The 46,653-nt window shown below is 32.8% G+C and carries 43 protein-coding genes, 2 tRNA genes and 1 pseudogene; 37 read left to right on the plus strand and 9 right to left on the minus strand.

The genetic code is table 11. The annotated features are described in order from the left end of the window. Window positions 1-62: 62 nt before the first annotated feature. Window positions 63-1,493, plus strand: coding sequence for a DEAD/DEAH box helicase (locus tag AXG55_RS01690; RefSeq protein WP_148696420.1), 1,431 nt, complete (start codon window positions 63-65; stop codon window positions 1,491-1,493). Window position 1,494: 1 nt separating this feature from the next. Here the strand turns inward: AXG55_RS01690 and AXG55_RS01695 are convergent, their stop codons facing one another. Continuing rightward, on the minus strand, window positions 1,495-2,670 hold the full coding sequence (locus AXG55_RS01695; protein WP_233231299.1) for a YihY/virulence factor BrkB family protein: 1,176 nt from the start codon (window positions 2,668-2,670) through the stop codon (window positions 1,495-1,497). A gap of 167 nt (window positions 2,671-2,837) precedes the next feature. After that, entirely contained in the window at window positions 2,838-5,006 is a 2,169-nt protein-coding gene (locus AXG55_RS01700) for a DUF455 family protein (protein ID WP_148696422.1), read from the minus strand. A 163-nt stretch (window positions 5,007-5,169) separates the two neighbouring features. Between AXG55_RS01700 and AXG55_RS14770 the strand changes: the two genes are divergently transcribed. The 17 genes and pseudogenes from AXG55_RS14770 to AXG55_RS01790 all read left to right on the plus strand — a co-directional run bounded on the left by AXG55_RS14770 (window position 5,170) and on the right by AXG55_RS01790 (window position 21,726). Then, window positions 5,170-5,961, plus strand: coding sequence for a flagellar basal body-associated FliL family protein (locus AXG55_RS14770; protein WP_233231300.1), 792 nt, complete (start codon window positions 5,170-5,172; stop codon window positions 5,959-5,961). A gap of 4 nt (window positions 5,962-5,965) precedes the next feature. After that, complete coding sequence (fliM, locus tag AXG55_RS01715; protein ID WP_148696425.1) at window positions 5,966-6,940, plus strand: flagellar motor switch protein FliM; 975 nt, start codon at window positions 5,966-5,968, stop codon at window positions 6,938-6,940. Window positions 6,941-7,130: 190 nt separating this feature from the next. Further along, a pseudogene (gene fliN, locus AXG55_RS15105) lies at window positions 7,131-7,382 on the plus strand (flagellar motor switch protein FliN); the annotation flags it as partial. A 26-nt stretch (window positions 7,383-7,408) separates the two neighbouring features. Then, window positions 7,409-8,437 carry a flagellar biosynthetic protein FliO gene (locus AXG55_RS01725; RefSeq protein ID WP_233231301.1) on the plus strand — a complete coding sequence of 343 codons (1,029 nt, stop codon included), beginning with the start codon at window positions 7,409-7,411 and terminating at the stop codon, window positions 8,435-8,437. A 31-nt stretch (window positions 8,438-8,468) separates the two neighbouring features. Further along, window positions 8,469-9,317: a flagellar type III secretion system pore protein FliP gene (gene fliP, locus AXG55_RS01730; RefSeq protein ID WP_148696428.1), complete on the plus strand. Its 849-nt coding sequence runs from the start codon at window positions 8,469-8,471 to the stop codon at window positions 9,315-9,317. Between the two features lie 8 nt (window positions 9,318-9,325). Beyond that, the gene (gene fliQ / locus AXG55_RS01735; RefSeq protein WP_148696429.1) at window positions 9,326-9,601 is read left to right on the plus strand and encodes a flagellar biosynthesis protein FliQ; all 276 of its coding nucleotides are present in this window, start codon (window positions 9,326-9,328) and stop codon (window positions 9,599-9,601) included. Between the two features lie 9 nt (window positions 9,602-9,610). After that, entirely contained in the window at window positions 9,611-10,429 is an 819-nt protein-coding gene (locus tag AXG55_RS01740; protein ID WP_148696430.1) for a flagellar biosynthetic protein FliR, read from the plus strand. An 18-nt stretch (window positions 10,430-10,447) separates the two neighbouring features. After that, complete coding sequence (locus tag AXG55_RS01745) at window positions 10,448-11,533, plus strand: EscU/YscU/HrcU family type III secretion system export apparatus switch protein (protein ID WP_148696431.1); 1,086 nt, start codon at window positions 10,448-10,450, stop codon at window positions 11,531-11,533. Between the two features lie 9 nt (window positions 11,534-11,542). Next, entirely contained in the window at window positions 11,543-13,663 is a 2,121-nt protein-coding gene (flhA, locus tag AXG55_RS01750; RefSeq protein WP_148696432.1) for a flagellar biosynthesis protein FlhA, read from the plus strand. 33 nt (window positions 13,664-13,696) lie between these two features. Then, window positions 13,697-15,103, plus strand: a complete 1,407-nt coding sequence (flhF, locus tag AXG55_RS01755; RefSeq protein ID WP_148696433.1) for a flagellar biosynthesis GTPase FlhF — start codon at window positions 13,697-13,699, stop codon at window positions 15,101-15,103. 36 nt (window positions 15,104-15,139) lie between these two features. Next, window positions 15,140-16,057, plus strand: a complete 918-nt coding sequence (locus AXG55_RS01760; protein ID WP_148696434.1) for a MinD/ParA family ATP-binding protein — start codon at window positions 15,140-15,142, stop codon at window positions 16,055-16,057. A 31-nt stretch (window positions 16,058-16,088) separates the two neighbouring features. Beyond that, window positions 16,089-16,907 (plus strand): FliA/WhiG family RNA polymerase sigma factor, encoded by an 819-nt coding sequence (locus AXG55_RS01765; RefSeq protein WP_233231302.1) that lies wholly within the window; start codon window positions 16,089-16,091, stop codon window positions 16,905-16,907. A 28-nt stretch (window positions 16,908-16,935) separates the two neighbouring features. After that, window positions 16,936-17,340: a response regulator gene (locus AXG55_RS01770; RefSeq protein ID WP_148696435.1), complete on the plus strand. Its 405-nt coding sequence runs from the start codon at window positions 16,936-16,938 to the stop codon at window positions 17,338-17,340. A 56-nt stretch (window positions 17,341-17,396) separates the two neighbouring features. Next, the gene (locus AXG55_RS01775) at window positions 17,397-17,864 is read left to right on the plus strand and encodes a hypothetical protein (protein ID WP_148696436.1); all 468 of its coding nucleotides are present in this window, start codon (window positions 17,397-17,399) and stop codon (window positions 17,862-17,864) included. Further along, complete coding sequence (locus AXG55_RS01780; protein WP_148696437.1) at window positions 17,861-18,469, plus strand: hypothetical protein; 609 nt, start codon at window positions 17,861-17,863, stop codon at window positions 18,467-18,469. Before AXG55_RS01775 ends, AXG55_RS01780 begins: the two co-directional genes overlap by 4 nt. A gap of 259 nt (window positions 18,470-18,728) precedes the next feature. Then, window positions 18,729-20,375, plus strand: a complete 1,647-nt coding sequence (locus AXG55_RS01785; protein WP_148696438.1) for a ribonuclease domain-containing protein — start codon at window positions 18,729-18,731, stop codon at window positions 20,373-20,375. 121 nt (window positions 20,376-20,496) lie between these two features. Continuing rightward, window positions 20,497-21,726 carry a GAF domain-containing protein gene (locus AXG55_RS01790; protein WP_148696439.1) on the plus strand — a complete coding sequence of 410 codons (1,230 nt, stop codon included), beginning with the start codon at window positions 20,497-20,499 and terminating at the stop codon, window positions 21,724-21,726. Window positions 21,727-21,730: 4 nt separating this feature from the next. Here AXG55_RS01790 and AXG55_RS01795 read toward each other — a convergent pair whose 3' ends face one another. Continuing rightward, on the minus strand, window positions 21,731-23,164 hold the full coding sequence (locus AXG55_RS01795; RefSeq protein ID WP_148696440.1) for an SDR family oxidoreductase: 1,434 nt from the start codon (window positions 23,162-23,164) through the stop codon (window positions 21,731-21,733). A 106-nt stretch (window positions 23,165-23,270) separates the two neighbouring features. Between AXG55_RS01795 and AXG55_RS01800 the strand changes: the two genes are divergently transcribed. Then, window positions 23,271-24,521: a BaiN/RdsA family NAD(P)/FAD-dependent oxidoreductase gene (locus tag AXG55_RS01800; protein ID WP_148696441.1), complete on the plus strand. Its 1,251-nt coding sequence runs from the start codon at window positions 23,271-23,273 to the stop codon at window positions 24,519-24,521. Window positions 24,522-24,539: 18 nt separating this feature from the next. Here the strand turns inward: AXG55_RS01800 and AXG55_RS01805 are convergent, their stop codons facing one another. Beyond that, window positions 24,540-25,193 carry an RNA polymerase sigma factor gene (locus AXG55_RS01805; protein WP_148696442.1) on the minus strand — a complete coding sequence of 218 codons (654 nt, stop codon included), beginning with the start codon at window positions 25,191-25,193 and terminating at the stop codon, window positions 24,540-24,542. Between the two features lie 160 nt (window positions 25,194-25,353). Between AXG55_RS01805 and AXG55_RS01810 the strand changes: the two genes are divergently transcribed. The 3 genes from AXG55_RS01810 to AXG55_RS01820 all read left to right on the plus strand — a co-directional run bounded on the left by AXG55_RS01810 (window position 25,354) and on the right by AXG55_RS01820 (window position 27,335). Next, window positions 25,354-25,644, plus strand: coding sequence for a hypothetical protein (locus AXG55_RS01810; RefSeq protein ID WP_148696443.1), 291 nt, complete (start codon window positions 25,354-25,356; stop codon window positions 25,642-25,644). An 88-nt stretch (window positions 25,645-25,732) separates the two neighbouring features. After that, window positions 25,733-26,614 (plus strand): MNIO family bufferin maturase, encoded by an 882-nt coding sequence (gene bufB / locus AXG55_RS01815; protein WP_148696444.1) that lies wholly within the window; start codon window positions 25,733-25,735, stop codon window positions 26,612-26,614. Beyond that, window positions 26,571-27,335, plus strand: a complete 765-nt coding sequence (locus AXG55_RS01820) for an HvfC/BufC family peptide modification chaperone (protein ID WP_148696445.1) — start codon at window positions 26,571-26,573, stop codon at window positions 27,333-27,335. The genes bufB and AXG55_RS01820 overlap by 44 nt, the downstream gene beginning before the upstream one ends. Before the next feature lie 40 nt (window positions 27,336-27,375). On the opposite strand, the gene AXG55_RS01825 is transcribed toward AXG55_RS01820, so the two are convergent. Then, window positions 27,376-28,632 (minus strand): hypothetical protein, encoded by a 1,257-nt coding sequence (locus AXG55_RS01825; RefSeq protein ID WP_148696446.1) that lies wholly within the window; start codon window positions 28,630-28,632, stop codon window positions 27,376-27,378. Between the two features lie 651 nt (window positions 28,633-29,283). On the opposite strand from AXG55_RS01825, the gene AXG55_RS01830 reads away from it, so the two are divergent. From AXG55_RS01830 to AXG55_RS01850, 5 genes are all read left to right on the plus strand, one after another. After that, window positions 29,284-29,886 carry a hypothetical protein gene (locus tag AXG55_RS01830; RefSeq protein ID WP_233231303.1) on the plus strand — a complete coding sequence of 201 codons (603 nt, stop codon included), beginning with the start codon at window positions 29,284-29,286 and terminating at the stop codon, window positions 29,884-29,886. A gap of 405 nt (window positions 29,887-30,291) precedes the next feature. After that, a complete protein-coding gene (locus AXG55_RS01835) occupies window positions 30,292-31,047 on the plus strand; it encodes a tyrosine-type recombinase/integrase (RefSeq protein WP_148696448.1) in 756 nt (251 codons plus the stop codon). 19 nt (window positions 31,048-31,066) lie between these two features. Next, window positions 31,067-31,957: a hypothetical protein gene (locus AXG55_RS01840; protein WP_148696449.1), complete on the plus strand. Its 891-nt coding sequence runs from the start codon at window positions 31,067-31,069 to the stop codon at window positions 31,955-31,957. A gap of 341 nt (window positions 31,958-32,298) precedes the next feature. Then, window positions 32,299-32,586 (plus strand): transposase, encoded by a 288-nt coding sequence (locus AXG55_RS01845; protein ID WP_148696238.1) that lies wholly within the window; start codon window positions 32,299-32,301, stop codon window positions 32,584-32,586. Between the two features lie 14 nt (window positions 32,587-32,600). Continuing rightward, entirely contained in the window at window positions 32,601-33,437 is an 837-nt protein-coding gene (locus tag AXG55_RS01850) for an IS3 family transposase (RefSeq protein WP_148696237.1), read from the plus strand. Between the two features lie 664 nt (window positions 33,438-34,101). Here AXG55_RS01850 and AXG55_RS01855 read toward each other — a convergent pair. From AXG55_RS01855 to AXG55_RS01865, 3 genes are all read right to left on the minus strand, one after another. Further along, a complete protein-coding gene (locus AXG55_RS01855) occupies window positions 34,102-34,869 on the minus strand; it encodes a matrixin family metalloprotease (RefSeq protein WP_148696450.1) in 768 nt (255 codons plus the stop codon). 83 nt (window positions 34,870-34,952) lie between these two features. Then, window positions 34,953-35,891 carry a hypothetical protein gene (locus tag AXG55_RS01860; RefSeq protein WP_148696451.1) on the minus strand — a complete coding sequence of 313 codons (939 nt, stop codon included), beginning with the start codon at window positions 35,889-35,891 and terminating at the stop codon, window positions 34,953-34,955. Then, window positions 35,872-36,963: a L,D-transpeptidase family protein gene (locus tag AXG55_RS01865; RefSeq protein ID WP_148696452.1), complete on the minus strand. Its 1,092-nt coding sequence runs from the start codon at window positions 36,961-36,963 to the stop codon at window positions 35,872-35,874. Before AXG55_RS01865 ends, AXG55_RS01860 begins: the two co-directional genes overlap by 20 nt. Before the next feature lie 162 nt (window positions 36,964-37,125). On the opposite strand from AXG55_RS01865, the gene AXG55_RS01870 reads away from it, so the two are divergent. From AXG55_RS01870 to murA, 6 genes are all read left to right on the plus strand, one after another. After that, a complete protein-coding gene (locus AXG55_RS01870; protein WP_148696453.1) occupies window positions 37,126-38,148 on the plus strand; it encodes a hypothetical protein in 1,023 nt (340 codons plus the stop codon). Further along, the gene (locus tag AXG55_RS01875) at window positions 38,124-38,804 is read left to right on the plus strand and encodes a hypothetical protein (protein WP_148696454.1); all 681 of its coding nucleotides are present in this window, start codon (window positions 38,124-38,126) and stop codon (window positions 38,802-38,804) included. The genes AXG55_RS01870 and AXG55_RS01875 overlap by 25 nt, the downstream gene beginning before the upstream one ends. A gap of 10 nt (window positions 38,805-38,814) precedes the next feature. Beyond that, on the plus strand, window positions 38,815-39,813 hold the full coding sequence (locus tag AXG55_RS01880; RefSeq protein ID WP_148696455.1) for an amidohydrolase family protein: 999 nt from the start codon (window positions 38,815-38,817) through the stop codon (window positions 39,811-39,813). 10 nt (window positions 39,814-39,823) lie between these two features. Continuing rightward, window positions 39,824-39,900, plus strand: a tRNA-Val gene (locus AXG55_RS01885). A 47-nt stretch (window positions 39,901-39,947) separates the two neighbouring features. After that, window positions 39,948-40,024, plus strand: a tRNA-Val gene (locus AXG55_RS01890). Window positions 40,025-40,236: 212 nt separating this feature from the next. Beyond that, a complete protein-coding gene (gene murA, locus AXG55_RS01895) occupies window positions 40,237-41,583 on the plus strand; it encodes a UDP-N-acetylglucosamine 1-carboxyvinyltransferase (RefSeq protein ID WP_148696456.1) in 1,347 nt (448 codons plus the stop codon). A gap of 7 nt (window positions 41,584-41,590) precedes the next feature. On the opposite strand, the gene csrA is transcribed toward murA, so the two are convergent. Beyond that, window positions 41,591-41,893 (minus strand): carbon storage regulator CsrA, encoded by a 303-nt coding sequence (gene csrA, locus AXG55_RS15010; RefSeq protein ID WP_148696457.1) that lies wholly within the window; start codon window positions 41,891-41,893, stop codon window positions 41,591-41,593. Between the two features lie 274 nt (window positions 41,894-42,167). Here csrA and AXG55_RS01905 point away from each other — a divergent pair, with 274 nt between their 5' ends. Genes AXG55_RS01905 through AXG55_RS01920 form a run of 4 tightly spaced genes read left to right on the plus strand, consistent with a single transcriptional unit; the run spans window position 42,168 to window position 46,390 of the window. Further along, the gene (locus AXG55_RS01905) at window positions 42,168-42,977 is read left to right on the plus strand and encodes a tetratricopeptide repeat protein (RefSeq protein WP_233231304.1); all 810 of its coding nucleotides are present in this window, start codon (window positions 42,168-42,170) and stop codon (window positions 42,975-42,977) included. 32 nt (window positions 42,978-43,009) lie between these two features. Next, window positions 43,010-44,470, plus strand: coding sequence for an outer membrane protein assembly factor BamB family protein (locus AXG55_RS01910; RefSeq protein WP_148696459.1), 1,461 nt, complete (start codon window positions 43,010-43,012; stop codon window positions 44,468-44,470). Window positions 44,471-44,522: 52 nt separating this feature from the next. Further along, window positions 44,523-45,089 (plus strand): rRNA maturation RNase YbeY, encoded by a 567-nt coding sequence (gene ybeY, locus AXG55_RS01915; protein ID WP_148696460.1) that lies wholly within the window; start codon window positions 44,523-44,525, stop codon window positions 45,087-45,089. Window positions 45,090-45,100: 11 nt separating this feature from the next. Then, window positions 45,101-46,390, plus strand: a complete 1,290-nt coding sequence (locus AXG55_RS01920; RefSeq protein ID WP_148696461.1) for a hemolysin family protein — start codon at window positions 45,101-45,103, stop codon at window positions 46,388-46,390. The last annotated feature ends 263 nt before the right edge of the window (window positions 46,391-46,653 follow it).

A 46,653-nucleotide genomic window follows, 5' to 3' on the forward strand; every position in this document is an offset into this window, starting at 1 on the left:
ATTTCTAAGCCTCCGAAAAGTCGGAGGCTTTTTTTTTGATCTTTTAAATAAAGTAACGGAATATGAACAATCAATCCCTGCAGCTAGCAAAATATTTAGAAATTTTAGGAATCGAGAAATTAACTAAAATTCAGACATTATGCATAGAGCCAATCTATAATAATAATTCTGTTTTTGCTCTTGCGCCAACAGGATCTGGAAAAACATTGGCTTTCATATTGCCGCTATTTTTAAAAATAAATATCGAAGAGCGTGAGCATCAAACTCTTATTTTAGTTCCTACGAGGGAACTTGGGAATCAAATTGCTCATGTTGCAAATAAAGTGGCAAGTGCAATTTATTCTACTGATAATAAAAATATTTTAGTGCGCACGGCATTTGGAGGAACTCCAATAGGGGCTCAAATTGAGGAACTCTCAAAAAAACCTCATGTTATTATTGGGACTCCTGGAAGAATCATTGATTTATTAGAGCGTGATGCCATTTCGTTAAATCATTTAAAAAATCTAGTTTTAGATGAAGCTGATATTATGGTAGGTATGGGTTTTTCCGATCAAGTAGAAGAAATATGTAATTATCTGCCCATAGAAATTCAGGTAGGTTTATTTTCTGCAACAAAGAATGAAAAAGTATCTATAATTGAGAAGATGATATTAAAAAATGCAAAGTATATGACTGTGCAAAATGATATCGAATCAAACCAGAGTGATGATCATCAACTAGCAGCTCAAATTTCTCATTATTATATGACATCTCATAAAGAAGAAAAGTATAATACGCTCAAAAAATTATTGAAAAATACAGAAAAAAATGATGTTAACAAGGGGATCATTTTTTGCCATACAAGAGAAACTTCACATCAGTTAGCAGAATCTTTGAAAAAAGAAGGCTTTCAAGCAGAGGCTCTTACAGGTGAGTTGGGGCAGGTTCATCGTAATAGTATTATGCGGAACTTTAAAACAGGAAATTTGAAGTTTCTAGTTGCCACAAATATTGCATCTCGGGGTATAGATGTCTCCAAATTGCCGATAGTTATTCATTATGACATTCCTTATACGAATGAGGAGTATATCCATCGTTCAGGGCGCACAGGGCGTGCGGGGAATTCGGGCGTATCGGTTGCATTATGTGAAGAAAAGAACTTGGGATATTATCTAAATATGATGAAAGAACTTGGAATTTCTGCAAAATCATATAATTATCATTCAGATAATGTATCTGAGAAATCTCATAAAATTTCAGAAAATGAGCAAACAAATAGAATTCGTTTTATTAAAATGTATGTGAATAAAGGCAAGCAAGATAAAATGCGCCCAGGAGATATTTTAGGCGCTTTTATCAATGAACTTTCTTTCACTAAGGAAGATATTGGTAATATATTTATTTTTGATAACTTTACTCATGTTGAAGTGAATGAAAATAAAAAAGAAGTATTAAAAAAAGCAAAATTTAAAATTAAAAATTTGCAAGTAAAAATATCGGAAGCAAAGTAAGTCATTTTTTTTCAGATTGCAGAACTTCCAATATATGTTGATACTCTGGATTGTGATGTTGAGAGTCTTCTAGTAATAGGTTTTTTAAAAAAGAATCTTCATTTTGTTCTTCTTTTATAGATTGATATGTTGGGATATATAATGGATTTTTTAAATCATTATTTAGCAAGCATATGATTTTTTTACTTATAAGATAGCGTAGCCATCCTTCCACTTCATGTCTATTGATTTTTGTTTCTTTGATAATTGAAAATTCAGTTGATGGTATATTTTGGCGTTTGTATAAATTTTTAATGGAATTGTAGACGCCAAGACAATCTATAAAGCCTTTGCTGGGAAATATTTTGAGTGTTTTATATTCTTTATGGTAAAGAATTTTTTGAGTTGAAATGGTGTAGGAAGCTCCTACTAGAATAATAACCCAAATTAATCTAATCCAGGCAAAAAATAAGACAGCAATAATAGGAACGGAACCATAAATGTGACTGGGATCGGTAGACAAAGTTCTTTTTGCAATTAATAAGTTCACATATTGCAAAATTTCAAATAGTATATTTGCGGCCAGACCGCCCCACAATGCCGATTTGAATCTCACTTTATTACTTGGAATAATATAAAATAAGAAAATAAAAAACAGCCATTGGAAAGTCCAGCCAATAATTTCTCGAATTATTTTAATTGTGAAAGAATCAAATATTTTAAATTCATATAAGGTAAATAATTTTAAAAAACTATCCGATTGTACAAGAGCTACTGTAAATAAAAAAGGTGTTACAGTAATAATGAGCCAGCATTTTGAAATTCTATTAAACATAGTCATCTTGTTTTTAAATTCCATGATTTCATCAATTGTATCTTCGATATTAAATACTAATAAAACTACAGTAAATAAAAAAGTAAGAAATGAAATGACTCCTAATTCTTTAAGCTCTAAATTTAGAATAATAGCTTGAAGATAATTAGTGATTTCTGTTCCGGCGTTACTGCCAAAGTGCTTCATAATTAAGGGTTCAATGACTTTTGTAAATAAACTATTGAAACCATTAATGGCATGAATAAAGGTAAAAATAATGGCGAGTAAGGGTACGATTGATAAAATTGAAATATAGGTAAGTTGAGCCGATTTTTCAAATATTTTATTATTGAATAAAATATGTATTGTTTCTCGATTAATCAATTCAAATTTCTTAAAAAAAATATTTTTATTTAAAATAAATAATATTTCTCTTGAATGAGGTCTTCTTTTGAAGGATTTAATTTTATTTGATATCTTTCTGATTAAGTTTTTCAAGTTACATTCACCAGAATAAAGTAAAAGATAGAACTAATAAATCAATAAAAATATTATTTAATTATTTCAATTCCTGTCAGTTTTGTAAAGTCGTGAAGGACTTTTTTGCCTACAATAAGAACAGTGATGACAGAAGTTGCCAGAGTGGGATCATTTGTAAATAGGATCCCTTCTTGAATAAGAGGTTTCGGTTTTTCTGAAAGCTTAATAGGAAAATGAGTTTCAATATAATCAGAAAATTCTTTCAAAGATTTAAAATTATCATTTAATAAATCTTTTACTCTGAGATGTGCCCAAATAGCAGAAGTTCCTGTTTGAATTCTTTTTCCAATTTCTAGAGCAACTCTTCCCATAGTAAATCTAGGATTTATTTCCGACAAAAACTTTAGGCGGTAGCCATGTTGTGCTCTTTCATCTTTATAAATAAAAGCATCAATCCCATAGGGACCTTCATACTTACTAGCAATTAAATATTCACCTACAAGTATTGAAGTTGCTTTTAAAATTTCTTCAATGCCAGAATAATTTTCATAATTATTGTATATGAATTTCATTAATTCAGAGGATAAATCATCGGTTTTTTTGCCAAGAAATGTAGCTTTGTATTGTCCACGTAGATCCGTTAAAAAACGGGTGCTTCCAATGGGAATAATTGTTTTATTTTCTAAAATTTTTGCTTGATAGGAAAGATCGACCACTTTTTCAAACCAAGGTTCAACAATTAGTGCGCCTTGTTCTCTTAATATGTTGAGAATCCAGTTTTTATCTGGCGTTCCGAGTTCATGTGTCTGGACTCTCAGCATATTTTGCCCTGAACAACCCCAGGGAGCCTTAAGTACTACGGTTCTAAAATTTCTGCGATTTAAAAAGTATTTGATATTTAAGTCAACTGAATTTAAGTCGATTGAAATTTTAGGTAAATCTTCATCTTCGGGTAATAAAAACTCAATATTTTTCAAATCAATTTTTAATTTTATGATTAATTTAGCGGCTGTTTCTTTCGAATAAAGAGATTTAATATATTGAAGGTAAAATTCTTCCTTAAATATTTCATTTAAAAAAACATTTTTACCAATGAGTTTAGGCAAAAATGATTTCATAATATTTGTACTTTCTGGGCTCCATCCCCAGGGTTGCAAATTGCTAATATAGTTTTGAGAAATATTTTTTATATCCGAATTATTTTTATGCAACAACACCCATTCTGGAAGATGATAACCACAATCTTGGAGTTTTTTTAAAAAAGGCAGACTTGGTCTTTGGGAAGTTAATACAATGTCATCCTTTGTGGAAATAAATTGCATTAAAGAGCAGCAGTCATTTTGCAAGTTTAAAATAGATTTTGTAGGGGTAAAACCAATTGCTCCTCTTGCTATCTCTTGTTCACAGGCGGGGTTGAAATAATAAATGCAGGGAGGGCGGCCTTTTGAAGAAGAAAATACAGAGAGTTGCATAATATAGTCTTCAGAAAGGCCCGCCACTTTGCGCGCATTCATATCAAAAATTATACCTTTTGCACGTGCGGGAGTTAAGGGAAATTCTAGAGCTTCAACATAGGATTGCCATTCTGATTTGCTGTTATCGCGCCAGCGGTTAAACCAAGTCACACCATGTTTTACGTGCCCAATTTCTTCTTGGTAAACAATATTTAAAATATTCGCTGTTACTTTGTCTCCGATTTTATTCATGAGATCTTTGTAATAAAGTGAATAATCAATATTTGCTTGCTCAAATGTCATACTCATTGTTGTGACAAAATCGAGGGGAGATTTCATAGTGGAAAGGCAATTCCAAAAAAAATCATTTACAGGAATTTCACCAAATTGAACTCCCAGATCATTCATTCGATTTAAATATAATGACATATGCTTCTGTTCTTCGAGAATTGTTTTTGCAACACCCATGCGAAAATTTTTAGGAGCATTAGGGAATAAAAGTAACACTAATGCCATGATTTCCATAGCAAGAAGTTCATGATTTGCGAAAAAGTGAAGAACGTAGCCGCGTTGCTTTTCATTGTCGAGCTGATGTTGATTGGGGAATGAAATTTTTTTTTCTAACATATTTTCATTAAATTGCAGTCCTATCGGACGTCCTGGTACTTTAGGTGCAATAATTGCCTGATAAGATTGTTCATCAGTGAGTACTTTTGGGTTCAAAAGTTTGTCGTGAGCAATATTTGTCCCAAATAAAATAACTTCAGCAAATTCTTTTAATTCCATAATTTAAGACCTCAATAACAGGCAGATATTGCATATTCTGGAAAAGATTGCCGATAGTTTATGCGACATAACGAACAAACCTGCTCAGTAATTTTATGGCAAACTCAAAGCTAGAAGGCAATAAAAAATTCACCCTTTTCGATTTTGAGCTTAGGAATTATTTATGGCTGAAAATGAAGAAAAAAAAGCAGATGCTAAAAAGGATGAAAAAGCGGCTGATCCTACTGCAAAAGTAGAAAAGAAAAACAAACTCGTTCTTTTTGCGGGAATAGGTGGTGTGTTGCTTGTGGCATTAGGGGTGGGCGGCTTTTTCATATTTAAGACCATATCTGGAAAAAAACATGTTGAAATGGCTGCCCAAGGAACGGGGCATGAGGCGAATGCGGATCCCCATGCAAAACCAGAAGCGGATCCCCATGCAAAACCTGACGAACATGGTGCAGCAAATGATAAAAAGGAAGAAAAAAAAGATGATCATAAGAAAGATGAAGGCAAAAAAGACGAACCTAAAAAAGATGAGGGCAAAAAAGACGAACCTAAAAAAGATGAAGGCAAAAAAGACGAACCTAAGAAAGACGAACCTAAGAAAGACGATCACGGGGCTCCTGCAGCAAACGGAGCCAAAAAAGAAGAGCCTAAAGGAACAGCAAACTTTGGTGATACGTTCCTTATTCCGAGAATGGATTTAAATTTAGGAAATTCCATTGAAAATAGATTTATTCGCATTGGTGTCGCCATTGAATATCGAGGCGGTGAAATGCAGGGATTTGAACTTAAAAAAAGAGAAGTTCAATTAAAGGATATTGTCATAACAGCCGTAACAACAAAAACGCGTATTGTGTTGATATCTGAAGAAGGCAAAGAAAATTTAAGAAGAGAAATATTAAACAGAATAAATGAAGTCACAGATAGACCGGTTCAAAATGTCTATTTTACAGAATTTTTTGTGGAGTAACTAAATGGATCAGGTGTTAAGCCAGAATGAAGTCGACGCCTTATTAAATGCTGTTTCTGATGGACGTACAGAAGGCGATGGTGGACAAAAAGATGCGTCTGGGATTGTCCACTATGATTTAGCAAATCAGGATCGAATTATCCGTGGTCGTATGCCCACGTTAGATATTATTCACGATCGATTTATTCGTCTTTTTCGCATATCTCTTTCCGCTGCATTGAGAAAAGTCGCAAATATTGGTGTGAATAGTTCAGGACCTATTAAGTTTGGCGAATTTATGAATTCGTTACCTTTGCCTAGCTGTTTAAATATTCTGAGACTAGAGCCTTTGCGTGGATCCGCTGTGATGGTGATTGAAAGTAAGTTACTTTATGCTTTAGTTGATAGCTTATTCGGTGGATCTGATGTTCCTTATACAAAAATTGAAGGAAAAGATTTTACCCAAATTGAAATTAAAGTAGCACGCCGCATTGTCATGTCTGCTGTAGATGACCTTGAAAAAGCATGGGCACCAGTTTTTCCATTAAAAATAACATATTCTCGTACAGAAATTAATCCTCAATTTGTTGCCATTGTGCCACCAAGTGACGTTGTAATTTCAACAGCATTTGATGTTGAACTAGAAAAAATGAGTGGATCTATAAAACTTGTGTTTCCTTACTCTACTTTGGAACCAATTAAATCAAAATTAAGTGTTGGATTTCAAAATGAGCAATTGGAAGTGGATCATATTTGGATCAATCGCATTAAAACGCAGCTTATGGGAACGAGCGTTAACTTAACCTGCAATATGGGCAGCTGCTGGATAAATTTAAGAGATTTAATGGAATTAAGTAAAGGTGATGTTCTTATTTTAGATAGGGATGCGGATAAAGCATTGGATGTATTAGTTGAAGGTATTCATAAATTTCGAGGTGTTCCAGGAATAATTAGGGGTAATAAAGCAATTAAGGTAACAGAAATTATTGGAGATTATTAATATGGCCGATTTAAATGAAGGCTTTAGACCTGAAGATTTTGGATTAGACGAAGGTGGTGGTGAAGAAGGAGGCGGTGATGCGGCTCCTGCCGATGCCGGCGCTGCGGCTCCTCCTGCCGCGTCAGCTGGTGGTTCTGTAAAAGATGATGATTCTATGAAAAACATGGATCTATCAAGAATGAAAATGGTTCTGGATGTTCCTCTTAAAGTAACGGTTGAGTTAGGTAGAACAAAATTACTTGTAAATGATCTTCTGCAATTGGGTCAGGGGTCTGTTATTGAATTAGATAAAATGGCGGGCGAGCCCATGGAAATTTATGTGAATGATAAGCTTGTTGCTATGGGAGAAGTCGTTGTTGTTAATGAAAAATTTGGAGTTCGACTCACCGATGTTATGAGTGGTGTCGGTATGGATGAGGCAAATTCAGGAGAGAATGTTTAGAGTTTTAAATGCTAAAGGATTTTTCTATGCGCAACAAATTAATGTTTTTATGGATTATAAATATAGGGTTTTTGTTTAGCCCTGCTTTTGCTCAAGAAAAAAGTAACAACTATGAATCAACAGTGCCTCCTATACAATATCCAGAAAAGAACAATGATGAAATGCAGGTAAGAAAAGACATAAAAAGCTCATTTTATAAATATGATGATACAAATTCTCCCATTTCAGAAAGTCAGCCTGCAAAAAAAATAAATAATACACCAACCACAACATCGAGAAATTTTTTAGATGAGAAACCTAAAGAAAAATCATTTGAAGACATATTAGAAAAAAATGAAACGCCGAAAAAAATTGAAAATAAAAAAAATGAGCGTTTAAATTTTTCTTCACAAACAAATACAAGTCGACCATCAGAATTGTGGAAATTATTTTTATTATCAGTAATTTTTATCGGAATTTTAGCATCATTAGGTTATTTATTGACAAGACTAAGGAATAAAGGATTATTTGCTATATCTAAAACAGATAAAGTTATGGATATTATTTCAACTTTACCCATTTCACCTAAAAGACAAATTATGATTCTTAAAATAAGGGATCAAGAAATTGTTGTATCAAATACAGAAAACGGAATCAATTTTTTAACAGAGGTGAGTGGTGGACTAGTGAATCGATCCTTGCAAGAGAAAAGGCAACTACCTATAAGTGATAAATTTTTACTGCCAAAGCAAGAAAAAAATTTATATGATAAAATTGAGCAAAAAAATGAGATTAATAATACTCAAAATGATAAAAATACTGAAAGAAAATCAGATATTTTACTTAAGGCATTAAAAAGTATTAATTCAAATAATTTAAACCAGAGAAAAAATAAGCCTGCAGAAGAGAACTCTAATTCTTCAAATAAAACGGAGACATTCCCAAAATATTTAGCAAATCAATTTGAAAATGAAAGTAAAAAAGAAGTGAAAAAAAGGGATGAAGAAGTTGATAGTGTAGAAAATGTAACAAATCTAATCAGAGAAAAACTTCGCTCGATGAAACCTTTGAATTAATTTTTTTATTCACCTATTTTAAGGAGATGGTATGAGATGTTTTTTCTATTTGAAAATTATACTCATATCCATTTTTTTCTATACAGCTACTTATGCACAAACAAAAACAGCTCCTAGTAATATTAATAATAATTTAAATGCTTTAGATAAGGATTGGAAAAAAGAAAATCAAAATGTACAAAATAAATTGAGCTTAAATCAAAATAAGATGCCTATTTTTTCAATTAATATTGCCAATGGTGAAAATCAAGATGATTTTGTTCCTGCCATAAAAGTTCTTGCTATATTAACACTTCTGACTTTTGGTCCCTCAATTTTGCTTTTGATGAGTTCCTTTACGAGAATATTAATCGTTCTTTCCTTTTTAAGGCAAGCGCTTGGCACTCCCACAATGCCACCAAATCAAATCTTAATAGCCTTGTCTTTATTTCTAACTTATTTTGTAATGTCACCCACTCTTACAAAAATTTATGATTCTGCTCTCGTTCCCTATATGCAAAAAGATATTACAACACAACAAGCTTTAGATGTGGGTCAAAAACCGCTTCACGAATTCATGATGGCACAAGTAAAAACAGATGACTTAAAATTATTTTATGAAATGAGTAAACTTGAAAAACCATCAACAAAAGAAGATGTTCCTATGAGAATTTTAGTTCCTTCTTTTGTTATTAGTGAATTAAAAACAGCATTTCAAATTGGATTTTTAGTGTATTTACCATTTATTGTCATAGATATGATTGTTAGTAGTGTTTTAATGGCAATGGGTATGATGATGTTACCTCCTACAGTTGTAAGTTTGCCTTTAAAACTCATTTTATTTGTTGTGGTAGATGGATGGAATTTATTAGCAGGATCATTAATTAAAAGTTTTAACTAGGGATTTTTATGAATAGTCAGCAAGTTGTCGATCTCATTTTAGCATTATTATATTTAACGGTAGAAATATCATTGCCTCTTCTAGGTGTTGCTATGATTATAGGTTTATTAATCAGTATTTTTCAAGCAGCGACACAAATTAACGAATCGACATTAAGTTTTTTACCAAAAATTGCAGCAATGATTCTTGTTTTAGTTATTTTATCACCATGGATGCTTAGAAAATTAAATGACTATACGCATCATGTTTATGAAAAAATTCCTGAGTATGCAAGGCAAAGGTAACAATACTAAATGGATATTTTATCTGTCATAAAACTTGATCCTGAAACCTGGCCACTAGCAGTGATGGCATTTTTAAGAATTACAACATTATTTTTCTTTTTACCTATTTTAGGCGAGCAAGCAGTGCCTATAAAACTTCGCATTGTACTTGGCTTAGCATTTACATTTTTTGTTTATCCTATTGTAACAGAACGCATTCATCAACGTGATTTATTGCTGCAATGGAGCGCTGCCACTATTGTCCTGTCGTCACTCCGTGAAGTTTTTTTCGGATTTGCATCTGGTTATGCAGCAAAACTAATTATTTCTGCTGTATCAATTGCATCGCATACGGTAGGAGTGAATATGGGATTTCAAGTGGCATCTATGTTTAGCCCTGGCGCAAATGATCATGAATCTTCATTTTCTGTTTTTCAAAATTGGATTGTTGTTTTATTAATATTGCTTTTAAATATTCATCATATATTTATTGAAAGCCTTGTTAAGTCTTTTATTAATATTCCCCTTGGACCCACAGCAAATCCTACGGCGCTTGCAAAAGTAGCTTTAAGTATTGCTCATGAAGCTTTTGTTCTTGGCTTGAGAATTGGAGCTCCGCTTATTGCGGTTCAAATTTTAATTAATATTTCGATGGGATTATTAAATAGAGCTTTACCTTCATTAAATGTTTTTATCATTAGTTTTCCCGTCAGTTTTACAGTGGCAATGATTGTTTTGTATTTAAGCCTAACATCATTTTTAAGTTTAATTTCACATTATGGAATGGAGCGAGAAGTAGCGTGGTTTGACTCCATGCGTCGTGTTTTCGTTCCCTCTTCGACTCCATAATAAAAAATAAGGTATAAAATGGAAAGTAGGGAAGACAAAGGATTTCAAGATAAAAGTGAAGAAGCGACGGAAGAGAAAAAATCTCAATTTCGTGAAGAAGGAAATATTGCAAACCCTCGCGAAATCGTTGCTGCTATCACCTTAATCATCTTTACAGCCTATTTTTATTTTGCTATTAATCCTATTATTAATAGTTTTCATTTGACTTTTGAAAGATCTTGGAAAGGTTTTCCTTTTTATTTTGTAGATTATTCGAGTTTAGTTAAATTAGTTTACTATGCCGTTTCTCCTATTCTTCCTCATATTACATTTATTATTTTCTTTTGTTCTGTCTTTCCATCTTTGATTGGGTTATTAATAACGCGTTTTAATTGGTCATGGAAAAAAATAACTTTTGATATTAATCGAATAAATCCAATTTCAGGTTTTGCCCGTATGTTTAGTGGTGCATTTTTTGTAGAATCTTTAAAAATAATAATAAAATGTACTGTGCTATCTGGAGTTATATATATGGTTTTGAAATCCGAAATTTTTAATTCAAGTGAAAGTTATTTTTTTAGTAATATAGATTATATGCGGGAATTAGGGCGTTCTATTTTTCATTTACTTTTTATCATGTGTATAGCGGGTGTTGTTGTTGGACTTAGTGATTTTCTTTATAATTTGTGGAAAATTAATAATGACATGCGTATGACAAAACAAGAAATAAAAGAAGAAGTTAAAAAACATGAAGGCGATCCTCTTTTAAGATCCCAACGTAAAAGAATGGCGCGCGATCTTGTTATGAGAAAAAGTTTGCGTGAAGTTCCTAAAGCCAGTTTCATTTTGACAAATCCAGAACATTTTTCGGTTGCTATTAAATATGTAAAAGGTATGGCAGCTCCCTTAGTTATTGCAAAAGGACAAGATCTTTTAGCATTTAAAATAAGAGAAATAGCAAAGCAGCATGACATTATTATTGTTGAAAATAAACCATTGGCAAGAGCACTTTATAAAACTGTAAAAGTAGGACAAGAAGTTCCTCCTTCATTATATCAATCCATTATTGAAGTAATTCGTTATATTTATCAAATGCGCGGTAAAAAATATTTTGATAGAAATTGAGGATAATGTATGGCTAAAGCTCAGGCACCATTAGGTGACAGCGGTGTGTTAAAAGGGGCATTTCAACCCGAAGGAATTATATCTCGAAGTCCTGATATCATGATGGCTGCCGTTGTTATTGGTACCATTTTAATGATGATTTTTCCTTTGCCCTCATTTTTTCTCGATTTTTTATTAGCAATTAGTATTTCAGCAGCACTTATTATTTTGATGGTTAGTATTTATATTACAAAACCGCTTGAATTCGGTGTTTTTCCAACATTATTGTTAATTTCAACTTTATATCGTTTGTCCTTAAATGTTGCTACTACGCGTAATATTTTATTAAATGGAGCGGATGGCGATGTTGCTAATTTAGTTGTGGCATTTGGAAAAGTCGTGGTTGGTGGTAATTTTGTTGTCGGATTCGTCATATTTATCATTCTGATGGTTATTAATTTTATTGTTATTACAAAAGGTGCAGGGCGCGTTGCGGAAGTTGCTGCTCGTTTTACCTTGGATGCTATGCCTGGTAAACAAATGGCCATTGATGCAGAATTAAATGCAGGACATATTAATGCAGATGAAGCTAAAAAAAGAAGAAAATCGGTAGAAAAAGAAGCTGACTTTTACGGAGCCATGGATGGTGCGAGTAAGTTTGTTCGTGGTGATGCCATTGCGGGAATTATTATTACCATAGTTAATATTATCGTGGGATTTGCCATTGGTGTTTTAAAATATAATTTAGCTCCTGCTGATTCTGCTTCAAAATTTACCTTATTTGCCGTTGGTGATGGCTTGATTAGTGCGATTCCCGCATTAATGATTTCTACTGCCGCAGGTATTATCGTAACAAGAGCAACAAGTGAAGGTAACTTAGGATCTGAGGTTTTGAATCAAGTTCGCATTCACCCTAAAGCATTTTACATTGCCGCAGGTCTTATTTTTTTCCTGGCTATTATTCCCGGATTTCCAAAAATACCCTTTTTTCTCTTGTCGGGTGTTTTATTCTTTTTGGGAAGAATGGCGACACAATGGATTCAAAGTAGACAACAGGCCGATGAAAATTTAAAAGATGCTGATGAGAAGAAAAAAGATGAAAAAGAGATCAATAGCTTAGACAATCTTATGAAAATCGACATGCTGGCTATTGAAGTGGGTCATGGTCTTGTTCCTTTAATTGATCCTGCTCAGGATGGTGAAATTGTCGATCGCATTCAAGGAATCCGAAAACAATTTGCTCAAGAAATGGGGATTATTATTCCGCAAGTGCAACTTCGGGATAATTTGCAATTAGAACCTGGTGGTTATCAAATTCTTTTAAAAGGGAACAAGATTGCCTTTGGGAATTTAATGGTGGATTACTTTTTAGCTATGGATCCTGGTGGTGTTGAATTACCCATTTCGGGTGAAATTACAAAAGATCCTGTTTATGGCTTACCTGCTATTTGGGTTCACAAGCGCGATAAAGAAGAAGCCATATTTAGAGGATATACTGTTGTCAATTGTTCAACGGTTATTGCAACAAATATCACAAAAATTTTAAAAGAGCATGCTGCTGAATTAATTACTCGCCAAGATGCACAATATTTGATTGACAAACTTAAAGAAACAAATCCAAAAGTTGTAGATGAAGTCATGCAGTCCGATAGGCTTTCCTTAGGAGAAATTGTTAAGGTCATGCAAAACCTGCTTCGTGAAGATGTGTCAGTTAGAGACATTCTTACCCTGTTTGAGTGTTTAGCAGATCACTGTAAAATAATTAAAAACCCAGATGTTTTAGCAGAACAATGTAGGAAAAGTTTAGGACGAAATATTGTGCAAAAATATGTAAATGAAAAAGATGAAATTTTTGTTGTTACCGTTGATCGCTTGATAGAAGACGTTCTTTTTGGAGGACTTGTGACGACAGAAAGCGGTTCAACTTATTTAAATTTAGATTCAAAAAATGCTCAAGATATTTTGCAAAAATTGATGAAGGGCATTCAAATCTTTGATAAAGAAGGAAGTCAGCCTGTGTTACTTTTAAGCGCTCGCATGCGTCAAGCATTTCAAAAATTGGTAGCACGATATATTCCGCAACTGATTGTTCTTTCATATGATGAAATTCCTCATGATATTACGGTTAAAAATTTAGAAATGATTGCATGAGTAAAGATTAATTTTTGATTTAAAGGGTCTACAATGGAAATTAGAAAGTTTGAATCTTTTTCCTTACAAGATGCCATTAAGCTGGTTAAACTTGAAATGGGTCGTGATGCTGTTATTCTTTCTACGAAAGAAAAAGAAATATATTCGGAAGAGCTTGAAAAAAACTGTCGTATTTATGAAGTGACAGCGACACCCAGTGCCACTATGACAGGGAAAGTAATCAGTCCAAAGGCAGGGGTGGGTCTGCCCAAAGTAGATTTTCCTAAAGTAAAATCTAAGAATGAAACTACGGTAGTGAAGGGTGATCCTTCTAAATATCGCAGTCCGTTATTGAGCCCTACCCTATCTCAGTTAAATCCTGAAACAAGAAATATGGCGCGATCTTTAGCGAATGCCTTAAATAAAGATCCCGTAAAAGATCGTCTTTTATCTTCAGAATCTAATAAAAAATCACAATTAAATGAGAATTCTGAAACCGTAGAAGAAATGGGAGTATTAAAATCAGAAATACTAAAAGTTAGAAAGGAATTAGAAGCGCTTCCTCAAATTGATATTAATGAGCAAGTGCAAGAGATAAAAGTTTTATTACATGATATTATGCGAGAAAAATATAAACAATCTAGTGATATTGCAAATTCAAATATTACAGATATTGGGATTCGTTTGCGGAGTGCAGGTGTTTCTGAAAGTTTTATTAATCAACTGACAACATGGTTGATCACATTAGATGATCCTAAAACGAAAGAAGAATTACTTAGTTCTCCTGAGAAGGCAAAAGATTTTTATTTAAGCTCTGCAATTAAATTTATTTTTAAATATTTAAAAGTAACAGGACCATTTCGTACCGATCAAAATAGAAAAAAAGTCATTTGTTTAGTAGGTCCTACTGGAGTTGGAAAAACCACAACACTTGCTAAAATAGCTGCTAAATTAAAGGTAAATGATGGGAAATCTGTGGAATTAATTTCAATGGATTCCTTTCGTATAGCTGCAGCCGATCAATTGAGAGTGTATGCAAAAATATTAGAATGTCCTTTTGCAGAATTATCGGATAAAAATGAATTAATAAAATATATTTCTAAAAATAATAATCATGATTATATTCTTATTGATACAGCAGGACGCAGCGCAAGAGTATCAGAACAAATGGAAGCATTAAAAGGTCTATTACAAGTTCCTTTGCCCATTGAATTTCATTTGGTGATGTCATGTACAATGAAACAAAGAGATATTGATGAAACAATTAGAGGATTTAAATTTTTAACGCCAACGAGTCTTATTTTTACAAAATTAGATGAGTCTTGGGCATTTGGTGAAATATTAAATAGCAGTATTCAAAATAAAATTCCTCTTAGTTACTTTACGACTGGGCAAAGAGTTCCTGAAGATATTGAAATAGCATCTAAAGAGCGTGTTGTAGAAAGACTATTAAAACTTTAAAACAATTTTGATTGAATTTCTGAAGGGAGATTGCAGGTGTTTGATCAGGCTTCAAGTTTAAGAGAGCTCATGCGTAATGCTCAAAAAGAAAAAAATATTGTTCCATCAAATCTGATTTATCAACCAAAAATTCCTACAGTGCTTGCTGTTTCAGGTGGAAAAGGTGGTGTTGGCAAAACCTTGACCACGGCAAATCTCGGGCTATGTATGGCGCGTATGGGCATGAGAACATTACTTATTGACGGAGATTTTGGTCTCGCAAATTTAGATGTTGTATTAAATTTAAGACCCCAATTTACGTTAGATGATGTTCTTTGTGGAGAAAGGCATTTAAAAGATATTATTATGACGGGTGCTGAAGGAATTCGCGTAATTCCTTCGTCGAGTGGGGTTATGAAAGTTCCTGAATTAGATAAACTACAAAAATTAATGTTATTGGATCAAATTGAATCATTAGATGAAGAATTTGATGTTGTTATTATTGATACACCTGCAGGTGTTTCAAAAAATGTGCAGTATTGGACTTCCTCTTCTTCTGAAGTGATTATGGTTGTAACGCCAGAACCGACAAGTTTAGCCGATTGTTATGCAAGTATAAAAATATTATCACAAATGACAGCTGAAAAAACTTTTAAACTTATTGTAAATATGGTTAGAAATGATATTGAAGCAAAGAAAATATATGAAAAAATATCGTCCCTTTCCGATGAATATTTACAGGTTCGAGTCGATTATTTAGGTTACATACCATTTGATGAATCGGTCAGAAATTCTGTGAGAGAAAGAGTTCCTTATGTACAAAAATATCCATTTTCATCAGCATCACAAGGCTTAAGAGATATCTCAAGACAAATTGTGACTCAAGGAACTGTGGGACAGCTTAAAGGAACAATGCAGTTTTTTTGGAGAAAAATGGTTTCAGCACATACACCAGATATTTTAAGTTATAAATAACTTTATTTATAAAGATTTTGTTGGAGGCAAAATGAGTTTATCAGGAGCAGCGCAAAAGAAACAACTTTTAAATGATTCTGATGAAAAGCAAAAACAAAAAAGAATTCCGCAAAACCAAACGAGAGCTGTTCCTTTAACTAGTGATCCTATGCGTAATCAAATTATTATGGATTATGCTCCCTTGATTAAATATATTGCACAGAAAATAGCAGCCAGGCTTCCGTCAAATATTGATTTAGATGATTTGTTCTCTGCGGGTGTCATAGGTTTAATGGATGCTATTGATAAATATGATCCCAGTCGGGATAATAAGTTTAAAACATACGCGGAGTTTCGTGTGCGTGGCGCCATGCTTGATGAGTTGAGAAATCAGGATTGGGTGCCACGAAGCGTGCGTGAAAGTAACAAAAAAGAAGACAAGGCAAAATTAGAACTTGAGCATAGGTTAAGACGACCTGCTACCGAGCGTGAAGTTGCCGATTATTTAGAAGTTCCCCTCGAAGAATACCAAGAGCGTATGGGACGTACCCGTGTTTCCATGATGAGTTTAGAAGAATTAGGAGGAACTCATACAAGTGACAAAAAATCGTTACTCGACTGCTTAGAAAATCCAAATTCTAAAAATCCCTTTATGCAATTAAAAAATAAGGGAGTTCGTGATATCATTATGAAAACAGTAGAGGAATTACCAGAAAAACAAAAATTAGTATTGAGTCTTTATTATTATGAGGACTTAAATTTAAAAGAAATTGGCCGAATATTAGATGTTACAGAATCTCGTGTGTCTCAGCTTCATACTCAGGCTGTTCAGAAGATGAAGTTAAAGTTGCGGCACCTTTTGCAGGAATGATGTTTATTGATTAAGGAGTGTTTTTAAAATGGGAAAGTATAAACCAATCAATAAGGATTCTCTCATCCTGGTTGTAGATGATTTTCCAACCATGAGAAAGATAGTGAAAAGTGTTCTTAAACAACTTGGCTATCAAAATATAGTGGAAGCGGAAGATGGACAGCTCGCCCTAAATACCTTGGGTGTTAATCCTGCAATAGAATTTATTGTGAGTGATTGGAATATGCCAAACATGACAGGTATCGAGCTTTTGAAATCAGTCAGGGCGCATAAGGATGAGAGAATAAAAGGACTTCCTTTTCTTATGGTAACAGCCGAGGCGGATAAGGATAATATTGTGGAAGCTGTAAAAAGTGGTGTCAGCAATTATATTGTTAAGCCATTTAATGCCGCTACTATGAAAGAAAAAATTGATAAAATCTTTGTTAAGTAAGTCACAGTTCATTCTGATAAATTAAGTCAACTGTAATTTAACGGAGATTTTAAATTATGCAAAAGAACCTCACTATTGATGATATTGAGGAAATCAGCCAGGCGGGCGCAACCGCATCCCTTTTACCTACCCCTTTTGATTTAAAATTAATCACTAAAAAAATTCCTTTAAAATATTGTGAATATAAAATTTCTAATTTGGCTCATAAAATGTTGACCACAGAGAGTATTGCTATTTCAAACAAGGGTGTATTATTTTTGTCATTATCTGAGCTTAAAAAAGGAACTCTATTGAGAATTTGGATTGAAATTCCTGATTTTTGGTCAAGAAAATCTAAAATAGTAGAATATCGCCATACCGATGCCCCTACTCATTTTCAGGTGCTTTCCAGAGTATTAAGTGCAGAGGAAATATTAAAAAGAGGAACAAAATATCAAATATTAACTGAAATATTAAGTCTTGATGCTGTTGATGAAAATGTATTAAATGAGTATTTAGGTAATAGTGGAGCGATAAATAAATGAATTACGTTGCATTATTATTATGCATTGGATTTGTCTTATTCATATTTCAAATAATATTCTTTTTTTCATGCTTAAAATGGCTGAAAAGTGGCAAATTAAAGCGTGATAAAGAATTTGCTATTCTTGATGCAGAAAGAGCTCAATTAATTGAAATGCAGTCTGTTTTAACTCAAGAAGTGCGTGAAGCAAAAAAATTAGCAGGAGAAACATTAAATAAATTGATGGTGATTGGTTCGGAAGCTCATGCCGAGTGGGAAGACGTCACTAAAAAAATAAATAGCGTTTTACTTGAAGTCGATAAGCATTCTGAAATTATATTGGAAGCAAATATTTCTAATTTAAATATGCGCAGTATGGCGCTCGAAAAAATTATGAAAGATGCTGAGATTTTAAATGAAAATCTTTATGTGTCCGTAAAAAAAGCACAAAAAATATTAAAACTGTTTGATTCCTCGGTACCTGCTGATGAAATTTTTAAAGAAATTCAAACAGAGAAGTATGCAGAAGCAAAAAAAATGCTCTTGGATGGTACAGAAGCTAGTGTCGTGGTTAAAAAATTAGGCATGAGTATGGGCGAAGTACTGTTACTTTCTTCCTATTTATAAATTTAAATTCATGTATTTTCTAAATTGTCATTTTTTCAGCAAAAACTCATTTCAATACCCCTTAGTTGCTCTATTTTTAATCAATTATTAAATTTAATTAAAAATTAATAATCATGTACTTTTAATTTTAAAATTTTGATGATAACTAAAAATCGCAAATGGTAATCTTTGTTTTTTAGATACTGTTTAAAATTCAATATTTAATTTTATTATACTAGTAAAAAATAATAATTGTTTAATTAACACAAGGAGGTGTTTTTTGTTTATAAAACATGTATTTAAGTCTATTGCAACGACTGCAATGATTTTTTATTTATCATTTTTGCATCAAAATGCAAAAGCTTTACTGACTACTCAATCTACAGATTTGTCAGGTTTGAATAATCCTCCTCCCAAATCGGATCCTTATTATATTGAGGGATTGGGATCCTATTTATTCTGTGTGAATAAAAATGATTCCAGCAAATGGGAATGGGCTAAGCCAAATCTCAATCCAAATCCAAAGTTTACTTGGGCTCCTCGGGATGAAAATGGTTATTGGATAAAAGGATCTCTATGGATTGCACAAATTTTAAATCATGATCTGCATACGGGATTCAAAGTCCATTTTGAAGAAGATGAAAAACCAAGTTCAAGAAATACGCGTGAAATATTTCGATTTCGTAATTTGGAAAATGACGAACATCCTCATACAGAACACCATATTCGTAAAAAAGATAGTGTACATGAAGAATTAAATAATGAAGTTTTTGCAAGTGAATCAGATGATTATTATGAAAAATTATATTCAAGAGAGCTGAAATGGTACAATACAATTTCAGACGATAATTTTAAAGATGTTCATAGAAATTTTATAATACAAGACAAAAAGCTGCATCACAATTATCATTTATCGCGACAATCTCGCGAATCCATTCATGCAAGAGAAGAATTTGAGAAATTAAGAGAGACATTTACCATAAGATGGAACTATGTTTGTCGTGAACTCATTCAAACCTGTAAAAATTCCTTTGGAGATGAATTTGAACATGTGGCAGTTGCTTCTTGGGCAGTTGCTCGAACGGATTCGGCCTTTATCAAAGCAGGCGATCAAATATGCAGCAATTGGAAATATAAAAAAGGTTTAGCCCTTGGCAAGGGATGGGGCATCCATTTAGATGAAATATTTACCGGTACGGCGTTAGATATTCTTACGGGAGGGCCAACGAAAGAGCCCACACTTGAAGTTGTTATTCCTAATCTTCCTAAGCCAAAAGTGGGGATACCCACTGTTCGTGTTCCAGAGGTTCCTGTTTCGCGCGGGGGATCTAAGCCTAGTATAAGTGGGAGCTCTGCGGGGCGTGGTACAAAACCTGTAGAAACAACGCCAGCAAAGCCAATAAACAAGATCGTTTCAAAACAAAAAGTGCTAGCTCCTGAACAAACAGGTGCCAATAATAAAGCGCCTAAAGTAACTGTGAGACCCGATTTTGATCCAAATAATAATGCAGCTGATTTTCCTTCATTAGAAAAAACAAAATCCAAGAGTGAACCTGTACAAGAAAAAGAAACTTCACAAGCTGAAGAAGAAGTTCAAAATAATAATGATGGTTTTACTGAAGTTCCGGTAAAATCAGTTGTCCCTGATAGAGCGTATCGTATCTCTGACAAAGCAGATTTAACTCAAGCTAGATATTTTGGTAATTTTGAAAAATTCTTACCGGTAGGTGATAGTCGTTTGCCAGTAAACAAAAGACCACAGTATGTTGAATTAGATATTCCGTACGATGGGCAAGGAGCTCGTGATGCAAAGCGAGTTGTCGTTGATAAAAATTCGGGCAGAAGATGGTATACAAAAGATCACTATGGTCACTTTATTGAAATGAGACGCTTAGACGTAACACCAAAAAACGTAAAACCAAAATAATTTTTATCAAATATACAAATATTTTTTGACCTCTCATTCTAAGAGAGGTTTTTTAATTTGCAAAATAGATAAATAAACATCAAAATAGAATAATATATTTAAATGTGAAAGGTTTGATAATATGAGCTTACAAGATGTTGATTTGGAACAAAAAAGATTAAGAGAATTGTATAGTTTTAAACTTTTAGATACTCCTCAAGATGCGGAATTAGATGAAATTACAAAAATGGCAAGTTCCTTATGTGAAACTCCCATTGCTCTTATTTCTTTGATAGATCAAAATAGGCAATGGTTTAAATCAAAAATTGGTTTAGAAATAAGTGAGACATCACGAGATGTTTCATTTTGTGAAAAAGCAATTTCAGATGATGAAATATTTATAGTTAAAAATGCCATACAAGATGAAAGATTTAAAAATAATCCCTTAGTTTTAAATGAACCTCACATTCGATTTTATGCAGGTTATCCACTTAAAACTGAAAAAGGATATAATCTGGGAACTCTTTGTGTGATAGATAAAAAAGAAAGAGTATTAAATGAAAACCAAATTAATATTTTAAAAATACTATCTAAAAATGTAGTTAATTATTTTGAACTCAATAAGAAAAAGAATGAAATAGATGAAGCATTCAAGTCATTGCTTAAAAATCAAAAGTTAAGTTTAATTGCAAATTTATCTTCGAGAATGACTCATGACATTAGCAATCCCCTTTCCATAATTTTAAATATCACAAAATTAATGGAAGATAAAATAGATAATGAAGAAGAAATTGATATAGAAGAGTTTAAAAATTTTTCTAGTAAGATTGAGAAAGCTAGTTTAAGAATTGCTGATAGTATTAGAACAATGCGTTTATTTTCTCAAAGATCGGAAAAAGAGTCTTATAAAATTTCATATTTTAAAGAGTTAATAAAAAATGTAATTATTTTATTTCAAAAGAAAATGCAGGAAAATAGTATTGATTTTATAATGAATGAATTTCCTGATTTTGTGATCTCTTGTAAACCTATGTCTCTTGCTCATGCTTTTTATAATATTATTTTGAATTTATACGACGAGGTTTTAAATTTAGAAGAGAAATGGATTAAAATAAATGTGGAAATGAACTCTGAATCTAAAAATATGACTATTACATGTAGTAATAGTAGTAAAGGAATTTCTGAAGAAATAATTGATAATATTATAAACAATAGTTTTTATCTAAATGAAGTTATATATTTAAATTTATTTGGTATTTATACAGCAAAAAAAATTATTGAAGAACATAGTGGCCAATTTTTGTATGATAAAAATTCAATAAATAATAAATATATTATAATCGTCCCTTGCAATCATAAAACAGGTCATTAAAATACTAATTTTTATTTTTATGTGCAATATAGTCAATCATTCCTTGAAAAATCAATCCATGAAATGGCCATACGGAATACCAATATAATCGGCCTAAAAGTCCTAAAGGGCGAAAAGTTGCTGTTTGAATAACTTCATTTTGAGAGTTGATTTTAAATTCTAACCAAGCTTCGCCTGGCAACTTCATTTCGGCGTATAAAAGCATTCGTTTACTTGCTTTATCAGCAATTAAAACACGCCAAAAATCGAGGGCTTCACCAGCGGCAATATCGGTTTGACTTTTTCTTCCCCGTCTTAAACCAACGCCACCAAATATTTGGTCAATCAGTCCTCTTATTTTCCATAATTTATTTCCATAATACCAGCCATTGTTGCCACCAATAGACCAAATTTTAATTAATGAAGTATCGGGGTCTTCACTTTTTAAAACACGAATGTCTTTATAGCATCCATTTGATGGAACTTCTAAATGTTGTGAAATTCCATGATGCAAAATATTGCTTGTTAATGCATCTTTCCAGCTTGATAAGACTTGATTTTGTTCAATTTTAGCAAAGGCAATTTGTATTGCTGTTTCATAATCAATCATGGGAATATTCAGAAGATCTCTTAATTTATTGTCCTTACAAATCACCTCTACTTTCATACTATTTACTAAATTTTTTGCTAAAACATAAGATGTAGCTGTTACAAAATAGAGCCAATATGAAGAAAGCTTTGGTGTCATCACGGGAATGACAATGATTGTGCGCCTTAATTTTCGAACTTTTGCAAAACGTAACAACATTTCTCTATATGTTAAAATATCGGGACCCCCAATATCAAAACTTTGATTGAATGTTTCGGGGCGATCAATAACTCCAAATAAAAAGTCAATCACATTATGAATTGAAATCGGCTGTGTTTTAGTATTAACCCATTTGGGAGCAATCATAATAGGTAATTTTTCAACTAAATCTCTAATAATTTCAAAAGAAGCGCTTCCAGATCCCACAATAATACCCGCTCTTAATGTTGTTAAGGCATAAGTAGAGTGAGAAAGAATATTCTCAACATTTTTTCTTGATTTTAAATGTTTAGATAAAACTTCTTCATTGACAACACCGCTTAAATAAATGACCTGTTTTATTTTTGTTGTCTGCATTTTTTCTTTGAAATTTATAGCAGAAATCTCTTCAAGTTCTTCAAAATCACCAATACTTGATGACATGGAATGTATTAAATAAAATGCGATATCAATATCCTCAGGAATGCATTCAAGAGTTTTTTTATCAAGAAAATCAACTTCTCTTACAAATAAATTAGGGGAAGAATATTTTTTTTCATCAAATCTCTTTTGATCTCTAACGCAGCAATAAACTTGGTAATTTGCTTCAAGTAAGACGGGTAATAATCTTTTTGCAATATATCCCGTACTACCTGTGAGAAGTATTTTCATTTTATGACTTTCAATAGGAGTAAACACTTTATTCTTTCATTGCAAAGACTATTTTAGCAATATAGCTTCTTGCGTTCTAGGCCTGTTGCGAGAAGGAGACAATTCTATGGACGAATGGGACTTTATTATTGTGGGAGGTGGTGCCGCTGGTTTTTTTGGGGCTATCGCTTGTGCCGAAAACTGTTCTCACGCCCGCGTGCTTATTCTTGAAGCTACGCCTCGAATTTTAACAAAAGTAAAGATTTCTGGTGGAGGGCGTTGCAATGTCACTCATCATCAATTTGATCCCAAGCAGCTCGTGCGATTTTACCCTAGGGGGCAAAAGGAATTATTAGGTCCTTTTCACAAGTTTCAACCGAAAGACACTGTAAATTGGTTTGCCGAGCACGGCGTTGAATTAAAAGTTGAAGAAGATGGCAGAATGTTTCCGATAACCAATGACTCTCAGACGGTCATAAATTGTTTGTATGATGCTGCTAAAAATTCAGGTGTGACTTTACGTAAAAATGCCATGGTACAAAATATTTCACAAACTAACAGTGAATTTGACATCACATTAAAAAATTCTGAGACTCTAAAAGCCAAATATGTCCTTCTTGCTACGGGTAGCATGCCCTTCGGAGTAAAATTAGCTGCTGATTTAGGACATAAACTAGTTTCACCTGTTCCCTCTTTGTTTACTTTCAAAATGAATCATTCCCTATTACAAGGTTTAGCGGGTATCAGTTTTACTCAAATTCGAATTAGCTTAAACTTTGCAAACAATTCATTTGAGTATTCTCAAGCAGGCCCGTGTCTTGTGACCCATTGGGGTTTAAGTGGTCCTGCAGTCTTAAAGCTATCTGCATTTGCAGCGCGCGAGCTACATGATAGTCAATATAAAGCAAATTTAAATATCAACTGGATTTATCCTTTAAAAACAGAACAAGCTATTCAGAAATTAGAGTATTGCAAATGCAAGTCTCCTAAAAAGAAAATAATAAATGAAAATCCATTTTCTTGTGTAAGACGTTTTTGGGAAGCAGTGCTGCGTGAGTGTGGAATAGATGAAAATGATCTTTTTGCTGAATTAACAAAAAAGAAATTACAGGATATTGCAAATCTCTTAACAAATTCAAATATGTTACTTATGGGTAAAGGAGAATTTAAAGATGAATTTGTTACGGCAGGTGGTGTGGCAAGAGAAGAGATTGATTTTCGCATGATGGAAAGTAAATTAACAAAGGGACTTTTTTTTGCAGGAGAAATTATTGATGTCGATGGTGTGACAGGAGGTTTTAATTTTCAAAATGCTTGGACGGGGGCTTGGTTGGCAGGAAATACTATTGCAACACGCTTGAAAGAATTAGAAAATTAAAAGCACTTTAATAAATTTTTATTTACAATTTAATTCTTTTTTTCTTGGAAGGCAGCAGTTCTTTTTTGGAAATTTTTTCCAGTCTCTTTTTAATTTTTTTCCAATTATCTCACGTAATTTATTTTTGGCACGACAAATAAGAACTCCTAGATTTGTATAACTGACATTTAAAATTTTACAAATTTCAGAATTCTTTTTTTCTTCAATTTCTTTTAATGAGAAAGCCATTTTAAGATTTTTAGGGAGAGAATTGACACATTTTTCAATAAATTCTTTATTTTCAGCTCTTAGCAAAAAGGTTTCTGGATCTATGGGAGGTTTTGTCCATTTACCATTGTCATCAAATTGTTCATTAATAATTTCATCAATAGCGGTACCTTGATATTTTTTTTGTTCTCTTCTGAGTTCGCATGCTTTATTATAAAAAATTCCAAAAATAAATGTACGGATATGTGATTTTCCCTTAAATTCAGGCAGCACTTCATAAAGTGTCGTCCAAACTATTTGCGTTAGCTCCTTAGAATCATTTTGATTAAATCCTAAACCTAAAGCGGCTCTATAAATTTGTTCTGTGTACTCATTGACTAATGAGTTAAAAGCTTGGTGCTCTTTTTTTCTGAGCTTTTCTATAAATTCAATTGAATTGAAATTATATATTAATTTGTTTTGCATAATAAAAAATTCTCAATTTTTACTTGAATTTCAAGTGTTAAAAATAATTAAAAAAATTTTTTTCAAAAAAAGTAAAAAAAATTGTAAAAAAAATAATTTTATTATCACTCATATTAATAGCGGCTCATGATGAGTCGCTACTAATTAGAAAGGTTTATATATGAGCAATCCACAAATTTCAAAAGTTTTTACAGGAGTTATTGTCTCTGCATTATTATCTGGTGGAGCTGCTTTTGCTCATAATTCCACATCAAAATCAAATACTTCTGAAGAAATTAACACTGAAACAAATACATCTCACAATCCAACTGACAGAACAAATAATTCTTCTGAGAATAAAGCAGAAGCAATAATGCAAGACAAGCATAGTTGCCGTGTTGCAAATGAATGTGGGCAAAAAATGGCAGAAGAAAAACCAGTTGTAATTGATAATTCAAGAGAAAAAAAATAAAATTAAATTTTTTTAATAAAAATGAAATTAATTATAAGTATTTTTTGATTAATTTCATAAAATAATATAACAACAAAGGTTTTTAATTATGTTGAGTGGTTTTAGAGATCTTGGTGTGGGTGTTGGGCTAAGGCCTAAACATTACAACGCGTTTTTGACTCAAAAAACTCAATGTGTTTCATGGGTTGAAGTAATTTCAGAAAATTACATGAATTGGAATCTCCCTTCTAAAGGGTATCGTCCTTTAAATATTTTAGAAAAAGTCAGAAGTCGTTATGATGTTATTCTTCATGGTGTTTCTTTAAATATAGGATCAACAGATCGCGTAAATATGAATTATTTAAAATCTTTAAAAGATCTTATTGATAAAATTGAACCTGCTTGGGTTTCGGATCACTTATGCTGGACAGGGGTTCAAGGTGAAAATTATCATGATCTTTTGCCGTTGCCCTATACAGAAGAAGTTCTTAATCTTGTTGTTAGTAAATTGCATCAAGTGCAAGATTTTTTAGGTCAACGAATTTTAATAGAAAATCCGTCTACATATTTACAGTTTAAAAACTCTGAGATGAGTGAAATTGAATTTTTAAATTTACTTACCCAAAATGCAGATTGTGGATTATTACTTGATATTAATAATGTTTATGTAAATTCAAGAAATCATAGTTTTAATCCTCTTGAATATCTGAAAGCTCTTCCAAAGGATTATGTATGTCAAATACATTTAGCGGGTCACTCAAATAGGGGCACGCATTTAATAGACACACATGATGCTCCTATTTGTGATGAAGTTTGGGAACTCTATCGTTGGTCTGTTTCTCACTTTAAAAATGTGAGCACCATGGTAGAGCGCGATGACAATATTCCAGAATGGGAAGAACTCCAGTCGGAAATATTGAAGATAGCTCAAATAAGGAAACAAGAAAATGAACAAGTTCTCAATATTAACTCTTCAAAAGAGGTTTGCTGATTTTTTAAAACGTGGTTCATTAAATTCTAATCACGAGATAGAAAACTCTATTGTCAATCAGTCCTCTATATCTGTAGAAGAAAGACTCTTAATTTATAAAAATGCTTATAAAATAAGAATGCATGAAACTTTGAAACAGGATTATCCTAAAGTCTATCAAGTACTCAATCAAGAAATGTTTTATGAGTTGGTTGAAGAATATTTAATGAGAAGTCCTTCGCAGAATTGGAATTTAAATGACTTTAGTTCAAATCTTCCAAATTTTATAGCTCAATCTAAATGGAGTATAGAATATAAATTCCTTTCAGATTTAGCAGAGTTTGAATGGCTGAAAGTATTGTCATTTTACTCAGATGAAATAACTCCTTTTAATTTTTCTGAAATTTCAAAAATACCTGTTGAAAATCATAATAAAATTGTATTATATTTAGCTCCCTCAGTCGTATTATATAGAGCGAGATGGGCTGTTCATTGTGTGGGAAATAAAAAATTTATTCCTAAAAGAAGTCATTTTTATATTATATATAAAAATAAAGGAGAGGTTCATTCTGAAAATATTCCACAAGTAATGTGGAGAATCTTAATGAAAATATCCGAAGGATTGTGTATTGAAAAAATTATTGATTCAGACAATACTTTAGATGAGCAAAAAATATCAAAAAATTTTCATAAATGGGTTTCTAAAGGCATAATATCGCATTACTCATATACAGAAGAATAATGTGATATTAAAAATTTTTCTAATTCATTATATTTTATATTCAAAGTAAATTAGAAAATATTCCACCTAATATTTCATTCGGTTGAGTTATAAGAGGAATATTTCTCTCACCATAAAGTGTGTTTGTGTTATAATTAGTATATTTTAAAAATAATCCTAAATATTTTCCTTCTAATTCGGTTAAAATGCTTCCCCCCAAATCGGTATTGCTATTTCCATATCCAATTATCATTTGAGGTTTAATAATAAAATTTGTAAAAAATCCAGAACCAATATCCCAATTATAGCGAAAATCCGGAGTGAATTGATTGTAATTATCACCTAAATATATTGCTTCATAAGAAAAACCAAAATTCAAATTTTTAGTCGCTCTAAAATGAATAACGGACTCCATAGAGAGGCCTTTAGAATTAATATATTGATAAAAATCAGGTAGAGATATTCCAAAAAATTCTAAAGTTTTTACATTTTGATCGCCATTCCATAAGTATTTTAAATCTCCAAATATCATGGAATAAAAGGAACCGCTTGCGACCAAACTAAATAAATATCCATCACTCATATTTGTTCTTGTTATATTTTTTCCCATATTGGAATATTTACTTTCAATTTTTTGAGGATCACCTCCTGTAACTTCTGTTGGATTTAAATTTACATAATCATATGGGGAAAGTCTATCTTTAAGATAAAAGAAGAAATCAGGAACAGATCCCCCGCGATCATATATTCTTTCTGCGATTAGTTTACTTAAGAGAATTTCATTATTCATTCCACCTGCTGTGGAAATAAGAGAATATGTATTTAATGCGGTGGGATTTGGGTTGGGTAAAAATCCTTGCGTCGATGCCCCCTGATTAGGATAGTTAGCTCTTTTAATAACCATTTCAAAAAATGAATTTGCGGGATCTGAATGATTATCGTCAACATAATAAGTAATATTATTAATTCCATAGCTTCTATAGCGCGTCGCATGTCCAAATTCATGAAAAGGGACATCAATATAAGTTGTATTAAAATAATAATATTGAAATATTCCAGTGGTTAATAATGATAAAAATCTCCCAATTCCATATGTGTCTAAAGATAATTTACGAAAAATCCAGTCATATGTTTCATAAACTGACATGGGAAAATATGCCATTCCTTCATTTGAATTGGAGGAACTTTCAAAATACCCATTTGTTAGTGTAAATCGATTGGGTGATTCTTTTGTTGCTACATTCTCTTTTGCAAAAGAGGTATTAGCAATATTTAATATGAATAAATATAATATAATTTTAAAATAATAATTTTTCATTTATTACCCAGTTATTGTTTGAAAATTAAATTGAATATCGGATTTTTGATTTTGGAAAATAGAGGAAAATTTTTCCTGGGTGTTATTCCAGCTTCTTACGCAGATCGCCCAATCTTACTATTGACATTCCATTTTGGTAATTCACTAATCGACAAATGAAAATATAGAATATTATCTTTCCAAATCACCTTTTAAAATAAATTTGAAGGTAAAATTTTTGCTTAATTTTTTTAATATTTAAAAATAATATTTAATTTATATTACTTTTTTATTTTATATTATTATTCGAAATATTCTCAAGTTATTAAATTTATTTTATATTTCATTGACAAGTTAAATTCTAAAATATATTTTTCTTATTAAGGCCTGTTGAAAGTTTCATTTTCATTGAAATAGAATTTTTTTCTTAAAAGGCATGATGCCTTAAATTAAAATCATTTATTATAAAATACAAATATATATTTTTTAGAAAATGTATATTATAATCTATTTAATTTTATTCTAATAGGAGGTCATTTTCACTACATAAAGGGATTTGATAGAAATTTATTTTACCATTTAAAACAATTTCGTGCTCTTGCTTGCCCGTATCGTAGAAATTATCAACAGGCTCCAAATTTTAATATGATAATGAATGAAAGGGTAATAAAAATGAAATTACATTTACATGCTAAAATATTATTCACTCTATTTTTTACATCTACTTTTGCATATGCTGAAAACTCTAGGCAGCTTGATCTGAGTCAGGGGATAATTCCATCTGTTCCTGGATATTATCCTGAAACAGATGGATTTTGGGGTGACTGGGGCTTTTATGATAAGTGCCCTTTAGGACAATTCGTAGATGGCTATACTTTATTATCAGAAGAAGAACAAATTAATGGCGATAATACTACATTAAATGGAATTGTTCTTCATTGTTCAGGTGGCGCAAGAGCGACAAGCTCAATGTCAAAATGGGGATCATGGGTTAAACCCGCTTATTGCAATGGTCCTGTAAAAGGATTTGCAATTCAAATTAAACCTCAAAAAGGTAATGAGGACGATACGGCAGCCAATGATTTGATGTTAGTTTGCAATAATAATTCGATTGCGCATGCTGAAACAAGAACACACTGGGGTCATTGGAGTCACATTTATTATTGTCCAACAGGGCAAGTCATTCTGGGACTTATTACAAGAGTTGAAAAGCAGCAATATAATGGTGACGACACAGCCCTAAATGGCGTACGGATGATCTGTGGTCAGCTATGATATTAATATTTTTATCATTGTAGCTTATAGCCATTTAATTAATTCATTTCCTTTTATCACTAGTTAGGTTGGATAAGTTCCCTTATCCTGCTAATCCCTAAAAATTCTGTTACTGTAATCGGGAACGCTAAATTGCGCCTTTTTTCATTTCATGCCTGACCTGCAAGGAAAAGTTTGGACCTGCATAAAAACCCAAGGATACCAAGGGTATCGCGGGAGAGGGTCAAAAATTGGCAGGATAATTTTTTAAGAGGAAAGGAAGCCTATGGAACTAAAAAATTTGTTGGACTTATTCACAAATAGCCTCAAGCTGAAAGGGGCATCTCCCCATACGATAAAGGCTTACAAGTTAGACCTTGCGATTACTTAAGACACTTAAAAGAAATTGAGATATCAGGGCAGAATGTGGAAACGACCCTATATAGTTTGCTTGTCGATGCCACAAGCATTGAATTGAAAAGCTATAAGGAATACTTGGGCCAATCTTCCCCTGCCACTATCCAAAGGAAATTCATAACACTTCGAAGGTTTTTATCTTGGGCCTTAAAAGAAGGCTTCCGGAAAAATCCAATCCCAGACTCCCCAAACCGCCCCACTTCCCAACCTCTTGCGCCTCGCTGGATAATGAAAAATGATCTCAAAGCCCTTTTTAGGCTTGTAGAGAAAAATGGCGTGAAACGGGATGAGGCTATTATCACCTTACTTTTCCACACGGGCCTTCGGGTTTCAGAGCTTGTGAACCTCAAGTGGGAGGATATTGAACTTGGAAGATATGAAGGGCTTTTAAAAGTATGCAAAGGCAAAGGCCAAAAAATGCGGCTTGTCCCCTTAAATGCGGTGGCAAGGAAAGTGCTCCAAGAACTTTGGACTTTAAAAAATCCTACGGACGAATATTTATTTCATGGCAAACGTGGAAGGCTTACAGAAAATGGAGTCTTAAAACTTTTCTATACCTTAAGCAGTTCATTGAATATGGATGCTAAAAAGAGAATCACCCCGCACCGCTTGCGCCATACGTTTTGCAAAACTCTCCTAGATAAAAAAGAATCAATTGAAAAAGTGTCGACTCTGGCAGGGCACTCATCACTCACCACAACCCAAAAATATGTTACCCCCTCTCTTCAAGATCTAGGAAATTCTGTAAAAACTCTTGAGGATTAAGATAAAAAAGGAGAGAGAAATGTCCCAAGTAGAATCCCATGATGTCTTCATAGATTCATCTGCCCTTTTTGAAGTATTCAGAAAAAATTTAAGTTCTCAACTTATCAATTGGATTAAAAAAGAGAAAAAAAGGCTTATATTTTCTGAATTAATCGCAGCTGAACTGATGGCAAATGAAAGCGAAGAGAAAGTTCTTGAAGACTTTAAAAAACTTAGACAAATATGGAAAGATTTAGGAATCAAATATTCTGCATGGATGATGATGCCAGAAGAATTTTTTAAAACCGAAATAAAAAACATTATTAAATCAACTCCTTTAGAATCAGTGAAGATCACAAGTAAATTTAAGTCATTACTTTCCAATCCAGAATTATTAAAAATACAATATCGAAATTCAGATGAAGGGATAAAAAAAAGTGCTACTTTATGGAAAGAAAAAACCTATCAAAGCGTAGATTTAAATGCACAAGCTCGGTTCTTAGAATCTATTAAAAATGGGAATTCAAATCTTTCCACGAAAGATATTAGCTTGATCATAAAAAACTATGATGGTCCAAAAGTAGAATGCCATTTTTTAGATTTATTATTAGAGCAATTAAAATGCAATTCAATTACCTCCGCACAAATAATCCAATCACCCGCTAGATTTCGCTTTCTTTATACGTGGAGTTGTCTTGCTGAATTGACGGCACTTGGCAATCTATTGCCAAATAGCGATGGGAGTCCAAATGCGCAAATGCTCCGAGTAGATAAAGGAAATTGGTACGATAATACAATTGCCGCTTCAGCAACTTTTTGCGAGATATTTTTAACAAATGATGAAAATTTGATTCAGAAATGCAATTATCTACAATCAAAGAACCTTATTCATTTCACAGCAAAAAGAATAAGTGACATATTGAAAATTTAGCTTTAACATTTTATTTAAAGAACATCTACAAAACTATAACCAAGAACGAGTAGCTCTGCCAAGAACTTAGATCCCAGAATGCTCGCGATAAATCATGAGTACTTGATCTCATGTATTAAATAGACTAAATTTTTGTCTTCAAAAAAACTTGTCCAATTTATCAATTTTATTATTCATTTTCATTTAATTTGAGTCGGTAAAACGTATTATCGCGAACCGCTAAAGCTAGAATGTTGGGTTTCTGAGCATTTTGAAGAAGATTGATACTCCAATAGATAAAGTGATTCCTTTTAGTGGACAATATGCTATGAACTTAGGCGTTCATATAGAAGGGTTGTCCCATGGTAAAGAAGAAATCAGTTAAAAGTCAATATTCTCTTGAGTTTAAAAACCAAGTCCTTGAAGTCTTAGAAAATAGCCCTAAAAGCATGGCTCAGATAGCTAGGGAGTTTGAGGTTTCCTACCCCACTCTGAATAGCTGGAAGCGTTCTATTGGCGAAAAGGAAAATTCAAATATAAAGAAAAACTCTGACGAATTGAAAAAGCTAAAGCGAGAATACGAGCTTTTAAAAAAGGAAAATGAAATCCTAAAAAAGGCGGCAAGCTTCTTTGCAAAGCAACTCGATTAAAATACGAGTTTATATTGCTAGAGAAGCTTAATTATCCTATTCTTTTACTTTGCAAAGTAATGTGCGTTTCTAAAAGTGGATTTTATAAATGGCTTGAGTGTAAAGATAAAAATCATCAATTTGAGTTTAGCCTTGAAGAAGAAATAAAAAAAATACATACTTCTTCAAGGGGTACATATGGAAGACGGCGAATTTTATCAACACTTAAAAAGTCATTTATTAAAGTTGGAAAAAAACGAATATCCAAGATTATGAAGAAACTAAATCTGAATGGGGTCGGCAAACCTAAATTTAAAACAACAACAAAGGTTGATAGGCAAGCGATACATTTTCCGAATTTAATTTCAGGGGATTTTACTTCCTATAAGCCCAACGAACTTTGGACCAGCGATATTACTTATATTCCAACGAAAGAGGGCTGGGTTTATTTGTGCATAATATTGGATACTTTTTCAAGAGCAATAATTGGTTGGAGCATGCAAGATAATCTAAAAAGAGAAATTGTTTTGAATTCACTAAACATGGCATACAAAAAAAGATCTCATTTTCCAAATGGAATAATTTTTCATAGTGACAAAGGATCACAATATTCAAGTAAAGAAGTTAGAAAATATTTAAAATTAAATCATTTTCATCAAAGCATGAGCAATAGCTGCTATGAGAATTCTATTACAGAAACATTTTTTTCCACTCTAAAAAAAGAATTGGTACATCGATGCAATTTTCTTACTAGAAAAGAAGCAAAATCTTCGATTATAGAATATATTGAGGTGTTTTATAATCGAATTCGTGCGCACTCTGCCCTTGATTATCTTGCACCATTAGAGTATGAAAAAAATTATGAAATTTAACCGTCCACTTTTCGGGGATCACACCAAATTTCAATTTTCCGAAAAATATGATGAAAATTATCAATATATAAAAAAATACACTACGCTTGGTTATTAACGAAAATGAATTAAAGTAGTAGTAAAATTAATTATGGAAAATATATTAAAAATATGAATATAAATTTAATTTCTTACGAAAATAAAAATTTAAATCATGTCATTATAATTTCAATTATACTTCAATTTATTTTAACTTATTCTTACGAATTTTTTGGCTATATAGGACCATGGCTATCTCTATTAAGCTTGTTTTTAATTCTTAGGAAGAATAATTATCTAGAGATATTAGGTTTAAAATGGGAGTTTAATAGTTTTTATTTATTTTTGGTTTTATTCGAATTATTGGATATTTAATTTTTTCAAATATATCTTTTTCCTGGGGAATCCATTTAGGATGGAATTTAGTATTTTTGCCGACATATTTTATAAATCATAAGGGCACAGAAATATCAGAACCACAAAAATTTAACTTTATATTTTCTCATGAATATATTTTTATCTTTATATTTATTATTTTTTTAGTTAATTTAAATGGATATTATAAAATTTCAAAAGAAAGATGCCGATTGATTTTTGAAAGTCTTAAATTAAAATAATTATTTTCTTTCTAAAAAAATTTGTATTCCTAATTTACCATACAGCTCAAATTTGCAGATGCTCCGCCAGGATAAATTGCACGAATTCTCTGAATATCATTTGCAGAAAGGCAGCGTGCTGTTGTTGGAGAACTGAAACTGCTGGGACCTACGCCAATATAAGGGTACATGACGCTTTCTGACTCATTAATAGCATGCCCTAGTCCCAAAATATGACCTAACTCATGCAAGGCGATGCTCTCTAAATCCGCTATATACTGTGTATTTGTGTTAGAATCCGCGGTGGTATCTCCAAAAATATAAGAATCTCTGTTAAAACGAATATTAGCACCAAAAATAGTGTTATTTTGTGCTTGAAATATTGTCGTGGCAATCACATTAGTATCTTTTCCTGTATTATTGACCCAACCACCACGACCTCCAGACATTTGATCATAATAAAGAGCCTTATAAGCAACTTGAAAGGGAGCATATAAATTTGGAAAAGAATTTCCCGTATACGCATCAATATTTGTCCTTAAAACTAGAATATTTCTGCCAATGGCATTGTTCCATGTATTCACGGCATTTTGAATATAACCTAATAATTTTGCATTTTCATTTGTAATTTGTGTACTTATGTCAATTGTTATCGGATAACCATAGGAACCCCAACCTGAAGAATACATGATAACATCGTTTATATTGCCAATATTATCATCTTGTTGCACAATTCTATTTTGGAGACCGCACGAAATCAGCAAAAATAGAAAAACAATTAAAATAAATAGAAATGTAGATTTTGTCACAATTCTCATCAATAGGCCTCATTGCTATGCAATGTTTTCCTATCGACAGAATAGAGAAATACTAAGACGTGAAAATTTTGAACACAATTTATTTAAAAACTATTCAAGATAATTCCTTTATCATCACCATTAGAAAAAAAGATATTTACCTTTTTGATATTTAATGAAGATTTTCCCTTATTGATAATAAATTCAGTAGGTCTTAATCTACTAAATCGAACCTGCTCACCTTCTTTACATGACAAAGGAATATTTTGAGAGTTTAAAACAATTGTTTGAGGGATTTTATATATTATATTTTCACCTTTTTCATTTGTAGCAAATATAACTGCACAAACTTTTCCTGAAATAGAGTTTTTTTCAGAATTTGTATTTGATAATGAAAAGCTTATTTTAGTGGTGTCATTTTCTTGACTTATTTTTGGATTTTCAATTTTTATAGCACTGTTTTCAATAATACGAACGACAGGCTCAGTTTTAGAGTTTTCAGCATTAGGCACAGTCGGTTTTGCAGGTTCAACCTTAGCCACTTCATTTGGAATAGGAATTTTTTTTGTTTGATCCAGTTTTAAAATATCTTCTTTTGTAGACTTATTATTTAAATTAGATTTATCAGAATCTAATTTTACATTATCATCTTTTTCAAAATCAGTTCCTGTTTGCTGTAATTTATCAGATTCATTTTTCACAATTGAATTTTTATTCATTGCTTCCGGCTTAGAAACCTCTGACCTTGAAAATTCATTGTCTTTTCTTTTATCTTCTTTAAATATATAATTTTCAAAATAACTTTTTAAGAGTTCTTGTTTGAAACCAATAATATATTTTTCTTGATCCTGGCTTTTTTTAAAAACGGAAATACTATAAAAAATAGATACAATTGAAGAGACAACTAAAATAACCATGAATGAAAAAATAATTTTTACTAAAACCAAGTGAATTTTAAAATGATATGTTTTTTCATGATCAATAAAAAATATTAAATTAAATTTTCTTATATTTTTTTTTAAACTATTTGTTCCTGTATTCATCAGTATTTTGCCCTACTAAAGCGCTTAAAAGTTCTTTGTTCTTATCTTCTGGGATCCACTTTTCAGATATTATTTTATAATCATCATTTTCTTTTTTCAAATAAAGAAATTTTCTACCAAAATCTTCTTTTTCAGGAGAACGATATCTTTGTAAAAATGAAATGAAAATTTGATCTTCAAATGATAATATTTTGGGCTCACTTATTTCTATATTTATTTTTCCTTTACGAACAGAACTTAAACTGGATTTAATTTGTGACCATTGAATTTTATTTTTTCCTAATGTCCTAAAGGAATCAGAATAAAATTTTAAATAAGAATCTAATTCCGAATTTTCCCATGCCTTTTTCCATGAATCAAGCATAGAAGTGATTGCTATTTTTTGTTCTTCTAATTGTTTAGGAGAATCCCATACAGTCATTTCTTTCGTAATAATGACAGGAGTTTCAAAGGGAGAGATGTATTTTTCTAAATCAAGCCAGTCTTGATTTTTTAAGGCAACACATCCCTCGGTATCAAAGGGCTTATCAATTCTTGTGTCATCTTCAACACCATGAATCCAAATGCCATATCCCGTTTTACTGAGTCTTTGGTCAAAAATATTCGGATAGTCTAATGTCAGTGCCCCGGGGCCATATTTTGAGGGAAGCTTGTCTCCTTCAATTTTACCTGTAATAAAATAAATCCCTTCAGGAGTTTTTTTATCCCCTGAAGAGCGTTTATCTCCTTGTCTTTTTCCTGTGACGGCTTGATAAGTCTTTACAATTTCGTAGTCACCAAACTGATTTGTACGATAGACGCTCAGTTTATGTTGCAGTTTTTCTACAATCAGGGCATAGGCAGAAGGCTGGCGACCTAAGCTTATAAAAGAAGCAGGTATTTTATGAAATGCTTTTAAATTAGTATCAGAAGCTTGAATCTGTGTTAAATTAGGTAAAAGGGGAGTGGCATTTGCTGCTATTTGGTCATCTTCTAAAGGTTCTGCGCTTGCCAAACAAAGCGAAGAATAAAAAGTCATCTGAATAATTAGGGCTTTCAACATATTCCGAGTGGTTAGGCATCGCAAAATCATGTATTAAACTCCGCAGATTGCTCCTATTTAGAAAACTAAAAAGGCTATGATAAGTTTAAAGGGAATCATTTTGTAATTCTAGATCGTCAAAGTCTCGTCAGGGAGACTTATTTCAAGGATAGAGACTTATTTCGTTAAGTCTATTGGAGAGGAGCACTATTCGTGATGGAATCTAGAGAACAAATACTTAAAAGTATTGTTTATGAGATTAATGATTTTATAAAAAAAACAAGAAAAAATCAGCAAACAAACAGTTTTTTAAATTTAAATGATTTTTTAACAAATCTTCCATGCCCTCAAAGTAATTCAAAAAATAAAATCAATTGTGACGGTTTTTATCTTAAATTTGAACAGCAACAAGCCGCCCCAACTCAATACGATTGCAAATGCGCTTATCTCAAGAAATTGCTGCAAAATAATAAAATAACAGCTATTCCCTTTCATAAAATTGAACCCTATTGGCCTTTAAAAAAAGGGATGGTCGATACACCCATTTTAGCATGGCATGAGGTTTCCTCATCTGCAGAAAGCGTTCAATATGCGCTTGCCTTTATGATAAAATTTTTTTCAACAACAATTTATAGAAATAATTTTAATCTCATACCTAAAGAATTAGAATTTTCAGCCGAAGCTAAAAACTTAATTTATATCCATAATATTCTTTTTAATCCTAAATCTAGTTTCTTATTTTGGAGTGAAATAAAAAAATATTACCTTCATGACTTTCATAATGAAAATCATGAAAAAAAGTTGCGGGCTCATTTTTATAATAATTTACTTCCCAAAAAAACACTTATTGTGCTCTGTTTTGAAGAAACTTTTTTTCGACTGCGTTCGGGAACAAATTTTGAGCTTTACGCATTTGAGCAATTTATTAATGATCTCACAAATTCAGATAATAGTTTAATTGTTTTTTCAATGCAAAAATTACTCACTGAAAAAGACAAGCTAAATAATTATAAAACAGACTTTACTATAAGCTATAAAAAAAGCTTAGATGAGAAAAAAGTATCTCTTCAACATGCAATGGAACCGGATTATAAAATTTCAAAAGATGAAAGATTTATAGAGCCTAACCGTATTGGAGCTTTCGACAGATTAATAGAATTACTCGCAAAGGGACAAAATATCATATCATCCCTTGAAAAGGATTTTTTAGAATGGAAGACAAAAGCCGCGAATTAAGCGCAGATTATTATAAAAGAAAACATCATCTTTTAAAAAAAAGATTGTCATTATTTTTTATTTTAATTTCTTCTGTTACTTTTTTACTATTTTTAAGTATTTCCGAAGGATTTGCTTTAAAAGTTCTTTTATCGAAAAATTTTAGCTTAACTGAAATTAATTTTATTTTAATTATTATTGGTATATATTTATTAGCATATAATATTATTTTATCAAGAATAACTTTACATATTTGTTATCATTTTGAAAATAAAAAGCTCCCCTCGGTCATTATTATAGCAATTTTTATTATCACTTATTTTATGTTCTCAATTAATGCTTCAGAAGCAAAAAATATTATATCTCTTGGTATTAGTAAAATATGTATTATATCTCTCTACTTTAATTTTTGGAACTCACAATTAGTCGAAACAAGATTGCAAATGAGAACAAATATTATACCCTATATTTTCATTGTTTCTTGGCATGCTTTTTTTATATGCCGTTGGGTTCTTATTGCGTGTTGGTTACTCAGTAGTTTGGGTTTTGCCCTTGCCCTTGTGTCTTCGCATCCCATTATTAAATTAGAAGGTTGGGAAGGACTCATAATCATGTTTACTTTTTATTTATTGTTTAAATTATTTGTTAGAAATCCCAATGCTCATGCTAATTATTAGGTGATTTTTTATGCTCATTGATTTCCATGTTCATCTAGCTGGTTCGGGGTGCAACCAATCTGGCATCGTTTTAGGTTCTCGTTTTCAAAAAAGACCTACATTTTATTTTTTAAAAAAATCACAAAAAATCACTGCCGATCAAATGATAAATGATATCGATTTACTTTGGATAAAAAGAATTTCTAATTTAGTAAAAGAGTCAGGAACCATTAGCAAAGCTGTAACCTTATGCTTTGATGCCGTTTATGACGAAAAAGGAAAAATACAGCTCGATCTCATTCAACTGTACGTGCCCAATGAATGGGGCGCTGAAGCTGTTTCACAATTTCCAAGCACCCTACTCCATGGCGCCTCCATTCATCCCTATCGCCAAGATGCTCTTCAAGAACTTGAAAAAGCAGCAAAAAGGGGTGCATTTTTAATTAAATGGCTTCCTTCAGCCATGGGCATCGACCCTGAAAGCAATTTATGCTTGCCCTTTTTTGAAGCTTTAAAGCACTACAAAATTCCTCTTCTGAGCCATACCGATCGCGAGTACACATTTGCAGAACCCCGAAAAGACTGGTTAAAATTCAACCATATTCAGAAATTAAAAAAGGCTCTAGAGCTTGGCGTCGTCGTGATTGCAGCGCATGGAGGAACTCCGTCCCAAATGACTGAGGCTCATGAATTAGCAGGAAAATTCGAAAACTTTTTTTTGGACACATCCGGCTTATTTAACCCTTCTCGAGTACGCTCTTCACTGCAATTATTTAAAAACGCTCAGGAAAATATTTTATCCCACCGTTTGTTATTTGCTACAGATTGGCCTGTACCCGCATTCCCCCTCTTCTTAATTGATAAACTGGGTATTTCATCTTATAAATCTATATCAAATATAAAAAACCCTTTTATAAAAGACTTGAAAATAAAAGAACTTTTAGGCTTTACACAGGAGCATTTTAAAAAAAACCAAGAAAGCTTGTTGACAATGCTTGGTAGGTCGCATAGTGAAATAAACCTAACTTGATGTTACTTGCGGGTGCTTAGCTCAGTTGGTTAGAGCGTCGCCCTTACAAGGCGAGGGTCTGGGGTTCGAGTCCCTAAGCACCCACCATTTTTGGTTCTGCAAGGAAGTCAGTTTTTCGCAAAATGCGATTTTGCGGGTGCTTAGCTCAGTTGGTTAGAGCGTCGCCCTTACAAGGCGAGGGTCTGGGGTTCGAGTCCCTAAGCACCCACCATTTTTTCTTTTTATAAAAAACTCCCATTTTAATTAAAATTTAAATAATTTCTTCCTCAGCTACTTTCTGCTTTTTCGTTTCACGTTTATAAAAACCTAGGAAGGCTCTTCCTGACAGAGATATGTTCTATTTTTTTAGAAAAAAAGCGGCATACCGATGCATAGAGCAATAAATATTTATAAACTTAATGAGTTTGTAATCTAAGGAAAAATATGACGACTGAACAACTCTTAAAAATCAATGGCGGCCAAAAACTGTCTGGAGGCCGTGTTTCCATTGCAGGTAGCAGCAATCAAGTCACAAAATGCATCATTGCTTCACTTTTAACAAATGAACATGTTTTGATTAAAAACGCTCCCGCCGTAAATGAGCGCAAAATTGCGGAAGAATTATTTGCACACCTGGGCGGCGAAGTGGAATATGTAGACGAACACACCGTACGTCTCTGCGCCTATGGCCTTTCCAAAAATTCTATTTCACGAGAAATTTGTCAAAAAAATAGAATTTCAATTTTAGCTGTAGGAGCTTTGCTGCATCGTTTTGGTAGCGCTTATATTTATGGGGCCTTAGGTGGCGATAAAATAGGAAAACGCCCCGTTGATTTTCACATTAAAGGCCTTCAAGAAATGGGAGCCCATGTCGAACTTGATGGCGATCTTTATCATATTTCCGTTGATGAACATGGCCTACAAGGCGCTCATATTATCTTGCCTTTCCCCAGCGTCATGACCACAGAAAACTTAATTATTACGGCTACTCTTGCAAAAGGCAGAACCATTATTGAAAATGCTGCCATCGAACCTGAAATTACTGAACTGGTTAAAATGCTGCAAAAAATGGGGGCTGACATCACAATTAATGCAAATAGAACCTATGTAATACAAGGTGTTTCAAGATTAAAAGGATGTGAATTAAGAATTATGCCCGATCGCAATCAGGCTGTGAGTTTTGCCTGCGCCGCGTTAGCAACCGGTGGCAATGTTCTGTTGGAAAAAATTCCTCACGATCCTCTGTATAGTTTTTTAAATTATATTCAAAGAATGGGCGCTGAATTTCGTGTCAATTCAGAAGGAATTTATGTTTCCAGCCCAAAAGGAAAACGATTAAAAAATAGCCATATTGAAGTGGAAGTGCATCCTGGGTTTATGACCGATTGGCAACAGCCTTTTATGGTTCTTTTTACTCAAGCAGATGGCATTAGTATTTTGCACGAAACTATTTTTGAAGATCGTTTGAGTTACACCCGTTACCTTAACAGCATGGGTGCAAATATTAATTTATTTTCAACTTGTTTAGGTGAAGCTCCCTGCCGTTTTAAAAATAAAAATCACACTCACTCTGCCATTATCCATGGCCCCACTCCTTTAAAAGGTGGGAATTTTAGAATGCCCACAGATATCCGCGCCGGAATGTGTTTAGTTATTGCAGGTCTTGTAGCATCGGGCACAACGATGTTATCTAATATTCAAGAAATTCAAAGAAAATACGATAATATTGTTGAAAAATTAACTCAAATGGGAGGAGATGTCTCTATTGTACATGGGCAACTTCAAAAATAATAATTTTTTATTTTTTATCAGTAGATTTTCTAATTATTTTTATCCCTTTTTTCTCTTTTGCTGAATTATCTTCATTGCCATTTTTACCTTGCAAAAGTTCTTTTGCCACGGTGGAGGAGTCAACCGTACTTTGCGAAGCCGCATTGGTTTCCTGTTTGATTTTTTGATAAATTTCTTCGCGATGCACAACAGTAGAACGATCCGCTTCAATACCTAAGCGAACCTGCTTCCCTTTTATTGCCATAACGATAATTTTTATATTGTCGCCAATAGCAATGACATCACCGACTTTTCGTGTCAATACTAGCATGACACAGACCCTCCATGGCCAGCCAAGCTCTAACCAAGAGACTTGTTTGAATTTATAATATCATTATAGCTAATTCCTACCCCATGGTGTATGAAATGAAAAGCCTTGTGCTAAAGTTTTGTCACAAACAATGCAAAAATGAATTCCTATCCTCCCCTGTTTAAGGGAATTGCTTACAATTTTTATTATCTGTGATAGTAATTACGAAGCGAATGCCTGAAATCATTTTGTTATCAGGCTTTTTCATATTTTTGCTCGATACAGGAGTCCTAAAGTGATTCGTTTGTTACGAAATTCATCTCTCGATCAAGATGCATCTAAATCAACTCTTATCAATCCAAAAAGAAGTTCTGAAAATACATTATTTGAAGAAACTTCTTACCGCGCCATCCGAACTGCACAAAGAAGAAAATGGACTTTAATTTCTTTAATTGCTTCTGTTATTTTATTTGGAATTGGTATTTTAATATATAATCAATTTGTGACTTCTAAAAATCAAAGATTAGCAAAAGAATATTCAGCCATTGAAGAAATATACAATCAAGAAAATTTAGAATTTCAAAAAAAATATACGGAAGCTAAGGGAAATTTACCCGCAAATGTAAAAGCAGACAACGCAAAAAGCATGGAACAATTTGCACAATTTGCAAAAACTTACGCATCGGAACCTATGGGTTGGCTCGCTGGCATCAGAGCAGGAAACTATTATATAACTCATGATTTAAATTTGAAAGCAAAAGAAATTCTTGAGCCCATTGTCCAAACAGCAAGCAACCAACCACTCATTCAAGTTCGCGTAAGAACAGCACTTGCTGGAATTTATGCTGCAGAAAAAGACGATCAAAAAGCTCTTCTTGAATTAAAAATTGTAGAAGAAATTCCTCAAAATCCTTTTCCCGATCAAGCGCGCTTTTTACGAGCCCAAATATTATATTATTCTGGAAATAAAGCCGAAGCATTAAAGATATTAAATCAAATTATATCGAATCCCGATTCCTCTAATTCTGCAAATCCATTAAATCAAAATGCAGGCTCACAAATTAAACAACAAGCTAAAATATGGCTAAATTATTTAGAATCATAAATAATAAATAAAAGCATTAGGAAATTTTTTAAATGAATTTATCTAGATATTCTGTTTTCATGCTTTCTTTAGGGCTATCCTCTCCTGCTTTCTCGTTTGCTGAAATTCGTCTCGTCACCACAAAACCCGAAATCTTAGAAGTTTTGGGAGCGTATTCCCCTGGTCCTGCAGGTTCACAATCGACACGCCCCATAGTCGTCATGCCCTTTCAAAAAACTTTTTCAACCTTTGGGGGGCTTTTCTCCTATCATCCCTTTACCATTGAAAATCAAAAAGAAATTATAAAAAAAAGGATGGAAAATAAAATAAATTTAAATCCATCTTATATTGTCAACATGCCCCGCCCCGTATGCGGAGCTTCTCCTGAAACAAATACTTTAAATTGTTTTGATCTTAATAGAAATGGACAATATTTAAATAGTTATCCTATTCCTGGCTCTCTTTCTACAACCCCTATTTTTTCTGATAACTCTTGGCTCATCGGAACATCAAAAGGTTTTCTCATTCGCGCTGAAGCAAATATTGAAAATAAATTTTTACCTCAACTAGGCGAAAGCAATACCGCACTTTGGGGGGCAAATTCCCGAAAATATATGAAGTCATTCAGACCTAAGCCCATTTATACGGAACAAGGTAAAGCAAGCGGAACAACCTCTTCTACATCAGCTCATAACCTTCCTCTGCCGCAAGGAATAAAATGGGTATTTCCTTCTTCCTCTCAGTTTGTAGGAACTCCTATCGTACAAAATGGCTTTGCGTATTTATTTTCTGCTAATCAGTACATTCAAGCCATCAATTGGAGCACAGGAAAACTCGCTTGGACCGTGCGACTTGCCCCCGATGCCAATTTGCGCATGGGTTCCAATGCCCTTTTAGCAACAAGCTCAGAAGTAATTGCCGGAACAGAATTAGGCACTCTTCTTATTTTAAATCCGACGAACGGAAGTATCATGTGGACTTGGCAAGTTCCGAGCGCGACAGCGGCACAACGCGAGCAAACCCAACTGGCAGCGGGTCCCGATCGTTTTAGTTCCTTGGCAGCAAAACCACTTTTATACGAACGCAATATCATTGTTTCCAATGCCGAAAGTATAACACAAAATATTTCCCTCGATGCTAAGTCATCGCTGTGGAGTTACCCAATAGGAAGCGTTGCACAACCAAAAATATACAAAGAAAATGTATTGTTGGGATCAGCAACAGGAAAAATCGTAAGTTTAAATTTAGAATCAGGAAATGCCCAGTGGTCTTTAAACCTAACAGATGATTCTTCACCTATTATGAGTCTTTTCCTCACAAAATCAGGAGTTCTTTTAGCGGCGAGTTCAAGAGGACAAATTTACATGGTAAATCCCGAAACAGGAAAACTGTTAGCAAAAAATCTTCCAATCGGAGAAACAAATGGGGAGTTTTTTGCTGGATATGGCAATTCAGATGCCTGCATCAGTTTTTCTCAAAACGGTTTTCGCTGCTTTTATGCTAAGGTAAAATAATTGAGTTACCTAGTCCCTTTTATTTAAACGAATTATTATAGAACGTGAATTCATGAATAAAGTAAAGAAAATAAAATTCAAGCCCTCTGTTGTTTTTTCTACAAAAAAATACAACAGAATAAAAAAAACGAAAGATGGCAGTTACCTTATTAGCGATGAAAAAATAAACTGTTCTGTTTCCTTATTAAAACTAAAAAAAAGAATAACTTTTATTTTATCCCTAACTTGTGATTTCTCAACTGAAATGGGCATCCGGATTTGCGATGAAACAGAAATGCTGTCTACAAATTCGTACTTCAGAGGCAAAAATTATCCTACCGATGTGCTAAGTTTTCCCTGTACAGATGATTTAACTGACCAATCAGAGTATTCTTATTTAGGAGATATTCTTATATGCCTTCCTGTTTGCTTTAATCAAGCGATACAGTCGCGTGTCTCCATTTCCCAAGAATTAGAGCGCATGATCATTCATGGCATCGTTCACTTAAAGGGATTTGATCATGAGCGAAATCAAAGCGCATGGAAGGTCATGACAAATTTAGAAAATAGTTTGCAGAAAGAGCTTCATAATGAGCTCGGAAAACCGGATTGGTGCGATGTTTCTCTTTCTCGCAAATAAAAGGACAATTCATGGAAAGTTTGTTGGCTGGCATTGGTATCGTTATATTTAGCCTCTGCATCTCTGCTTTTTTTTCAATGACAGAAACTGCTGCCACAAGCATATCTAGTTTAAAAGCAAAACATTTAAGTGAATCTGGAAAGAAATCGGCGCAAGCATTAACTTTATGGTTAAACTCACCTCACAAAGTCCTTGCTTCACTTTTAATCGGTAATAATTTAGCAAATATTTTTGCTTCCATTTTTGTTGACGATATTATTCGCACACATTTTGGCAATACTAATATTGTTATGGTTACAGGTTTAATGACTATTTTAATTGTTTTATTTGCAGAAATTATTCCAAAAACTTTTGCTAAAACTCATGCCGTTAAAATCATCATACCGATATTAACAATTTATAAAATTTTTTATTATATATTACTACCCTTCACTTTAACTATGACTTTTATTAGCAATTATATCACTTCCTTTTTTTCTCGCAGCAATAAAAACGGCCAAGATCCTCAAATAACAGAAGAAGAACTTGAGTTTTTAATTAATGTCAGTGAAAAAGAAGGAGTCATTCCCGAACAAAAACACGATATGCTTTCTGGCATTTTTGAATTAGGAGATACCGTCGTACGGGAAGTCATGGTACACCGCATCGACCTCACAGCCGTTCCCCAATCCATGAAAATTGTCGACGCTATTGAAAAATTCAGAGAAACCGGGCTCTCGCGCATCCCTGTCTACGAAGACAAAATTGATAATATCACGGGAACTATCCACGCAAAAGACGCTCTGTTTTTTTTAAAGAAACATCACGGCGAACCTAGCTGTTACGAAGCTAATGTCTCTGAAATTCGCCGGGAAGTCATGTTCATTCCTGAAACCAAACCCGTCGATCACCTCTTCCAAGAAATGAAACGTCACAAACAACATATGGCCATTGTTTTAGATGAATATGGCGGCACAAGTGGCATTGTCACCATGGAAGATATTTTTGAAGAAATTGTGGGCGAAGTCCGAGATGAATTTGATAACGAAGAAGATGCTATCAGACCTACTCAAGTTGCCAATCAATATTTAGTGGAATGCAAAATTCACATTGACGACTTCTGCGACTTTTTCGATTTAAAAGTCGACGATATGATAAAAGGATTTATGCCCAATGAATTTGATACCCTCGCTGGTTTAATCCTTCATCATTTTGGCCAAATTCCTAAATCAGGCGATAAGTTAACAATTAATAACATCCTAATGGAAATTGTTGAAGTCAGTAAAAGAAGAGTGAGAAGAGTTGTTGTGCGGTTGATTTAAATTACGCATTCTTAATGCGCATCTTCGAAATCAAGCAAGATAACGCCTATTTTGTTTGAACGAATTTAAGAAAAAATTGCTTAATATTTACTTTTTTTTAGCCTTTTTTAATAGAAATATTTTCAGCTTCATCAAAAACGACAGGCTGCGCAAAAGCATTTAAGAAGCCTTCAAATATTTCCATTAAATTATCTTTTATTTTTTCAGAATTTGTTTCATTAATATAAATCATCGCATGATCCGAGCCACATAAATTGGACAAA

This window comes from Silvanigrella aquatica (genome assembly GCF_001907975.1).
GTDB lineage: Bacteria > Bdellovibrionota_B > Oligoflexia > Silvanigrellales > Silvanigrellaceae > Silvanigrella > Silvanigrella aquatica.

Bases quoted from the DNA above. Each gene is read 5' to 3' on its own strand.
- AXG55_RS01830 (WP_233231303.1), top strand. From the start codon at position 29,284: ATGAAATTACATTTACATGCTAAAATATTATTCACTCTATTTTTTACA.
- murA (WP_148696456.1), top strand. From the start codon at position 40,237: ATGACGACTGAACAACTCTTAAAAATCAATGGCGGCCAAAAACTGTCT.
- bufB (WP_148696444.1), top strand. From the start codon at position 25,733: ATGTTGAGTGGTTTTAGAGATCTTGGTGTGGGTGTTGGGCTAAGGCCT.
- AXG55_RS01775 (WP_148696436.1), top strand. From the start codon at position 17,397: ATGCAAAAGAACCTCACTATTGATGATATTGAGGAAATCAGCCAGGCG.
- AXG55_RS01740 (WP_148696430.1), top strand. From the start codon at position 9,611: ATGGATATTTTATCTGTCATAAAACTTGATCCTGAAACCTGGCCACTA.
- AXG55_RS01800 (WP_148696441.1), top strand. From the start codon at position 23,271: ATGGACGAATGGGACTTTATTATTGTGGGAGGTGGTGCCGCTGGTTTT.
- AXG55_RS01845 (WP_148696238.1), top strand. From the start codon at position 32,299: ATGGTAAAGAAGAAATCAGTTAAAAGTCAATATTCTCTTGAGTTTAAA.
- AXG55_RS14770 (WP_233231300.1), top strand. From the start codon at position 5,170: ATGGCTGAAAATGAAGAAAAAAAAGCAGATGCTAAAAAGGATGAAAAA.
- AXG55_RS01880 (WP_148696455.1), top strand. From the start codon at position 38,815: ATGCTCATTGATTTCCATGTTCATCTAGCTGGTTCGGGGTGCAACCAA.
- flhA (WP_148696432.1), top strand. From the start codon at position 11,543: ATGGCTAAAGCTCAGGCACCATTAGGTGACAGCGGTGTGTTAAAAGGG.
- AXG55_RS01745 (WP_148696431.1), top strand. From the start codon at position 10,448: ATGGAAAGTAGGGAAGACAAAGGATTTCAAGATAAAAGTGAAGAAGCG.
- AXG55_RS01700 (WP_148696422.1), bottom strand. From the start codon at position 5,006: ATGGAATTAAAAGAATTTGCTGAAGTTATTTTATTTGGGACAAATATT.
- AXG55_RS01860 (WP_148696451.1), bottom strand. From the start codon at position 35,891: ATGAATACAGGAACAAATAGTTTAAAAAAAAATATAAGAAAATTTAAT.
- AXG55_RS01690 (WP_148696420.1), top strand. From the start codon at position 63: ATGAACAATCAATCCCTGCAGCTAGCAAAATATTTAGAAATTTTAGGA.
- AXG55_RS01820 (WP_148696445.1), top strand. From the start codon at position 26,571: ATGAACAAGTTCTCAATATTAACTCTTCAAAAGAGGTTTGCTGATTTT.
- AXG55_RS01765 (WP_233231302.1), top strand. From the start codon at position 16,089: ATGAGTTTATCAGGAGCAGCGCAAAAGAAACAACTTTTAAATGATTCT.
- AXG55_RS01805 (WP_148696442.1), bottom strand. From the start codon at position 25,193: ATGCAAAACAAATTAATATATAATTTCAATTCAATTGAATTTATAGAA.
- fliQ (WP_148696429.1), top strand. From the start codon at position 9,326: ATGAATAGTCAGCAAGTTGTCGATCTCATTTTAGCATTATTATATTTA.
- AXG55_RS01810 (WP_148696443.1), top strand. From the start codon at position 25,354: ATGAGCAATCCACAAATTTCAAAAGTTTTTACAGGAGTTATTGTCTCT.
- AXG55_RS01855 (WP_148696450.1), bottom strand. From the start codon at position 34,869: ATGAGAATTGTGACAAAATCTACATTTCTATTTATTTTAATTGTTTTT.
- fliP (WP_148696428.1), top strand. From the start codon at position 8,469: ATGAGATGTTTTTTCTATTTGAAAATTATACTCATATCCATTTTTTTC.
- AXG55_RS01795 (WP_148696440.1), bottom strand. From the start codon at position 23,164: ATGAAAATACTTCTCACAGGTAGTACGGGATATATTGCAAAAAGATTA.
- AXG55_RS01875 (WP_148696454.1), top strand. From the start codon at position 38,124: ATGGAAGACAAAAGCCGCGAATTAAGCGCAGATTATTATAAAAGAAAA.
- ybeY (WP_148696460.1), top strand. From the start codon at position 44,523: ATGAATAAAGTAAAGAAAATAAAATTCAAGCCCTCTGTTGTTTTTTCT.
- AXG55_RS01910 (WP_148696459.1), top strand. From the start codon at position 43,010: ATGAATTTATCTAGATATTCTGTTTTCATGCTTTCTTTAGGGCTATCC.
- AXG55_RS01840 (WP_148696449.1), top strand. From the start codon at position 31,067: ATGTCCCAAGTAGAATCCCATGATGTCTTCATAGATTCATCTGCCCTT.
- csrA (WP_148696457.1), bottom strand. From the start codon at position 41,893: ATGCTAGTATTGACACGAAAAGTCGGTGATGTCATTGCTATTGGCGAC.
- AXG55_RS01770 (WP_148696435.1), top strand. From the start codon at position 16,936: ATGGGAAAGTATAAACCAATCAATAAGGATTCTCTCATCCTGGTTGTA.
- AXG55_RS01725 (WP_233231301.1), top strand. From the start codon at position 7,409: ATGCGCAACAAATTAATGTTTTTATGGATTATAAATATAGGGTTTTTG.
- AXG55_RS01825 (WP_148696446.1), bottom strand. From the start codon at position 28,632: ATGAAAAATTATTATTTTAAAATTATATTATATTTATTCATATTAAAT.
- fliM (WP_148696425.1), top strand. From the start codon at position 5,966: ATGGATCAGGTGTTAAGCCAGAATGAAGTCGACGCCTTATTAAATGCT.
- AXG55_RS01920 (WP_148696461.1), top strand. From the start codon at position 45,101: ATGGAAAGTTTGTTGGCTGGCATTGGTATCGTTATATTTAGCCTCTGC.
- flhF (WP_148696433.1), top strand. From the start codon at position 13,697: ATGGAAATTAGAAAGTTTGAATCTTTTTCCTTACAAGATGCCATTAAG.
- AXG55_RS01780 (WP_148696437.1), top strand. From the start codon at position 17,861: ATGAATTACGTTGCATTATTATTATGCATTGGATTTGTCTTATTCATA.
- AXG55_RS01790 (WP_148696439.1), top strand. From the start codon at position 20,497: ATGAGCTTACAAGATGTTGATTTGGAACAAAAAAGATTAAGAGAATTG.
- AXG55_RS01865 (WP_148696452.1), bottom strand. From the start codon at position 36,963: ATGATTTTGCGATGCCTAACCACTCGGAATATGTTGAAAGCCCTAATT.